The organism is Bartonella sp. AP3QHHD, assembly GCF_042195765.1.
Classification (GTDB): domain Bacteria; phylum Pseudomonadota; class Alphaproteobacteria; order Rhizobiales; family Rhizobiaceae; genus Bartonella.
The window spans coordinates 1-57671 of sequence record NZ_JBHIPC010000098.1 but is presented as its reverse complement, the minus strand read 5'-3'; the positions used below and the strand labels follow the sequence as shown (position 1 = coordinate 57671).

36 protein-coding genes, 1 rRNA gene and 3 pseudogenes (1 of these 40 running past the window's edge) are annotated in these 57671 nt (G+C 37.7%); 10 read left to right on the top strand and 30 right to left on the bottom strand.

Going from position 1 to position 57671, the window contains the following annotated elements:
- The 23 genes and pseudogenes from murJ to ACFIL7_RS08400 form a co-directional block, all read right to left on the bottom strand.
- Window positions 1–1440, bottom strand: the 5' portion of a protein-coding gene (murJ, locus tag ACFIL7_RS08510) for a murein biosynthesis integral membrane protein MurJ (protein ID WP_375634385.1). It extends 132 nt beyond the left edge of the window; the window shows 1440 of its 1572 coding nt (coding positions 1–1440); its start codon is at window positions 1438–1440; the stop codon falls past the left edge of the window.
- Between the two features lie 789 nt (window positions 1441–2229).
- Window positions 2230–5466, bottom strand: coding sequence for a BID domain-containing T4SS effector (locus ACFIL7_RS08505; protein WP_375683520.1), 3237 nt, complete (start codon window positions 5464–5466; stop codon window positions 2230–2232).
- Window positions 5467–5783: 317 nt separating this feature from the next.
- Window positions 5784–7748 (bottom strand): BID domain-containing T4SS effector, encoded by a 1965-nt coding sequence (locus ACFIL7_RS08500; RefSeq protein ID WP_375636863.1) that lies wholly within the window; start codon window positions 7746–7748, stop codon window positions 5784–5786.
- 304 nt (window positions 7749–8052) lie between these two features.
- Window positions 8053–9333, bottom strand: a complete 1281-nt coding sequence (locus ACFIL7_RS08495) for a BID domain-containing T4SS effector (RefSeq protein WP_375636862.1) — start codon at window positions 9331–9333, stop codon at window positions 8053–8055.
- Between the two features lie 354 nt (window positions 9334–9687).
- Complete coding sequence (locus ACFIL7_RS08490; protein ID WP_375676830.1) at window positions 9688–10527, bottom strand: BID domain-containing T4SS effector; 840 nt, start codon at window positions 10525–10527, stop codon at window positions 9688–9690.
- A 343-nt stretch (window positions 10528–10870) separates the two neighbouring features.
- Window positions 10871–12040 carry a BID domain-containing T4SS effector gene (locus ACFIL7_RS08485; RefSeq protein ID WP_375676829.1) on the bottom strand — a complete coding sequence of 390 codons (1170 nt, stop codon included), beginning with the start codon at window positions 12038–12040 and terminating at the stop codon, window positions 10871–10873.
- Between the two features lie 309 nt (window positions 12041–12349).
- On the bottom strand, window positions 12350–13948 hold the full coding sequence (locus tag ACFIL7_RS08480; protein WP_375683519.1) for a BID domain-containing T4SS effector: 1599 nt from the start codon (window positions 13946–13948) through the stop codon (window positions 12350–12352).
- Window positions 13949–14807: 859 nt separating this feature from the next.
- A pseudogene (locus tag ACFIL7_RS08475) lies at window positions 14808–14927 on the bottom strand (integrase); the annotation flags it as partial.
- 575 nt (window positions 14928–15502) lie between these two features.
- Window positions 15503–15694: pseudogene (locus ACFIL7_RS08470) on the bottom strand (type IV secretory system conjugative DNA transfer family protein); the annotation flags it as partial.
- A 248-nt stretch (window positions 15695–15942) separates the two neighbouring features.
- Window positions 15943–17571, bottom strand: coding sequence for a BID domain-containing T4SS effector (locus tag ACFIL7_RS08465; protein ID WP_375683518.1), 1629 nt, complete (start codon window positions 17569–17571; stop codon window positions 15943–15945).
- Window positions 17572–18087: 516 nt separating this feature from the next.
- Window positions 18088–20004 (bottom strand): Ti-type conjugative transfer system protein TraG, encoded by a 1917-nt coding sequence (traG, locus tag ACFIL7_RS08460; RefSeq protein ID WP_375634755.1) that lies wholly within the window; start codon window positions 20002–20004, stop codon window positions 18088–18090.
- A 155-nt stretch (window positions 20005–20159) separates the two neighbouring features.
- The gene (locus ACFIL7_RS08455) at window positions 20160–21794 is read right to left on the bottom strand and encodes a BID domain-containing T4SS effector (protein ID WP_375634368.1); all 1635 of its coding nucleotides are present in this window, start codon (window positions 21792–21794) and stop codon (window positions 20160–20162) included.
- 10 nt (window positions 21795–21804) lie between these two features.
- Window positions 21805–22023, bottom strand: a complete 219-nt coding sequence (locus ACFIL7_RS08450) for an antitoxin VbhA family protein (protein ID WP_375634756.1) — start codon at window positions 22021–22023, stop codon at window positions 21805–21807.
- A 61-nt stretch (window positions 22024–22084) separates the two neighbouring features.
- Complete coding sequence (virB11, locus tag ACFIL7_RS08445; protein ID WP_375610602.1) at window positions 22085–23155, bottom strand: P-type DNA transfer ATPase VirB11; 1071 nt, start codon at window positions 23153–23155, stop codon at window positions 22085–22087.
- A complete protein-coding gene (virB10, locus tag ACFIL7_RS08440) occupies window positions 23152–24312 on the bottom strand; it encodes a type IV secretion system protein VirB10 (RefSeq protein WP_375612191.1) in 1161 nt (386 codons plus the stop codon). The genes virB11 and virB10 overlap by 4 nt, the downstream gene beginning before the upstream one ends.
- The gene (gene virB9, locus ACFIL7_RS08435) at window positions 24305–25171 is read right to left on the bottom strand and encodes a P-type conjugative transfer protein VirB9 (protein WP_375621532.1); all 867 of its coding nucleotides are present in this window, start codon (window positions 25169–25171) and stop codon (window positions 24305–24307) included. The genes virB10 and virB9 overlap by 8 nt, the downstream gene beginning before the upstream one ends.
- Window positions 25168–25872 carry a virB8 family protein gene (locus ACFIL7_RS08430; protein ID WP_375610599.1) on the bottom strand — a complete coding sequence of 235 codons (705 nt, stop codon included), beginning with the start codon at window positions 25870–25872 and terminating at the stop codon, window positions 25168–25170. Before ACFIL7_RS08430 ends, virB9 begins: the two co-directional genes overlap by 4 nt.
- A complete protein-coding gene (locus ACFIL7_RS08425; RefSeq protein ID WP_375634757.1) occupies window positions 25826–26128 on the bottom strand; it encodes a type IV secretion system protein VirB7 in 303 nt (100 codons plus the stop codon). Before ACFIL7_RS08425 ends, ACFIL7_RS08430 begins: the two co-directional genes overlap by 47 nt.
- 210 nt (window positions 26129–26338) lie before the next feature.
- Complete coding sequence (locus ACFIL7_RS08420) at window positions 26339–27325, bottom strand: type IV secretion system protein (RefSeq protein ID WP_375610597.1); 987 nt, start codon at window positions 27323–27325, stop codon at window positions 26339–26341.
- Complete coding sequence (locus ACFIL7_RS08415; RefSeq protein WP_375634362.1) at window positions 27312–27797, bottom strand: type IV secretion system protein VirB5; 486 nt, start codon at window positions 27795–27797, stop codon at window positions 27312–27314. The genes ACFIL7_RS08420 and ACFIL7_RS08415 overlap by 14 nt, the downstream gene beginning before the upstream one ends.
- On the bottom strand, window positions 27794–30148 hold the full coding sequence (locus ACFIL7_RS08410; RefSeq protein ID WP_375634398.1) for a VirB4 family type IV secretion/conjugal transfer ATPase: 2355 nt from the start codon (window positions 30146–30148) through the stop codon (window positions 27794–27796). Before ACFIL7_RS08410 ends, ACFIL7_RS08415 begins: the two co-directional genes overlap by 4 nt.
- A 22-nt stretch (window positions 30149–30170) precedes the next feature.
- Window positions 30171–30479, bottom strand: a complete 309-nt coding sequence (locus ACFIL7_RS08405; RefSeq protein ID WP_212112790.1) for a type IV secretion system protein VirB3 — start codon at window positions 30477–30479, stop codon at window positions 30171–30173.
- On the bottom strand, window positions 30480–30800 hold the full coding sequence (locus ACFIL7_RS08400; RefSeq protein ID WP_375634396.1) for a TrbC/VirB2 family protein: 321 nt from the start codon (window positions 30798–30800) through the stop codon (window positions 30480–30482). It abuts the gene before it with no gap.
- Between the two features lie 397 nt (window positions 30801–31197).
- On the opposite strand from ACFIL7_RS08400, the gene ACFIL7_RS08395 reads away from it, so the two are divergent.
- Window positions 31198–31923, top strand: a complete 726-nt coding sequence (locus ACFIL7_RS08395; protein WP_375634758.1) for a hypothetical protein — start codon at window positions 31198–31200, stop codon at window positions 31921–31923.
- A gap of 1489 nt (window positions 31924–33412) precedes the next feature.
- Here ACFIL7_RS08395 and ACFIL7_RS08390 read toward each other — a convergent pair.
- A pseudogene (locus ACFIL7_RS08390) lies at window positions 33413–33600 on the bottom strand (integrase); the annotation flags it as partial.
- Between the two features lie 638 nt (window positions 33601–34238).
- Window positions 34239–34592, bottom strand: coding sequence for a helix-turn-helix domain-containing protein (locus tag ACFIL7_RS08385; RefSeq protein ID WP_375636854.1), 354 nt, complete (start codon window positions 34590–34592; stop codon window positions 34239–34241).
- A 1194-nt stretch (window positions 34593–35786) separates the two neighbouring features.
- Between ACFIL7_RS08385 and ACFIL7_RS08380 the strand changes: the two genes are divergently transcribed.
- Both ACFIL7_RS08380 and ACFIL7_RS08375 read left to right on the top strand, forming a co-directional pair.
- The gene (locus tag ACFIL7_RS08380; protein ID WP_375632877.1) at window positions 35787–36632 is read left to right on the top strand and encodes a TIGR01459 family HAD-type hydrolase; all 846 of its coding nucleotides are present in this window, start codon (window positions 35787–35789) and stop codon (window positions 36630–36632) included.
- Window positions 36632–37633 carry a bifunctional riboflavin kinase/FAD synthetase gene (locus ACFIL7_RS08375; RefSeq protein WP_375610591.1) on the top strand — a complete coding sequence of 334 codons (1002 nt, stop codon included), beginning with the start codon at window positions 36632–36634 and terminating at the stop codon, window positions 37631–37633. The genes ACFIL7_RS08380 and ACFIL7_RS08375 overlap by 1 nt, the downstream gene beginning before the upstream one ends.
- Window positions 37634–39745: 2112 nt before the next feature.
- Here the strand turns inward: ACFIL7_RS08375 and ACFIL7_RS08370 are convergent.
- Entirely contained in the window at window positions 39746–40075 is a 330-nt protein-coding gene (locus ACFIL7_RS08370; protein WP_375632881.1) for a TIGR01244 family sulfur transferase, read from the bottom strand.
- 1001 nt (window positions 40076–41076) lie between these two features.
- Between ACFIL7_RS08370 and parA the strand changes: the two genes are divergently transcribed.
- From parA to ACFIL7_RS08335, 7 genes are all read left to right on the top strand, one after another.
- A complete protein-coding gene (gene parA / locus ACFIL7_RS08365) occupies window positions 41077–41706 on the top strand; it encodes a ParA family partition ATPase (protein ID WP_273790968.1) in 630 nt (209 codons plus the stop codon).
- Window positions 41703–41933 (top strand): plasmid partition protein ParG, encoded by a 231-nt coding sequence (locus ACFIL7_RS08360; RefSeq protein WP_273790969.1) that lies wholly within the window; start codon window positions 41703–41705, stop codon window positions 41931–41933. Before parA ends, ACFIL7_RS08360 begins: the two co-directional genes overlap by 4 nt.
- Window positions 41934–43023: 1090 nt before the next feature.
- The gene (locus ACFIL7_RS08355; RefSeq protein WP_375632883.1) at window positions 43024–43236 is read left to right on the top strand and encodes an EexN family lipoprotein; all 213 of its coding nucleotides are present in this window, start codon (window positions 43024–43026) and stop codon (window positions 43234–43236) included.
- A 46-nt stretch (window positions 43237–43282) separates the two neighbouring features.
- A complete protein-coding gene (locus ACFIL7_RS08350; RefSeq protein ID WP_375632897.1) occupies window positions 43283–43552 on the top strand; it encodes an EexN family lipoprotein in 270 nt (89 codons plus the stop codon).
- Between the two features lie 46 nt (window positions 43553–43598).
- Window positions 43599–43763: a hypothetical protein gene (locus ACFIL7_RS08345; protein WP_375634767.1), complete on the top strand. Its 165-nt coding sequence runs from the start codon at window positions 43599–43601 to the stop codon at window positions 43761–43763.
- A gap of 942 nt (window positions 43764–44705) precedes the next feature.
- Complete coding sequence (locus tag ACFIL7_RS08340; protein ID WP_375632887.1) at window positions 44706–44939, top strand: hypothetical protein; 234 nt, start codon at window positions 44706–44708, stop codon at window positions 44937–44939.
- A gap of 2682 nt (window positions 44940–47621) precedes the next feature.
- On the top strand, window positions 47622–48026 hold the full coding sequence (locus ACFIL7_RS08335; RefSeq protein WP_273790974.1) for a flagellar protein FlgN: 405 nt from the start codon (window positions 47622–47624) through the stop codon (window positions 48024–48026).
- Between the two features lie 407 nt (window positions 48027–48433).
- On the opposite strand, the gene rrf is transcribed toward ACFIL7_RS08335, so the two are convergent.
- From rrf to ACFIL7_RS08315, 4 genes are all read right to left on the bottom strand, one after another.
- Window positions 48434–48548: ribosomal RNA gene (gene rrf, locus ACFIL7_RS08330) — 5S ribosomal RNA — on the bottom strand.
- A gap of 1348 nt (window positions 48549–49896) precedes the next feature.
- Window positions 49897–53031 (bottom strand): autotransporter outer membrane beta-barrel domain-containing protein, encoded by a 3135-nt coding sequence (locus ACFIL7_RS08325; RefSeq protein ID WP_375683517.1) that lies wholly within the window; start codon window positions 53029–53031, stop codon window positions 49897–49899.
- A gap of 136 nt (window positions 53032–53167) precedes the next feature.
- Window positions 53168–55198, bottom strand: coding sequence for an autotransporter outer membrane beta-barrel domain-containing protein (locus ACFIL7_RS08320; RefSeq protein WP_375634765.1), 2031 nt, complete (start codon window positions 55196–55198; stop codon window positions 53168–53170).
- Between the two features lie 140 nt (window positions 55199–55338).
- On the bottom strand, window positions 55339–57671 hold a 2333-nt coding region (locus ACFIL7_RS08315), incomplete at its 5' end, for an autotransporter outer membrane beta-barrel domain-containing protein (protein ID WP_375683516.1).

Genomic DNA, 57671 nt, shown 5'->3' with positions numbered 1-57671 from the left:
TGCTTGTGAGGATAAAGGAAAAGACAAAAAAACAAACACATTCAATCCGTAATAGAGGGCTAGTGCACTCAAAAGAGTTGCCATCATGAGACATAATATTCGCTTTATCAGTTGGAAGTCGTATTTCCAATAACCGCGTTTGATAAGGACACTCCACAGCAAAAGGGTGTTGGCCCATCCAGAGGTAATTTCAGCAATAACAATGCCTCGTGCAGATAGAATAGGAAATAATGTTAAGGCGAGACTGATATTGATGAAAACGCAAATACCTGTAAAAATCATCGGTGTTTTGGTATCTTCATGGGCAAAAAAATTAGGAATAAAGACCTTAATAAGAACAAAAGCTGGAAGTCCTAGTCCATAAAGCTCCAATAATTGTGCAACATGGTGTGTTGATTGACTGGTAAATTGTCCTCGTTCAAAGAGCAAACTGACAATGGGAGTGGAGAGCAGCAAAAAAGCGATGGATGCTGGAAGTGTTAACAACAATGTTAATTCAATAGAGCGATTTTGTAAATGGTGGGTTTCTTTATGCTTTTTGCTCCGCAAAGCACGTGTTAACTCTGGTAAAAGAACGGTTGCAACGGCAATGGCGATTACGCCTAAAGGCAATTGATAAAGACGATCAGCATACATCAAAGAAGAGACAGCACCCGATTGACTAGAAGCAATGTTGGTATTAATAAGCAAATTAATTTGCGTGATGCCACCTGTGATGGCTGCTGGGAATGCTAAAGTTAATAGCTTACGAACATTAGGACTTAAATGGGGCTGGCGGAAGGAAATTTTCATTCCACTTTGACGCAAAGCAAGGGCAATTAAGGTGAGCTGAAGAAGCCCTGCTGCCAATACACCCCAAGAGAGATTTAAGCCAATATGCCAAGCGTCAAGTTTATAGATCCAAGCATAGGCAAGCACACCAATCAAAATAATGTTTAAAAAGAGTGGGGCAATGGCGGCAATAAAATAGCGTCGCAGCGCATTAAGCATGCCCCCCATCATGGCAGCAAGCGACATGCAGGTTAAATAGGGAAACATGATTGCAGTAAAGTGAATTGTAGCGTTAAATTTTGTTGCATCTTCGGTAAAACCTGGGGCAATAATGGTTTGTACCAAAAAAGGCATACTCAGTTCCATCGCAATCGTTAACAGTAAGAGCAGCGAAAAGAGAACGCCAAAGACTTCTTCTGCAAATTTGCATGCCGTTTCGTGACCTTCTTCAGTGATTTTTTTTGCAAAAAGAGGAATGAAAGCAGCGTTAAAGGCACCTTCAGCAAAAAAACGACGAAATGTGTTGGGAAAACGAAAAGCAGCGTTAAAGGCATCAGAAACAGGACCTGTCCCTAGGGCTGCGGCCATAAGCATTTCGCGTACGAAGCCAAAAATACGGCTCATGAGGGTTCCGGAAGCAACTGTTGCAATTTTTTTAATCAATGTCATAAAGATATATCAGCTTTGTTGTAAAAGAGAAGCGATGACAGGAGAAATAAAGCGTTTTAAATCGTAAAAATCTGATCTCTATCCTAATCAAGGATACTTTTTGAAAGCGTTTTACGACGGTGTTTATCTTTCTGTCAACAATGGTGCTTGAAGACTTTTTTATGCTCCTTGTTTACTGTTGCATTAAAATTTTTATTGTTGCCATAAAATAATTAAAATTTCTTTTTCAAACTGAAATATGCGAGTGATATTATAACAGTTTGAAGGGATATGTAGGGATATATAATGATAATTTCTCTTTATGGTGTGATGTCGTGAATAGTGCAACCCAATACCGTTCTGTTTTATGTGAGGGGTGTGACCCTATTAAAGAACGCAAATAAAATAAAAGCGTGGAGCAATACGCAATTTCCATTATTTATTCATTATTAAAAAAACAGCGCTTTAGATGTTTTAAAAAGTCGTAAGGCTGAGCTAAAAGGTGATGGTAAAGCTGGTGATTTATTTTTATCTTTACGGCTTTATATTCTCCCCAAATTTGGCTGCCTTTTCGTTTTAGAGATTACATAAACAAGAGGATAGGAAGACATGATCTTTCAACAGCATTTTTCCTGTTCAGGTTTCTTTTCACAGTTGATGAGGATAAAATCTGAGGAAATAAGATCAATTTGTTCTCTCATGGTTTCCATTCTCGTTGAGGCGCAATTGATTTGCCGATGAAGGCAGAGGGGGGGGTAAAGGCTATCATTTTTACCAGAGGGGGCAAAAAAGTTAAAGTTTATAAACCTTTTAGATATTCATTGCCATTTCTTTTGTGTGCTCCGTTTTGTGAGGTTGAATATTTTCTTGTCTTTTGGGACTCTGATTGACGATTTCTGTCATTTTTTGCACTTTAATTGCTTCTTTATCAAGGGTGTTGGAACATTTTTTTTCATTATTTTTCTTTATAGATTGATGCTGGATAGATTGATACTGGTTTGGTGCTAAGCGCTCATCGAATTTATGGTTATAAAAATACATGGGTTGTATATGCGGTTCTATCTCTTTTATCTGCTTGACTATTTCCATAATCTCTTTTGCTTTGATGGTTGATGTGCCAAGACTCTTCGCAAGTCTTTCAGGATTATTTTCTTTTATAACTTCATGCTCGTTTGAAGATAAGCGCTCATTGATTTTTTTGATATAAGTCCTTATCTCTCCCCTTAATTCAGGAGAGTTTGATAAAGTTTCTTGCTGTTGTGCTTTTGACAAGGAAAGGAGATTTTTCATCCAAGCCTTAGGCATTTCTACCGACTGTTCACACCGCCTTTGTTTTACATGATGGGTATGGAGAATGTCTCTTTCTGTTTGTTTAGAAATATTGATATAACGATCAATGGCTCTACAGAGGGGCAAAATATTTTCTTCAGCATGGGCGCGCGCGTTGTTTTTGATGCCAAATACATTGCTACCAGAAAGCTTAGAAATCGATTGGGGAGAGGTGGTAATTTGATAGGTGAGTTGTTCTCCTTCAGTATGATTTTCATGGATCATCTCAATTCTTTCCCGCAAAATATGACGATTGCCATAAATGATTTGGCACAAAGTTTCTATTTCTTTTCTTCTTGCTTGAATGGATGCGTTGTTTTTTATCCTTGTGGCAATTTCATTGTTGGTAAGGGGGGCTATTGTTTGTGCGGGGATAAGCACTTCTTGCTGGTTTTGAATTTTTGGTGCTGTAAAGGAGAGGGCGTCACCGATTTTTAATGTCTGTATTTGCTCTGGGGTGAGATCTTTTTTATTTCCCAAGATGAAAATTCCGTTAGCATCAAGCATAAAGCCATTGGGTCCACTGCCTCTGTAAAAGCCTTTATAGGTATGACCTTCTTTTGCTGTTATAATAAGATGATGATGTATACTCTCAAGCCCGATATGTTTCATACTGTCCATGAATTCTTTTAAAATAAGTATTTTTTCTGGATTTGAGATATCTTCAAGCAGATGTTTCATTTCTTCTTTATCTTTATGTTTTAGCGATGCAATACTGGCAAGATTCATACGTTTTTCTGTTACAAGAGAAAAGTCGAGTGTGTGGCCAGCAACTTGCCCAAGTTTTTCAAAAAACATTCGTTGCGTGCGTCCATTGCCTTCTCTGAAAGGATGTGTATAGTTGAGCTGTATCAACATTTCAGTGACATGTTCAACAAATGTTTCGCGGGTTAAGCCTTTTAAACTATTCGTTTCTGCAAGTATTTTATCTAAATTTTCTAGACCCTCCTGTATCTGTTTTGCTGAGGCAAAAGAAATACCAGCTTTTTTCATCATTGGCATATAAGCAACGGTACCATCTTCAAATGTAAATGGTTTTTCGCGTGTTTGTCCGGCCCATTCAAAAGTATTTTTAAATAGGGTGTGATGAATATATTGGAGATATGTGGAGGTTAGTTTTTGTGGTGGCGCTTCTTGGCGCAGATGAATGATTGCTTTTGTTGTATCATGGGCACATTGCACTTTTAATTTTCCATAGTCTTTTATTCCATATTTATTCTTTAAGGTGATACTATTGGGGTAAAAGAAATTACGATGTATTGTCTTATTTTCTTCGGTTTCAGGCGGTGATGATAATTTCTCCTGTAAGGTGAGAGGGACGGTGTCCGTTTTTCTTGTACCAGTATCCCAGTATGCCATTGCTTTTTTTGGGGGCTGTTTTGTTCTTTCTTGATGATCAGAGCGTGTTTCCTTTGTCATTTTGACAGATATTGGATTATTTGTCGCTGTATTACTGCTCTGTAAAATGTTTTTTTGAAAATCTTTTTGCATTTGCCTCATAGCGGAAGCCGATTGAGCAATTGGTTGTGCCATTTGTTCTTTTTCTTGTTCTTGCAAACTTTGGGGCATAACTTCAACGCTGTCATGTAAAGCATGAGGGACAATCCACGGTGAAAAATGGGCTTGTTCTTTTTTCTTTGTTTGAATGGATGCGTTGTCTTTGCTCTTTTCAGTTATTTCATCGTTTTTAAGAGTGGCTCTTTTTTCTTCTGGAAGCAATGTTTTTTGCTGGTTTTTTTCTGGGTTTTGAACTTTTTGTGCTGTAAAGGAGAGGGCATCACCGATTTTTAATGTCTGTATTTGCTCTGGGGTGAGATCTTTTTTATTTCCCAAGATGAAAATCCCGTTGGCATCAAGCATGAAGCCATTGGGTCCACTGCCTCTATAGGTACCATGATAGGTTTCTCCTTCTTTTGCAACGACAGCGAGATGATAATTTTTTTCATCCAATCCAAGCTCTCTCATAGAGTTGGTGAATTCTCGTAAGAGGAGCAATTTTTCTGGATTTGAGATATCTTCAAGCAGATGCTTCATAGGCTCTGGGTTGCCATGTTCCATGGCAGCGGCGCGGACAAAGTCTTTACGTTTTTTGCTCACAAGAGAAAAATCTAGCTCATGTCCTGCTGCTTGAGAGAGTTTTTCAACAAACAGACTCTTTGTGCGCCTATTGCCCTCTCTGAAAGGATGCAAGTGGTGCAAATCTATCATTATACTAGCTGCTTGTTCAACGAATTCTTCGCGCGTTAAGCCTTGTAAATTATTCTTTTCAGCAAGCGTTTTATCTAACTTTTCTAGTCCCTCCTGTATTTTTCTGCCAATCGCAAAAGGTTTTGTAAATTCTTTTCTTTTCAAAATGGGCATAGAAGCAACAGTGCCATCTTCAAATGTAAAAGGCTCTTCGCGTGTTTGTCCGGCCCATTCAAATGCACGGGAAAAGAGGCCTTGATGAAGGTATTTTAGATAAGAGGCATTAAACTGCTCTGGTAGAGGTTCTTGGTGCAGTTTTATCATTTCTTTTTTTACATCATTAGAACAGCATTCTTTTAATATTTCTTTATCTTTGATGCGGTATTTATTTTTAAGCACTTTGCTATTGGGGTAGAAAAAATTTTGCGCTTCTTCATTGATTTGCTTTGAAATGGCTGCATTAATTACAGAGTGTTGTTCTTGCAATTCTTCCTGTGTAGAGGAGGCACAATGTTCTGTGTTTTCTTTCATGCATATTTCCTTTCAAATGGTAACATTATTTTTTGATTTTTTTTGTTTACATTTTTTGCCTTATGTTATTTTCATAGTGTTTTCTTCAAAGAAGAATGCCTATTTGAATGATTGAAAAAATTGACCTTATTCGCATGGAACAAAGTTAAAGTTTGTAATTTTTATAAAGTATTATCGTGAAATTTTATCAATGAATTCTGTAAAATAATGGGGTGTCTTATTCAAAATTTTCTGTATTTCATACACCGTCTTTGGTGCAATCTTGGCAAGATAATTGCACCAAAGTTTTGGATGAAAAGCCAACGATGATTAGACTGTCACGACAAAGCCATTGCTTTTGATGTTTCGGCTCTGTGCGGTCGAACATGCGGCTGGTCTTCCTGTCTAGAAGTTTCTGCAACTTCTTGATGCCGCTTTGCTGTTGAGCGTTCAGGCAGCTTTGGGGGCTGCGATAAGCTTTGCTGCTGTTGCAACTTTTTATCGAGATCGGTAGGTGGTTGATGACGTTTTTGTTGTTCTTCCTGATGGTTTTGCACAATGCCTTCTCTTAACTGTTTTACAGTTTCAGCATAATCCTTAATGGCGGTACAAAGAGTAGGAAGATTTTCTTCAGCAGCTTTGCGTGCTCCATTTTTTATGCCAAGGACTTGTCTACCAGCAAGCGGAGAAACAGATGTACAATCCTTTTCAATTTGAAATACAAGCTCTTCTCCCATCTCTGGAATTTTTTGCATATCTTCTATTCTATATTGCAAAATAAATGGATCCTTATAAACAATTTGGCACCAATATTGGATCTCTCTTTGACCATATTGAACCGATGGATCTTTTTGAACTCTGCGGGCAATTTCCTCATTTGAGAGAGGCTGTATTTTCTTTTCTGAATTGAGCGGATTTTGTAAATGTTGATTTGTTAGCTCTTCCTCTTGTGCTTGTCGCTGATGTTGTTGTTCCGTGTGAGAACCTTGTAAAATATTTTCACTTTTTGTATATTTTGAAGTATACACATAACCGTTAATGGCAGCACATAGGGTGGGAAGAGCTTCTTCAGCTTGTTTGCGCGCATGATTTTTTATGCCAAGAACTTTTCTACCAGCAAGCTTAGAAATAGACTTAGGCTGTTCTGTAACATCCCATAAGAGTTGTTCTCCCATATCGGGGTTTTCTTTGATTTCTGCTATTTTTTCTTCTAAAATAAGTCGGTCGCCATAAACCTTTTTGCACAAAAATCGTATCTCTTCTTGATATGCTACGAGCAATAGCTCTCTTTCCATTGTATTAATAGATGGTTTTTGTTCGTGAGACGGTTTTGGTTGTTCAATTGCTGTGTGTGGAGAGGCAGGCTTTTGGACGACAGTATCGCTTTGTTTTCTGTTTTCTATACGGTGCGGTTTTCTTGAAGGCGGGACGGCATATGTTCCACTGTCTTGTGATGATGAACTGCTTTGCTGCCTGACTTTCATATGTGATAGTGTTTTGGGTCTAACACTTGGTTCGTGTGTTTCAGGATTTTGGATTTTTGTGCCATTTTGTACTCTTTCTCTCATGCGTGGGGGAAGGGGCGGAGCAGGCGTTGCATAGAGATGTTCTCCCTCTTGAGCTGTTGTTTTGTTTTGTTGCTTATCTTTTGCGCGTGGAGGTCTTTGTGGAGCTGCTTTTGTGTGCGGAGAGGAGTGTTCTTGGATTTTTGAGTTGAGGATTTTTGCGTCGGCTTGTGTTTTTTCTCTCATGCGTGGAGGAGGGGGCGGAGTCACTTTTGTCTGTAGGGGGGGGGACTCTTGAACTGTCGGTTTATGTTGTTGTCTCTCTTTTGCACGTGGAGGTCTTTGTGGAGCTGCTTTTGTGTGCGGAGAGGAGTTTTCTTGGATTTTTGAGTTGTAGATTGTTGTGCCGGTTTGTGTTTTTTCTCTCATGCGTGGAGGAGGGGGTGGAGCCACTTTTGTCTGTAGGAAGGGGGACTCTTGAACTGTTTGTTTATGTTGTTGCCTCTCTTTTGCACGCGGAGGTTTTGGTGGAGCTGCTTTTTTTTGTGGGGGAGGCGTCTCTTGGTTTTTGGCGTTAGGAGACATTGTGTTGGTTTGCACTGAGCTTTTCATACGAGGGGGTGGTGGTGGAGCAACTTTTGGGTGGGGGGATAAATTTTCTGGGCGTTTTTCTACAGTTGCTTTTGGCAAACTTTGAGAAACTTGGGAAGGAGGGGTTCTGGTAGGGGATTGTTCAGCCTGTTGTTGAAATTTTTCCATCATTTCGGTGATAAAAGGGGAGGGATTTCTTTTTTTCATACATGTTCCTTTCAAACTCTTCCAATATTGTTTTTAAATACTATTTAAAAATGTACGTTGGTTTTTATTCTGTTTTATGCTTTTTCATTTGCTTTTATGAGAGAGGATATGAAACTGAATGGTCTCGCACGATTTGACTCTTATGGTTCAGATCATAATCATTCTCTAAAGATTATTTTCTCAGTGTTTGGGTTAAGGGACAGAAAAATAAATTTTGTTTCAATTTTTCTCTCTTTCTTGGCGCAAATACCTCTTTCCTGTGTTGCGCCAAGACGTTAGATTCAACGTGAAAACTTATGTCTGTTTAGCTGGCAAAAGCCATCGCTTTTGGGGCGGCAGTTTTGCGAGGACGAACATCTGTTTCTCTTTGTTGAGTAGAGGTTGTTGCTCCTTCATGCGTTACTGTTGAAAGCTCAACGCGTTGAGCAGACTGTGAGACGCTTTGTTGTTGATGCAAATTTTGCGCTCTGTCAGAAGGTGCTTCATTGTGTTCTTGTTTTGCCTGCTGAGTTTTTGAAAGGCTCTCTCTTACTTGTGTTACAGCTGTTGCATAATTGTCAGCGGCGTCAATGAGGTGAGAAAGACCCGTTTCAGCATGTCTGCGTGCTTTATTTTTAAAGCCACAAAAGTTATGACCAGCGTACTTGTGAAAAGATTGAGGATTTCCGACAAGTTGCTGTGCGAGTGCTTCTATTGTTTCAGGGTTTTGGAAAAGCTCTTCTGTTTGTGATTGCAAAATGTTTTCGTTCCCAAAAACAACTTTACACCAATATTGGATTTGGGCGAGGTGTCTTTTGACTTTTGAATGTTGTTGAATTTGGGTAGAAATTTCTGTCTCTGAAAGAGTTTCTTTTTCACGATGATTTGGTTTTTGCAGAAGTTTAGCGACGGCTTCCTTCCCCATGAAGCGTTCATAGTTTTTGAGTTCTTGCTCTGGAGATTGTACGAGGCTCTCTCTTGCCTGTTTTACAGCTTCTGTATAACAATCAACAGTGACACTGAGAGCGGAATAACTCTCTTCCGCTTGTCTACGTGCTCGATTTTTAAAGCCCAACATGCTGGTGCCGGAAAGTTTAGCAAGACTTTCAGGATATGCTGCCATGCGCCATGAGAGCTCCTCTCCTGCAGCAGGATTTTTTTGAATTTCCTGCATTTTTTCTTGCAAAATATTTGGATTGCCATAGGCTTTTGCGGATAAATGTTGGATTTCCTCTCGATATGTTTTAACCAATGAATGGTGTGGAAGAAATAGAATGATTTCTTCCTCTGAGAGAACTCTTGTTGTCCTTTGGGTAATTTGTGAAGTAACTGTTGAGTGTGTCGTTTCAGGTTTTTGCTGCCTTTTGGTAGAGCCGCCTCTTGTTAACGAGGCTGTTCGATTTGTTGATGCATGTACAGTTTCTTCTCTTAAAAGAGATTGTCTTTCCTCATCTTCTTCCGGTATGGATGATAGTCTTTTGCTTTTTGAAGGTGTTTCTTTAGGAAGGGGGGCTGCGCCTGAGACTTCTGCCGCCGCTTGTTCATAGAGCTTTATAAGTTCTTGTATTGAAGAGGATGGAAAAGGATGAGGGTGTTTTTTTTTCATGCATGTTTCCTTTCAAAAATTGTTTTAGAAAACCTCTTTGGTGCATTCTTGCCTTTTATGCTTGGATCGCTTTGAGACAAAAGAAATATCGAGCTGAATGAGCTTCCAAAGATCTGCGCTATTTGCAATCAGCTTAATGGACATTTGTGTCTTTTATACAGTTTTTTTGTGAAATATTATCAATAAGTTATCAATAGTTATCGTGAATTACAGGCACCATTTTTAGGACTATTTTTTGTAACATTCTAAAACAATTCTTGGCGCAATCGCGATGAAACGATTTGCGCCAAGAAACTCACTGAAAAAAAGATTACATGAAAAACAAAAACTATCTGTTTTTATGTTTATGCCCCCTTACATGGCAAAAGCCATTCCTTTTTCTCCTTGTCTTTGTCTTTGAGGGCTGTGCTCTGAACTATTTTGTTCTTGTCCTCTTGCGTGATGACGATGATGATGATGGTGTCTCTCAACTTGCTGAGAATTTTCTTGACGGCGTCTTTGTTCCGCTAGAGGGGTTTGCGATAGCCTCTCTGTGGCTCTTTCTACAGCCTTTGTATAATCATCAATGGCGTCAACAAGCGATTTAAAACCCTCTTCAGCTTCTTTGCGTGTTTGACTTTTTAGTCCAAGTGCGGTACGGCCCGCAAGCTTATGTATAGACTCAGGATCTTCAGCAAGTTGATCTGAAAGCTCTTTTCCTTTATTGGGATCTGTAAGTATGCTTTGCAAATGTTTTTGGAAAATTGTATCATTGCCATAAACAATTTTACTCCAATGTATGACCTCTTCTGCACGTGCTTGGACCTGTGGATTTTTTAAAAGCATTACACTCTTTTGATCAGTTGTGAGAGAAGGTGAAGATGATCTTCCTTTTTGTTGTGGAGAAACCTCTGTATAGTCAGTTTCAGGATTTTCTGTCCTTTGATGTTTACCTCTTGAAGGAGAAATACTGCTAACGGATGCGTATGTAACCTCAGCTTCGCGTTTTGGGGGAGCAACCTCTGTGTAATCGGTTTCAGGATTTTCTCTTCCCCGATCAGGATGTCTCCCTCTTGAAGGAGAAACACTGCTAACGGATGCGTATAGAACTTCCTCTTCTGGGGTTGGTCCGCGCTGGTTTCCTCTAGTTGGTTTATTAATTTTTGCATAGAGGGCTTCTGGATTTGCAGAAGGATGTGGATGATGTTTTTTCATACATATTTCCTTTCAATATTTTTAGAAAACCTCTTTGGTGCATTCCCCACTTTTAGTTTTGATAACTTTGATATAAAGGAAGATATCCAACCGAATGACCTCCAAAGATTTTGCGCTATTCATATTGATATGTAATGAACATTTATGTCTTTTATACAGTTTTTTTATGAAATATTATCAATAAGTTATAATAAATTACAGAATCCATTTTTAGGACTATTTTTTGTAATATTTTAAAACAATTCTTGGTGCAATCACGATAAAATGATTTGCACCAAGAAACTCACTGAAAAAAAGATTACATGAAAAACAAAAACTATCTGTTTTTATGTTTATGCTCCCCTTACATGGCAAAAGCCATTCCTTTTTCTTCATGTCTTTGTTGTTGTGGGCTGGGCTCTGGACTATTTTGTTCTTGTCCTCTTGCATGACGATGATGATGGTGGTAATGTCTGTCTTCTGTATCTCTTTCTGGACTTTCTTGTCTTTGACCTCTTTCTCTTTCATGCTCCCGTGTAAACTTTTTATGGAGCTTTTGTGTATTATGTATATGTCTCTCAAGAGCTGAGCAAAGAGGACGAAAACCATCTTCAGCTTCTCTGCGGCTTAGAGATTTTACACCAAGTATTTTGTGACCTGCAAGCTTACCAGCGCTTTCAGGATTTTCTGCAAGGCTCCATAAGACTTTTTCTGCATTTTGAGGGTCGTCAAGAATCTTAGCCAGTTGTTGATTCAAAGCATGTTCGTTACCATAAACAACTCTGCACCATTCTTGCGTTTCTCTTACACCATATTGAAAGTCTACGCTTGTTAAAAGCTTTGTTGTAACCACATCTTTTGGGGTTCTGGGAGGGGAGATTCTGCCTCCGCCAACGCCTTGATAGATGGGATTTTCTAGTTGTTCAGATTCTTGCCCGCCTTCAGCTCCCATGCCAACCGTTGCATAGACGGATTCGAGTGGTCTTTGGGGAGAGTGCCTACCATTTTCACCAACTTCAAGCTCTGCATAGAGATGTTCTGGTTCTTGGGGATGTCGTCCACCCTGTGCACCTTCACCAACTGTGTCGTAGGGTGTTTGCCAACCTTGTGCTGCCAAATCCGTTATTGAATAGGGGTTTACGAGTTTGGCGGTGCGTCGCCCATCACTTGGTCTTTCACCAAGTCTATCATAGGGATTTCCTAGTGGCTTTTGGGGAGCATAGGCCGTTTCTGATGGTTGTTGAAGTGTATATTGAGGTGAGGTGCGCTGTTCTTTGGGTGGCTTATTAACCCTTGCGTAGAGGTCTCCTACATTAGAAGCTCCTAGGTTTTGTTGGTCAAGTGGCTTTTTGGGAGCATAAACCGTTTCTGGTGGTTGTTGAAGTGTATATTGAGGTGAGGTGCGCTGTTCTTTAGGTGGTTTATTAACCTTTGCGTAGAGGTCTTCTACATTAGAAGCTTCTAGGTTTTGTTGGTCAATTTGTTGTCTTAGTTCCTCTACATTGGTAGAAGGGCTTGGGTGACTTTTTTTCATGGCTGTTTCCTTTCAATATTTTTAGAAAACCTCTTTGGCGCATTTCCCACTTTTTGATATTTTTTAAGACAAAAGAAGAATATCAAACTGAATGGTCTCCAAAGACTTCGCGCTATCCATATTGATATGTAATGGACATTTATGTCTTTTATACAGTTTTTTTATGAAATATTATCAATAAGTTATAGTAGATTACAGGATTCATTTTTAGGACTATCTTTTGTAACATTTTAAAACAATTGGTGGGCGTAATGGAGATAAAATGATTGGTATAAAGAGTTCTGTTGGAAGGCAAAAGTTCACGCGTTTTTAGCCGGTAAGAGCCAGCGATGAGGAACGACTAACTTTCAAGCTGCGAGCTTGGCATTGTGCTTCTTGGGTGTTCTTTACAGTATTCGCAATTTCTTTTGCTTTGCTTTCCGATGTCCCAAGGAGGCAAGCTAGTCTGGTATAATCTTTTTCTTGTATGGCTTTACGATCTTCTGAGGATAGACGATTGTGTAGTTGTCGTGAAAAGGTATGGAGTTCTTGTCGCAGTGAACGAGAATGGAATAAAGCTTCCCTTTGTTGTTCTTCTGGTAAGGCAAAAAGGTTTTGTAAATTTTTTCCAGGTTTTTCGACAGTGTGGTTCAGGCGATTTTGTTCTCTTTGGTGTTGCTCTAGAATTGCATCTTTTGTTTGTTGTGTTATTGCGCCATAATTTTTAAGGGCTTGGCTGAGTTGTGGAACAGCCTGTTCGGCTTGTCTGCGATTTGAACTTTTCATGCCAAGTATTTTACTCCCAGCAAATTTAGAAATTGATTGAGGGTTTTGTAAAGTTTCATCGGCAAACTGATTTCCTAAGTTTGGAGCTGCCGTTATGATATCTAATGTTGTCTTTAAGGCCTGGGTTTTACCATAAACAGTCTTTGATAAATTTTCGATTTCTTTTCGGCTCCCTTCAACATAAGCGTCATTTGAAATCCTTGTGAATAACTCTTCATGGGTAAGAGGGGCTAAAGTTTCTTTTGGGATCAGTGTTTCTTTTAAGCTTTGAACATTGGTTTTTTGAAAGCAGAAGCGGGCACCGTTTTGTAATGTTTTGACGAGTTCTGGGGTGAGATCATCTTTGTGTCCGACGACGAAAGCCCCTTCTATTTCCATGACAAAACCTTCTGCTGAAAAACCTCTAAAGACGCCTTCATAGGTTACATCTTCCTTTGCTGCAACAACAACACGATCGTTAATTTCATCCAGTCCAGCGTTTCTCATTTGGGAGATGAATTCTTTTAAAACAAGGGATTTTTGCGGATGGGTGATATCTTCAAAAAGATCTTTCATTGGTTGGGGATTGCCATATTGCATGGCTTCAATACAAGCTACTGCCATACGTTCTTTTGTGATGAAAGAAAAGTCAATGGTATGCCCTGCTGCTTGTCCAAGTTTTTCCATAAACATTCGATTTACGCGCCCATTGCCTTTTCTAAAAGGATGTGCGTGCTCGAGCGCCATAAAAACTTCAGCGGCACTTTCAGCAAATTCTTGGCGCAATAAACCTTTTAAATTGTTCTTTTCATTAAGTGTTTTTTCGAGTTGTTTTAGTTCTTTTTGAATCTGCGGTCCAATAGCAAAAGGAATTTCATAGGCTTTGGGACGCATCGCCGGCATATGGGCAGTGGTGCCATCTTCAAATGTAAAGGATGTATCACGGGTTTTTCCAGCCCATTCAAAAGTTTTGTAGAAGAGGCTCCAGTGGATTAGTTTTAGATAGGAAGCATCAAATTTTTGTGGGGGTGGTTCATGGCGAAAATTGACGGCTGCTTTAGTGACATCATGGGTACTGCGTTGATACAGTTTTTTAGGGTCTTTGATGCCATATTTATTTTTGAGTGTTTTGGTTCCTTTATATAGATAATTTTGCTCTAACATGTAATCTCTCCTAAGTAGGTAGGGTGGTGGTTGATGAGCGTCTTAAACTCTGCATGTGAAAAATTCCCCTTCGCGTATTCTTTTGAGATTTTGGGTGTTATGAGAGGGAGTGTTTTTCCCTTCAGTGTATGGATGTTGTATAAATCGTTTCGTGATGCTTTTGAAAAGCTTTTCTGATGTTTCCTTTGTTTATTATCTTGTACTGTAAAATGCTGGTATTTAGGGCGCTGATATGAAGCCCATGAGTGGTCAGAAAATGGATTTTCTATAAAATTGACTCTGGGTAAAATCTTCGTTTTTTGAGGTGTAAGGAAGAGGTCAAAAAGAAAAATGTTGCTTAAAATTGTTGTTTTTTCCTTTAACAAAGTTGTTTGCAAGAGCGCTTTGATGAGGGGCGTGGATATAGCGGGTGTAATCGCTCTTGGTTAGTGGATGGTGCTGGTACTTTTCATACACAGCTCTCAGATTGGTGAATCTATGGGCAAAAGCAGTCATCAAAAATTTTTCTCCATTATATTTTTTTTATTGCTCCATATGAATATCTTGCCATACGAACATCTTTTTTGTGTATTTTTGCAACAAAATGTTTTTTACTTTGTGTTGTTGCTCTTATTGTATGCGCTGCTTTAAGATTTAAGACCCATAAGAGAATAAAAACTTTTCTTTGGTTGGGGAGAAAAGCCTTTTTCAGCGCTTTATCATTAAAATAGAACACTTTATGATATCGTAAAGGGGGAAAAGCTTGTATAAGAATGATTTATTCATTTTGGTGTATATCTTGGATGTTTTTTGGGGGGGAGGGAGAAAATCGATGTTTGTCGTGTGGGTGTTTTGAGAACTTCTTGTCTCAAAGGCAAATCTTTTGTTGATTATGTTCTTTAATGGAGGAACGCCCTTGACGTAAAACAGAATACCATTGGGGTGCTAATTCACGGGCTTGTTTTAAAGAGACATCTTTTAACACACCCATTTGGCGACGGTGCTCATAAATAGTACAACGTTAAAGCCCCCCATGAAGTGTATAAAATCTATTGAGCTTTCCCATTTTTACGCTTCATAAAGAAGCCAGTATCCTCAGATACTTTGAGTGCCTAATGTTTCGGACAAGACCTTGGGCCTTAGAGACGGTTCATAAAAAGGTATGCCTTTCTTGTACAGTTTTACTCTACATGAGGCTCTCGCTTGTGACATGCAGGCGACAGAGTTTTGATTGATGCAACACGACATGGAACAGATTTAAGATGAGAGAATCTTACGCTATTTAGTCTCTTATTTAACAAAAAAATATAAATTATCATTTATAAATCAATTTATTATATAAATTATAGATGAAAAACTTTGTAGAAATGGGTTCCTTTTCCAAGTGGAGATATTAGTGTCGCTATTGGTTGGGTGTATGGGCGTTTTTATAAAGACTTTTTAAAGACCATGGGCGCTGATAAAGCTGATAAAACGATGCACAAAATATAAAACAGAAAATATAAAAAGAAAAATCATGGATTTTTTGAACCTGTTTTTCTTGTATGCGGGCGGTTATTTTTTGTCAATATCGCATCATGGAGGGTAGTTTTTCTTTTGTGGGGTAAAGTGGTGTTTTGTAGCTGCGGCTAACATTTCTTTCCTTCTGAAATAGATGGCTCAACCACATCGCGAAGGGGAGCCTTGCATCAGAATAATTTGTTCATCTTGACGCATTTCTCGAATAACTTTGTGGGGTAAAATGAGTGCTCTTTTTAAAATATTCATATAACCACGAAAATCGACTCCATCTAAGACAAATAAAATAGGCTTTTGTAGCTTTCGTCAGTAGTAATCATGACGTTTAAAAGGAATTAACAATTATCCTGTCCAATTGCTTTGGATATGGTGTATATGCTATGTGCAAAATTGGTGGTAGGGCGCTTAAGTAGTCTGTTTTTTGCATGTATGATAAGAATATTAAAATATCTCTTCCACATAGGTGTTTAAAACAAAAAAACAAAGTTTCATATTTTTTAGTTGGCCATAGCAAGTGTATTTGAACGATTTTGTGTGCGTGTGTAGAATTGGCTATGAGCGTTCCTTGCTTTTTGAACAATGTCGGTAATTTCTCGTGCTTTCTGTTCTGATATACCAATACTTTGTGCAAGTGTTTCATAATCTTTGTTTGTGATCGCACTACATTCGTTTGATGAGAGACGATGTTCTAAACTGTTTATAAAAGTACGGAGCTCTTGGTATAATTGAGGAGATTGAGACAAGATTTCTCTTTGTTTTTCCGGTGATAAAGCAAAAATATTTTGCAAGTTTTGACTGGGATTCTCTACCGCTTTTCCAAGGCGTTCTTGTTTAATTTTATGGTCTCGAGTGACTATATTATAGGTAGCTTCTACAGTATACACATAATTCTCAATTGCAAGAGAGAACACATCAAGATAATTTCGAGCGTGTACACGTGCCGGATTTTGTAGACCGCATATACTAAAACCTGCAAGAGGAGAAACAGAGTGCGGTGCCTGTTTAATCTGATTAGCAAACTGTCTGCCGAATTCTGGATTTTTAATAATCTCTTCTATCTGTTCGTTTAATACGTTTGCGTCACCATAAACAGTTTTTGCGTAAGCTCGGACTTGCTTTTGAGCTTTGAGAACGTAACTATCTAGCGCAACTGTTTTGGCACATTCACTTTTTGTGAGAGGCGCTAATGTTTCTTTTGGAATAAGCGTGTTTTCAAGCTCTTTGCTGTTGGGGGCGGTAAAGGTAATGATATCACCAGGTTTTAATGTTTTTAATCGTTCTGGTGTGAGATCATCTTTGCTACCAATGATGTAAGTTCCTTGCATATCGAGTATAAAACTTTCTGAATAACAACCTTTATAAGTTCCTATATAGGTTTCTCCTGCCTTTGTTGCCATAACAAGGCGATCATCCACGTTGCGTCCCGTATTGTTTACGTGGTCCATAAATTCTTTTAAAAGACGTATTTTGGGGGGATTGGAGATATCCTCAAAAAGATCTTTCAACAGTTGTGTATTGCTATATTGCATTGCTTCGCTACAGGCAGCCATCATACGTTTTTGTGTGACAAGCGAAAAGTCAAGCTGATGTCCTGCAGCTTTGGCAAGATTTTCAAAAAAGACTTGTTCTGTGTGCTCATTGCCATCTATGAATGGGTGGATTTTGTGAAGAGAATAAAATAGACTCGTTGCTTCCTTGACAAATTCTTCGCGTGTTAAGCCTTGCAAATTGTCTTTTTCGGCAAGCGTTTGATCTAATTTTTGTAAGAGTTCAGGGATTTCTTCACCGGTTGCAAAATTATTGCCCCATTCCATTCTTTTCATTTCTGGCATGGCGGCAATGCTATCGTCTGTAAATGCGAAGGGGATATGGCGCAGATGTCCAGCCCATACAAAGGTATTTTTAAACAATTGTTGGTGGATATGGCATAGATAAGTTGAATTAAAATATTCTGGCAGGGGTTCTGCACGCAGATTGATCATGGCTTTTTGCCTATCATGTGAGCATTTTTCCAGAAAACGTTTTAAATCTGTTTCTCCATATCTATTTTTGAGAATTTGGGTACCAAGATAGATATAATTATGGGGTGAGGGAATCCCTTTTGTTTTTTCTTTTGCTTTGGGCATTGTTACATTCCTTATAATGTTACATTATCTATGAGAGTGTGTTAAACTTTTTGTTTGAAAATCCCCCACGCATATTGTTTTGAGATGTTGAGACTTGGGTGAGGAAAAAATCCCTCAAATTCGTAGGTGTTTTTGAGTGTATCAATCTTTATCTTGGCATTTTTTTCTTTTACTGAGAGAGAATGGTTCATTTGGGTTGTTTTCATGCATATTGTCTTTTAATTTTTTTGTAGAAAAATTTCCCTATAAAAGCGGTGCCTTCAAAAGTTTCCTGATAGGATTCTCAAGGCATAGATATGATTGGTATTTATTATTTGGAGATGAGGAGAGTGCTTTATAAAGAAAATTGGCATTGGTAAGCACAGGCATAATACCATCATTTAAAGACTTTTCCCCATATTTTTCTTGTTGTATCAAGCGGGAATTCCTTCTTTATAGGCTTTTATGAGATAGAATCTCTGCTTTTATCCTTTGATGTTTTTGTTTTGATGCATTGCCTCCATTAGAGGGTGTTTTTTAGTTTTTCTTTTGTGGAGCAAAGCGGTTTTTTGCAGCTGCGGCTAACATTTCTTTTCTTCTAAAATAGATCGCTCGACCACAACGTAAAGGGGGTTGTCCTTGCATCAGAATAATTTGTTCATCTTGACGCATTTCTTGAATAACTTCGTGGGGTAAAATCAGGGCTCTTTGTTGGTAATTGACGTTGTATGAACTCTTTCCTAAAGATAAACCTCTTGATTTGTTTGTTCCGGTTACTTCAACGGTCATTTGGCCACAGCGTTCTGAAATGTCTTTGGCAGTTTGGAGATCTTTAATGGCAGCATAGCTGACAAAGGAACAACTTTCAAACCATGAACGTGCTCCTGCTTCTCCAAAGTGGTTGACCAACTGGCCAGAGGATTGATAGAAGAGCATCAAGGATGTACCGTATTTACGTCCACGGTCGCGGGCTTCTTCTAAAATATTCATATAGCCTAAAAGATCAACTTCATCTAAGACAAATAAAACACGCTTTTTATAGTTACCGTCTGCTGTAACCATGGCATTGAGAAAGGCGCCAATAATCACACGTCCAATAGCTGGATAACTGTTTAAAATGCTTGCGGGGAGATTGAGAAAAACATCTGTATTGCCATTGGTAATATCTGAGGAAAAAAAATCATCTCCGCAGACAAGATCTGCATAATTGGATAAAGAAAGCCATTGGGTGTCTTTTGAGGCGGTGGTATAAACCCCTGAAAAGGTTTGCTCTGCCATTTCTGTAAAAATACCAACCATTTCACGAATAAAAGGAGAAGGTGTTGTTTCTTGAATCATGCGTAATTGATTAACAACAGCTGTTTCTGATTGAGAGAGAATACCACGCAATGTTTTTAAATTGCGCTCGCTGTCTTCATATTCATCAGAAAATACAACATGAGCAAGAAGAGCCGTTAATAGATTATGGGCTTGTGTTGAGAAATATTCCGCTGAAGAATTATCTGATTTTTTATCTGTAAGAAGCAACTTTGAAAAGCTTACAATATTTGCTTCGCGTTGTGTGCGTGGTACGCTGTCATCTAAAAGCCAATCGATGACATTAAAGTTTTTTGTTAACAATGAGTTGGGATCGAGAACAATGACATTTCTATTTCCCATTTTTTGACGCGCAAATTTGACCATTGGGGCAACTTCTGTTGAAGGATCAAGACAAATAATAGACCCTGGATAGGTTAAACACGTGGGAACTACTGTACTTGTTGTTTTATAGCCACCAGAACCAGCAAAAAAGATCATATGAGTTGAACCAAAATCAAGATTAAAGGTTAGCAAAGGGGCTGTTCCACCCTTTCCCCATGTTGTTTTATTGCCAGGTGCAAAGGGAATGTTGCACACATTATCTTGATCGACACGGTATCTTTCACCCACAACAATTTGCCCATTGGCAGGAAAGATTTTTGCTGCTTCTCTTAAATTCATCCAAGCGGCCTCACCAAAAATACCTTTTTTTGCACGCTTGACCTTACTTTTAGGGGGAAGGGTTGTTACGAATTGAATGATGGAAAAAAAAACACCAATGATGATGCCAAAAACAACCATGGGGTCCATGAATTGAAGAGCATAGCCCCATGTTATTCCTTGTTGGCCAACATAGGGACTTAAACGTTTTATTTCACCACCAATATAGTAAAGAGCGGTTGTTCCAAAAAAGACAACGGAGACAAAAGTGATCATTTTACGCAGGTGTAGTTTTTGCGAGAGACTATACAACAATGAAACAGCAGCCGTTAGTGCTAAGACTAATAAAGGCTCAGAACGAAGAGTCCAATAAATTTGATCGCTTTTTAGTCCATTTGTTATAAACAATAAAAAATGAGGGACAAGGAATATCGTTAAAGCACCTAAAGCGATCGGTGTTAAAATGAGTACCATTTGTGTTTTGGTATATTTCATTGTATTTTACTTTCAATTCTGTCAGAATATGTTGCGAAATGCTCTTTTCTAGGTGTGTGATATGAACTCTCATCTCTTTTTGCAAAGGTGCAGATAACGCCAAACAGTTTTCGCTTATGAGCCTTTCTCATTAAGGAGGGAGGTTTTGTCTATTCTTAGCAGGCCATAGCGAATGCTTTGGAACGGTGCATTGTGCATACTTGTGCTTGCTGGTGTACTTCTTTGGTTTGCTTAATAATTTGTGTAATTTGTTTGGCTTTATTTTCTGATACACCAATGCTTTGAGCCAATGTTTCATAATCATTATTTTGAACTGCTTTATGTTCATTTGGTGAGAGACGGGTGTTGATCTTTTTTACAAAGTTGCTGAGCTCTTTTTGACATAAAGGATTTTTTGCTAAAGCTTCTTGTTGTAATTCTTTTGGCAAGGCGAAGAGGTTTTGCAAGCTTTGACTTGGCATTTCTACCATTTTTGCAAGGCGACTTTGTTCTGTTGCATGTTCTTGCGTAATTTCCTTTTCAGCATGTCTCACTGCATGGGCAAAATTTACAACGGCAGTACAGAGCATCTCAAGATGATTTTTAGCGTTTGCACGTGCCTGATTTTGTAGTCCACATAAACTGAAACCGGCAAGATGAGAAATAGAGTGCGGTGCTCTTTCAATCTGGTTGGCGAGCGGTTGGCCTAAGTTTGGATTTTTGATGATTTCTTCCATCTGTTTGTCTAATGTTTTTGTACTACCATAAACAATTTTTGACAATTGCTGGACCTGTTTTAGGCTTGCGTGGACACAAGAATCTTCTGCAACCATTTGGGCCGTTTCATTTTCTGTCAAAGGGGCTAATCTTTCTTCTGGAATGAGAATGCTTTCAAGCGCTTTTGTTTTGGGAACGGTAAAAGTAAATCTATCACCGGGTTTTAATGTTTTGAGTTGTTCTGGTGTGAGTTGTTCTTTATTGCCGATGATGTAAGCGCCTTTCACATTGAAAGCAAAGCTATCATAACCAGCACCCCTATAGGTGCCCGTGTAAGTTTCACCTTCTTTTGCAACCATAACAGGACGATCATTAACATTGCGCCCAAGTTCTTTCATGTTGCTCATGAATTCCTTTAAAAGAAGTATTTTATTGGGATTAGAGATATCTTCAAACAGATGTTGCATTGGTTCTAGATCACCATTTTCTGCTACAGCAACACTGGCGAGCATCATGCGTTCTTTTGTAACAAGTGAAAAGTCAAGCTGATGCCCTGCTGCTTGAGCAAGCTTTTCAAAAAAGACCCGTTGTGTACGTCCATTGCCTTCTCTAAAAGGATGAAGTTGGTTAAGGGCGTTAAATAAGCTTATTGCTTCAGCGTTAAATTTCTCACGCGTTAAGCCTTGCAAATTATCTTTTTCGGCAAGCGTTTGATCTAATTTTTGTAAACCGTCTTGGATTTCATCGCCGAGTGCAAAAGGATTTTCCCATCCTGTTCTTTTCATTTCGGGCATAGCGGCTATGGTGCCATCTTCAAATGTAAAGGGGAGATGGCGCATATATCCAGCCCATTCAAAGGTATTTTTAAATAAGTGGTGATGAATAGAGCATAGATAGGAGCTATCAAACTTTTCTGGTAAGGGGGCTTCACGCAAATTAACCATTGCTTCTGCTGTATCATGTGAGCATTTCTCCAGAAAGGATTTTAAGTCTTTTATTCCATATTTATTTTTGAGTGTTGTGGTGTTTGGGTAAACATAATGATGGGGAGAAACTATCTGTATATTTTTTGTCTTTGCTTTTGCTTTTGGCATCGTAGCTTCCTTATAATTTTACGTTGTCCATAAGAGTGTTAAATTCCTCGAGTGAAATATTTCCCTTTGCGTATTCTTCTAAAATTTTGAGTGTTGTAGGATGAAGCGCTATTCCCTCTATCGCATGGGTGCTGATGGCTGCTTCAACGGCTTCACGGCGTTTTTTTAATTCTTCTTCTGTCATCGATAAAAGATTTTCTCTATTTCTGTTTCGTTGGTTTTCATGCATTTTTTCTCTTATTTGCAATTGTTGCTTTAAAAGAGCCTTTGGCAGCCGGTGTGATCTTCTTTTAGTCACCTCCAAAGATGTTTCGTTGTTTGAAGGGATCGTAATAAATTTCTGTGACCTTAAATTTTCCTTCAATCCGTTTGCATTGGATGATGATATCAATCATTGAAATCAACAGGCCTCGAATATCATCACGCTCTAAATCACCACCGCCTTCACTTTCTTTGACCAAAAGGGTCATCTGCTCAAAGGCTGCAAGTGCTGTTGATGCGTGAACCGTCGTAATGGAACCTGGATGGCCTGAATTGACATTGCGGATATAATAAAAGGCTGTACCATCTCGAAGTTCTTGCAAAAGAATACGATCAGGACGCATCCGTAAAGATGATTCAAGTAACTCTTTGGGCCCAACGGAGGCTAAGCCTTGTCCATCTTTTGAATAGAACATTGAGACATGGTTAGGGTGTGGTATCACCAATTCTTGCGTGTCTTCAATGGTGATAATACGCTCTTCTTGAGGGATTTTGGCGATTAATGCTTTTGATAATGTTGTTTTACCCGAACCGGTTTTTCCCGCAATTAAAATATTTTTCTGGCATTCTACAGCTTGATTTAAAAAAGAGACAAAGTCTTTATTACAGTAGGCATTGGCTAATTTATGCTCGATGATTTTGAGTTCATTAAAACGAGAATGATAGTCATTCAAAGGTGTGAAAGAGACCTGTTCACAGAGCGAGAAGAGGCCTTTCTTGGCGAGTTCTTCGAGAGAAAAACTCTGCGATGATGGTTTACGAATTGTCATACTAATCGTGTCTTTTTCGACAGCCGGCGGAATGACAATTTGAATGCGCTCATTGCCTGGTAGCGTTGCAGATAATATTGGGTTTTTGTCCGATATGTTTTGCTTGGAATAGGAGGCGACAACTTTCGCAATCCCCATAAGCTCATTAAAAGAGAGCCCCGGTGCTTCTATTGTTTTCCATCCATCAAATCCTTCAGTCATGACTTGATAGGGACGATTGATAACAATTTCAAAGAGTCTATCATCTTTCAAAAAAGCACTGATGGGTTCAAGTTTTGTGAGAACAATCGCAACGGTTTCATCGCTCATGGTATGTAAGTTTGAGTTCATTCTAAAGTTACCGCCGAATTTTTGTAAAAGTTTCTTGAAACAGCTCGATTGATAATCTGTTTTTTGTTTTCGATGACTTTCAATTTATAAACGCTGGAAAAATCTAAATCGCGGGCAACAAAGATATTCACCATTTCCCCTTGGTTTTTGGATAATGTTGGAGGAATATTGGCGTAATTTTCTACGAGAATGTTTGCGATGTTTTGTCCTGAAGAGATTGTTTCAGTTTCTTCTTTTTCCTGTTTTTTTGATAAACGTTTATTGGCATAGTGTGTTGCATCTTTTATTAGTGAGACAAGAAGCGCAGACCCAATCCTCTCGAGCCAATGGTTATCAATATCTCCATCCATACCAGAACGCCCTAAAGCATCCGTTGCCGGTGAAGCTAAAGATATAATGATACCATTGGGGGTTTTTGCTCTATTCCATAGTACAAAGAGACGTGTTTGGCCTTTTTTCAATCCGGCGCGATATTCACCAACAATTTGGGTGCCTTTATCAAGAAGCACAACACGACCATTGTCTGATAAGATATCTCTGGAGATGATACAACTGGCAAAACCTTGTTGATCACTGTTGATGGCTGTTTCTAAAATACAAGGAATAGAAGTTCCCATCGCGATGATGTAGTTTCGATTGCCAAGGGTTGAAGCACGAATACCTTCAAGCACTGTGGGTTTGAGAAGATGATTAAAACGTTGTGTCGTTTCATCAGGTTTGCTTTCAAGTTGGTGAGGCAAAGCACCATTATTTGTTTGTGAATCTATTTTGCCTTGTTGTGTACTTGCATAAGCTAATACAGGAGCACGTTGTGCTGCCTCCAGCAGTGAGTCATCAGAATTTAATTGATTGATGTTTGGTGTTGGTAGCTCGACTTTTGGTAATAGAGCGTTATTTCGTTGAGGCTGTTCAAAGGGGGGAGGGGTAGGCTTTGCAGGATGAAAAAGCTCTGTTTGTTTTATAACTTTTCCTTCTTTTGAAGATTCAATTGGTTGCTTTTTGTCTGTAACAAGTGTTGAATAGGCTAAATAAAGACAGACACTGAAAAGAATAATAAGAGCAATAGCTTTCCCCACATTGTTTTGTTGACTTTTCCCTTGAGCATTTTTTATTGTATCGCGATCATTAATGCTTTTTTCATCCACGGTGTTATTCATGGCTGCTTCCTAGGTTCACTTTACGTTGTACAGATGGTGATGTCGTACCTGTTTCAGGATTAATTCCTTTTGGTACGAACCTTTTGTTAAAGATGCACAATACTTCATTCCCACGTCGTAGCGTGAATTGTGCAGCTGTTGCATGAACAATAACCTTGTTGCCTTTAATCGATTTGGGAATAAGCGCTTCTTGCCCATCAGGCGATACAATGTAAATGGCAGGGATTTCAATGTTGCCTAAAAAGGTAAAGGTTGTTGTTTTCCCATTATCATAGACAGAAGCAGGTTCAATAAGGGATGAGCCTTGAGCTTCATAAGCCCAATTGCGTGGTCCAAAATCTTCATGGATATTTAAAATATCATTGACAAAGTTTTCTTCACGTTGTTTTTCTTTTTCTGCTTCGGCTAATTTCTTACGTAAGGCTTCATCTTCTGGATAACGAAACTTTACCAAGAAATACGTCTCATTGCCGGCTGAAACATCGCCTTCACGGACTTGTAGCTCGAATTGATAAGAGCGTTGTGTTCCATCTTGGCGGCTTGTGACAATTTGTAAATTTGTCACAGGCTGAACTTCACGTGGTTTGAGAAAAACAAAGTGTCCAGCCGGTGCAACTTGCCAAGCAACCGAATTTCCAATTCCTACATAGGTTACTTCTTCATCAACGGCAAATTCTAGTTGAACCGAAGAGCGAATGGAGCCAATGATTTGTACGACGTTGTAGGGGTCATAATTGACAAATCTGATGCGGTTATCTTTACGTGCACTGACAGGCGCTGTTTCCGCAAGTGAGAGAACTGTGTGCAAGCTGACAGTGATCGTAAAAATTAAAGAGATTGTTTGTAAAAGTCTGATCATTTTATCACCTCTGGATCAGATCTATATTCCGATACTTGAAAACCAAGAGGGTTGATAAGACGATCAGACGTTGAAATGTGTGCGTTCACGTAGGAAAAATTTAAGATTGAAATCCAATGGGAAATATTTTCTTTTTCATTCAAGTCTCTGATCGTTTTATAGTAACGAACTTGGATAAGATCTTTACTTATAAAAGAGATTGATTTGATTGTGATCGTAGCAATCATGTTATGATAAATATTTTGCGGACTTTCTGGATTATTGCCCGCGTACCATTTTGCAAAACGGTTTTGTTCTTTTGGAGAAGATAAAAGAGAGACTAAGCGAAAATTGTTTTCTGCTTCTGATGCTTGAAAACCTTCACGAGCGCGAACGTATTGGCTGGCAAAATAACGCGTTATCGCTTCATCATAGTCGTTAGGGGATTCTTTTAGGGCGCTTACAGTATCAATAATGCCTGTTGAGTTATCAACGCGGATAACAAAAGGCTCTACCGTTTTCAAAGGCGTCAAAGCTGCGACAGCTAAAGCTAGCGCAATTGTCATCAATCCAAAAAGCACTGTTAAAGCCATGGAGATTTTCATCCGCACGCGCATGCTATGCATGCGATCAATGTCAAATGAGCGCGCTTCTTTTATATATTCTTCAAGGGCATCACTTTTCACGCATAACCTCCACAGTTTTATCAGATCGTGCTTCATGAATAATCGGCTTTAATAAAGCTGAATTGGCTGTTACTTTTTCACTTTCCAAAGTATTGAGAATGATGGGAGTGGTAACAGGCTTTACGCTCTTTTCTGGGTAGACAATGTTTTTATTGTCCCAATTCCACTTATCTTTATTTAAAGCGCGTGTATGTTTGCCATTACAGCGTGGTGGTTTTTTAGGGCCACTCAAAGAGGCACAACCAGTAAGAGCGATCGTTAGGACCATAACAAAAGTTATTTTTCGTTTCATTTTTTGAACTCACAAATATCTTGGAATACAATGCATGAGAGCCTTTGTTCTGAACATTTTTACAAGTTTATGTGATGCAAGATTTTGATTGGTTTTGTTGTTAGACCCAAGATGTTAGATCTTATTTGGAACAGGATCATGGCGTGTGCGCCAAAGGGCGCACACAAGGCAAAAACAAAAATGCTTATTCTTTTAAAGAGGTGATTTATCTTAAAATCGACCACGACCGCCTCCAGATTTACCTGCTTTTGCTGCTGCCCCTGCCGCACTTCTAACAGCGTTACCGGCAGCTCCTGAGATTTGTGAAGTGGCACTTTTTACTGCATTGCCACTCGCTCTTGCACCATTGGAAAGCATTGTAAAAATCTGTCCTCCTGAAGAGACACCAGCGTTAAAGTATGGTCCGCCAGAGGCCAGCGCTGTTGCAATACCAGGAAGCGCACGGAAGATAATAACTCCTATGATCGAAATGACGATGACAGGGGGAAAAAGAACGTAAATTGATTCATATGAAACTTTGAGAACCTGTAGGATAACTTGACATATAATGGTTCCAAGCATGATTACGAGAACTTGTAAAATGGTAAAATTGATCAAAGTTGTAATCCATGCATCGGAGTATTTTCGCGTTGCATTGAACAAATACAAACTAATAAATAGAGGACCAAGACCTATAATCATGACGAGTGCAACTTGTGCAAACATTTGCACAATAAAACCACCTATACAAAAAAGAATAACCGCGAGAAGCATGATAGAACCAAGAAGACCTACAATGATCTTTTCAAAAAACCAAGCATTGTATAAGACTTCTTGATAACGCGAACTTGCCTTTAACAAAATATAATCAAAAACATTGGAGCTTGCAGGATTACTGTTAAGCGCATTCCCAATAGCATTGGATAAATCATTGAAGAAAATATCCTTGACATAAGTATTAAATGTATCCGCATTCGTTGCCATTGTTGTAACAACAACGATTTTAACAACATTATTGAGAAGACTATGCATGGAAAGGGCAACGCGACCTGTCATAACATTATAGCCATAAAGAAAGATAAAAATGATTGCGGCGAGATTTAAGGGCGCTGAAATAGCAGAAGACAGCCCACTCACCGTTGTGTCCATCACATTATCGAGGGGTTTTAAAATATACCCAGAAACGCTTTCAAAGGGAGAAAAACTAAAGTCTGACATTTGTACTCGTACTTTCAAGTTTTTCTTTTAATTTCTTTTCTTTTTCTTTTAATTGTGCCTCAAGATATTTATGCTTTTGTTGTTCCTTTTCTTCACGTAGCTCATCTTTTGTTTTCGTATCTCTTGCTTGAATCATATCAAGAGACTGAAGTTTTAAAGAACTTACTTGAAGACCTGCTTGAAGAAGAGAAAGTTTTACTTGAATCTCTTGTCGAAGGGCTTGCAATTCTTCTGGTTTTGTTTCTGGTTTTGATTTAATATTTTCAAGTTCTTGACTTATGTCTTTAATTTTTTTTGCAGTATCAGTTGCACTTTTATAAATGCTTTCAGCTGTTTCAGATTTTGCAGTATTTAATTTTTGTGTGTTCTCGAGTGCTTGTTTATAATATTCATCTACATCGGGTGTTGTTTGCGCTATTGCATGAGAAATAAAAGAAAAAGATAACAGTGTAACTAAGCCATATTTTTTCATTGATTTTTTCTCCTTTGATAAAATATGGGCAGCCATTTGTCAGGGGCAGCTCCATATTCGTTGATAATTTCATTCATGAGTTCAATGTTTTTTGTTGTGCCGCTTAAAACGGCGATCTCATCATTCATTCCACGTAAGTTAAGTTCTGCAACGACGGAACTTTGTCCTTGTTTGATGAGAAAACGACGGGATTCTCTGCTTAACTCTGACTGTATCAGTTCAAATTCACGCTCAGTAAGTTTGAAAGCTTCGACATAATCATTGTAATTTGCTTTTTGATTTGGAAAAAATATTTGGGTGGGGCATTGCTCAATGATTGTGTGCGCGATTGTTGAGTTCAAAGCATCTTTAGGACTTTGTGTTGCAAAGAGCATCATGCCATTTTGTTTACGAATTGTTTTTAGCCGATCTTGCGCAAAAGCTTTAAATGAATCATCTTCTAAAGCTTTCCAGAATTCATCAACGACGATAATGATGCGCCGCCCATCAATCAAATCAAGAATGCGGTGAAAGAGATACATCATTAAGGGGCGTCGAATTTCTTCATTATCTAAGAAATCGGTCATGTCATAGCCAATGAACTGCGCATTTAAATTGAGATCATCTTGGTCATTATCAAAAACCCATCCTAAATCATTGCCTCTAATCCAGCGTTGCAGCCGTATGGCAATCCCTTCTTTGGATGTGTTGTCAAAAAACAGTTGAAGGGCACCAAGAGAGCGCTGGGTTGGGGGTAAGTTTTCTAAGGAATCGATGGCTTTGGCGATATCTTGTCGCTCTTCTTCCGTTACGATTTGCCCTTCAGCGGTTACCAGCTTTAAGATCCAATTACGAAGAAATATTTTATTTTTTTCGGTGTATTCCATGCCCTTTAAGGGAGCAATACCCGTGGGTTGCCCATTTTTTAAAGGTTTGTATTTCCCTCCTCCAGCCCGTACAAAAATCTCTGCTCCTTGATCTTTATCAAAAAAAACCATTGTTGGATTGTGTTTTTGTAATTGTGCAAGAAGAAAATTAACAATCACTGTTTTACCAGATCCTGATGGACCACAAACAAATGTGTTTCCAAGATCGCCATAATGAAAATTAAAATAGTAAGGTGAACCAGCCTGTGTTTTTAGCAATGCGACAGCAGCTCCCCAAACATTATCGTTCAGTTTGCCAACAGGGAAAGAATGGAAGGGCGATAAAGCGGCAAAATTTCTGCTGGTAATGGCGCCTGAACGCGCACGATAGCTAAAGTTTCCAGGAAGTTGTGCCCACCATGCTGCTTCCAATCCTAAATCTTCTCTGGCAATCACGGCTCCTCCATTGGTTAAATGGGAACGTGCTTTTGATAAGTTTTCAGACAATATTTTAGGATGATCAGCAAAAACAGCTAAAGAAATGTGGTGTTCTCCCAAAACAAAACGGTTTGATTCTAAATCATCTAGCGCTTCATCCAGTGCATCGATTTGTGAGCTAGCACGGTCAGCTGCATTGATCATTTGATTTTGTTTGCGGCTCATAATCGCACTGGCGGCTGCCTTACTTTTAAAAACAAAGGATTGTGTTAAGATGAATTCAAATGGCACCGTAAGCAGACCATCAGTCATACCTGGGCGTGTTTTAGAAGGATACTCTTTCCATCCAAACATGCCCACAAAGCGTTCATTGCTTTCATGGCGAATTTCGATAATTTCTTTCCCAAAAATAACACGATCCGAGTAAATTGTTGAAGCAATAGTTCCAAATGTGAGAGGAATACGCTCACGTCTTCCCCCCACTAGCTGGTGGAGAAATTCACTTTGTTCGGCAAATAAAAGTCCTTCATGTTCATAGATTGATAGTAGACGGACTTCATACTCTTCCAAACCTTGCATAAGATCTTGACTTAACTCTTCGAGTTTACGAATAGCTTCCTCATCGGGCTCAGATTGTGTTTTCTTGGCTTTGCTCAAGCGCTGAAAAAATGAAACCAGCTTTTCTGTTTTATCCGCGGCCGGATTCCAAAGCAGTGAAATAAATAGATCATTTCTATACAGTTCTTGCGAAACCATTTTCTTTTTATATTTTTCATCTAATGTTGTTGCAAAAGATGAAAGAAAATGACCTTCTGGGTATATCGTTTCACGGCGGCGGATGATGTGAGAATATAAAGCAAGCCGTTCGTCTGCGATATTTTTAAAAAGGGTGTTTAATTGGTTGTGTAAAGAATTTAATTGATCAATATCCGCAGTGTCAAAATTTATACCCTCAACAGCCATCACAACCATTAAACAGCGTGAATTTAAAGCAACGACATGTTGGTTGATGTAGCGTATATAGGGAATATATTCTTCAGGCAAAGTTTCCCGTTTCATTATTGACATCTGTTTCACCAGTTTCGTTCCTTCAGCTTAGTTCCTTATAAGTGCGGATAAGGCGTAAAGGGGAGGTTGAACCTCCTCCCCATCTGTTGAGGTTTTTTTGTTTTCCTCGGGTATTGAGCCATGCAAATAATACGCGAAATTGGTTGTGATCGTACTTTGTCACTTCTCGCAAAATAAAGTGCATCCCAATCCCAAGACCAAACATGGTAAAATCACTGGTTAAAATGAAAAGAATGGATGTTGCCATGACATTAAGCGCCATCGCTTCCATTGTAACACCAGCAAACATGGCCGGGCGCGTACAGGCAAGGAAAAGAGTATCTTCGTTCATTTATGTTGTGCCCGCTAATTTAGTGACGAGAGCAGGGGCACCAAAAACAATAGCAATCCCCAGAACACAGTAAGCTGCTTTGCGTAAATCAATAAAGCCGTACATCCAGCCAATCCCCACAGCAGCAACACATATAATTGCAATGAGCCTTGCCGTTGGACCCGTCATCATTGTGACAATGTTGCCTAAAACACCATCAAGATTTCCCAGACCACCTCCACCAGTAGTAGAAGCAGCATAAGAAAGATCAGATACAAAAACTGCCGTAAAAAGCAGCATGGTCACGATAAAAATGATGTTTTGGAATCTATTATCTGTCATTTTACCTCTCTTTAACAAATAATATTTGTTCATATGTCGACATTCCATTGCCTCTAACAAACTAAAGAGTGCTGTCATTTGATGACAGTTTAATTCTTCTCGTTTGTTTGCTTTAAAAGCCTTGATCGTGGATCTGTTCACTCTCAAGCTCTTCTTCGTAAAGAGACAGAAGTCTTTTCAAATTGAGATTGTGTTACATGAAAATGGCAATTTTAAGTTGTGTATATTGGTAAAAATAACAATATTAAAATAATGAAAGAAAGAATATCATTCTTTACAAAATGTAGTTAATCTGCAACACTTATATTTGGATTTTTTCTTTAAAAACAAGGGGATTGCTGATCAATAATCTGACATGATAGGAAAAAACGAATTTTTTGAGCGAGCGTGTTAAGAGATGCTATTTAAATTGATTGTTATTATTTACATTATGGGGGCGACAGTGTGGGGATTAAGCCAATATAAAGATAAAATGGATTTCAGCATTCTTAAAACATTTGAGACGCAAGATATCCAAGATATTGTCGATCTCTATCGAGAAGAAAAAAAGTTGGGTAGATCTATCACCAAACAGCAATTAGAAAAAAATGAACCAGCTCTCGATTTGCAGAAGAGTGTTTCATTAAATGATGTTGCAAATAATGCTGTTGTTTTTCATGGTAAGGCTTCTGTTACAAGTGGGGTTACATTTAAATTACTGACGCCTGCTGCACAATCTTGGCGCTCACATATCTCCCGTGATATTCATCTTTATGGTGTGGACACATGTGCACCCCGTCAAAAAGCAAGATTAAATGATCAAGAATGGCCCTGTGGTGCGGTTACAACGGCTTGGCTTGTCACCAAAACACTTGGGCAGGATTTATCCTGTAAACAGGCTTTGATGCACAATGGTGTTTATTATGCGCAATGTTTTGTTCAAGGGGTTGATTTAGCTGAGGCAGGTCTTACAGAAGGTATGTTGGTACTCTCAAAAGAGGGGAAAAATCCTATTCCAGCCCAGTATCATCATGCGGAAGAAAAAGCACGTGGCAACAAGATTGGTCTTTGGTCGAGTGATTTCACTGAACCTTTAAAATGGCGGCGAGATAATGGATCCTATAATCCCTTTGCTAGTCCATGATTGGTTTTAATGAACATATTTACTTAAATTTTTATAGAGAAAACTTTATCAATAAAATTGTACCAAATCGTAGAGCAAATTTGAATAAACGGTGAGATTATTTTCGTTTATGAAGTAAATGGATGGTACTTCCCTTTTCAAGGGAGGGTTGCTTTCAAAATCGCTTCTCTATTTTTACTTATGTGTTTTATAAAAGCGGGAAAATGTCATTGTTGGTGGCAAAGCATTTTTGAGTATTTGTGTTTGAAGGAGAAAGTGAGGCGATAAAAAACGCTCAAGAAACGGATTTCTAGAGCGGTGTTGATAAAAGTAAAAAATGAACAGCCCCAAAAATGGTGTAACGTTTAATATAATGGATAGAATCTTTCACAATGCCTTAAAAGAATTCATAGCAAAAGTTTTTTCATCAGAATTTTGTCTTCAGGATTGGATCACGTTTTTTACTTCTTTAAAAGTGATCAATCTGTTGCCTTCCTTGAAAAGCTTTCATAATTATCTGCTTTTAAATTCAGACTTCCAAATGATGGATGGATTTCAAATAGACTCTACACGAAGAAATCTTCGTAAAAATGATTTGCATTGCTGATTGTTTTCTATATATCACAAAACGTTTCTATTTAGGCCTTCGATGGGGAACAATAATCAACATATAAATAGGTAAAAAGAGCTCATACTTTTTTGTTATGGCTTTGTGGTTTAATGATCGTGAGACTTAAGTCTTATAATGCTCATAGGCTTTCTATAGGGCTAGGGGCGATGCCTATTGCAATGTAACTATTTGAAATCAGTTGAACAAAAGCATTAATGCGCCTTCTGATTTCATCATTTGTATTCAGTTTGGGCTCTTTCCCTTCTTATTGTATTTTATGACAAACTCATACGATGGCTATTGTGAGCTCTTCTTGCGTTACTTTACTCAGAGTGTTCACTTTGAAAGCAAGCAAGTGGATAGTGAGGTTGTATTCTCATACAGTGTGAAAATTCAACCCTCATTTGGGGGGATAATATTAACAGATAAGGTATTTAAAGAGGGATAAAATGAAAAAAAATTATTTTATTATGCATGGCTCTATTATTCGTCTTGGGGTGTGAAAAAAAACTATAGCGTAGAAGATTGAAAAAAAGATGCAAAATTAAGAGAAGAATGGGGAACGAAGTGTTTTCTTTCAGGACAATTTGTTAAGGAATCTAAAAATTGTCAAAATGTCTTACAAGCAGATACTGAAATGTTTTTCTCGCCAAAGCTTGATGCTCTAGACCGTGGTCATGTATTTTAATAAATATATATTACTCAACAGTAAAGTGTGATATAAAAATTCTAAAATAAAGAAGTTACGGCTCAACGAATGCTCGCTTCTTCAATTGTTATAGCGGAATTTTTTATCATTTTTCATCTTTTAGATGAGCTCCCCAAATCATATTCGCAATCCTATTGTTTGTTTCAACTTTATCAGATTGAGGATTATAATCATGAGAGAATTGGATAGCATTGTCTTATAGAAATATCTCTCAAGGTATCCAAGCCTATTTTGCGACGCTGTTCGTAAAGGGTATAAGGGTAAATCCATTGAGCCCCCCATCTTTACGCTTATGAAGAAGCAAGCCGGCGCCATCATTATATTTGCCAGCCCCCAATGTTGCGACAGATCTTGCATTAAGACGGTTCATAAGAGCCATTTTTTAATCCTTTCTTATACAAATTTGATCCACACATTCATCCCGCTTTTGACGTGCAAGGGAATGATTTTGATTGATCCAAGATAAGCAGGTTTGAAATGAGAGAATCTTACGTTATTCGAGCCTCTCAATCAACATACAAAACAGTGAATTATCATTATAAATCAATGTTTGCCTTATGATAGAGTTGGTGTAGCATTGAGATTTTAGAGGAAAAATATGCCTTTAAGACTTTATAACAGATACTAAGTCTTTAATAGCAGGTATATTAAATGTACATCATTTAAAATAAATAGAGCGTCCATAGAGAAAAGGGGGGCCGCTCTTTAAATACGGATAAATACTTATTCTGTTGTGCTGTAAAACGCTATTGTTTGCGGGTGTGGTGATATAAGACATAAAACTTTATACATGGGGTGTTTTGATAAGAGAGTGTGATGAATATTCAAGGGAGGGCTTGTTTATATAATTTTGTGAAAGGAACCATATGAAATGGGAATCTGAGAAGGAGCTATTTTTGAGAAGGCGGATCGTTTATCAACCGGTTTGAGGAGGGGGGCATCCTTTTGGGGTGTGGGGAGAAAGACAAGAATAGGGTGTGTAGCACTTTATAGCTATGCTTTTAAAGCGTTTTAATTTTAATCACAAATTAAGTTTAAAATCGCTTTCTGCTTGACAGATGTGAGGACTCTAAAACTTTTTAAAAGCAAATATTCCTCTTTGCTCGAGGCGATTTCATCATAATGGTACGGGGTGTTGTCTTTTTTGATGATATCAGTGTAAAAAAAGGCAAGTGGAACATTCAAAATATCGGAAATTTCCTTTAAACGCCCTGCGCTCACGCGATTTAAGCCTTTTTCATATTTCTGGATTTGTTGGAAAGTGACACCTAAATGATGCCCTAATGTTTTTTGAGACATTTTTAGCACTTTTCGCCTAAAGCGAATTTTTTTGCCTACAAAAAGATCAATATTAAGATTTTGAGCTTGCATTTTCCCCCTCCAGGTGCGAGCGCCCTCGCATTGGTATTCCGGGAGCTTGAAAACACTGAACCCTAGTCAGCATTTTGCTTTTAGTGCTTGGAGCACCTGGACATAGCAAAATCTCCCGGAATTCCGGGATACCCACATAGTGGGTTTATTTTTACGCTAGGGTTTCGGGTTTTCAAGACCCCTTTTGATCGTTGCGTATGCGATCAAAACATTTTTCGATTCATAAAGTAATTTTAGGAGATTGGCAATAAAAATAGTTTTTCTTGAGACGGATAGATTTTTTTAAATAGGAGGTTGTTTGCCTTTCAAAGTTTTAAGGTTTGCTTACTCAACTCATGACATCAGATATGCATTTTACGAAGGTAAAGCTTGGTTTTTAAGCTCAAGGCACCGCTTACGGTATTGCTCTTAACCAATAACCAAAATGGCTTGTTTTGATGCGTCTGAGATATCATGATGATAGGGGAAAGCTTTTATGAGTAAAGAGCCCTCATGCAAAATAAACTCAAAACATTATAGATCTGATTGTTGTATGTTCACATGTTTGTTTTAGAAGATATTTCTCAATGTTAGCGCCTATTTTACAATGGTGCTTCGTAAAGTATGTAGCGTAAAAGCCTCTATGAATGGGATAAAAGCTATATTGCTATCTTTACTGAAAAAAAGATGCTCGGACGGCACATACTCTCTGCCAGTTCAAAATATTACGACAGTTTTTGCCTTGAAAGGGAGCATAAGAGCTATTTTTTCTTTCTTCACGTGTTTTTATCTGTACGCTCTCTGCTTATAATGTGTAAGCGAAAAGGTTTTGATTGATTCAATATAAACAAATTTGAAATGAGAAAATATATTGGGCTTTCTCATGATGCATGTTTTTAAGAGGGGGATACGTTTATTTTCTCAGTGAAGAATTTGAGTATTTTAGATAAAAAACTCTATCAACGTCGTTGTTGTTAGAATTAAAATTTTTATGAGAAAAATGAGCATTGGGGAATGATAAGCTTTTGCTATCAAGCATTTTAGAATTTTGCACAACTTAATGATAACTTAGTTATTTTATCATTTCTTATGATCTCTATAGACGATAAAAAGTTGGGATATGGTTTGAGAAAGCAGATGACACAAGTATTATCTTTCGGTAAGTAGTTTTGAAGTAAAAGACAGCTTTAAATGACAAATAGAGATAGGTGCTCCATGAATGAACTTACCCATATTGAGACTATTATAGCGCATTATGATGCTGTTTTTTGTGATGTGTGGGGTGTTGTGCATAACGGTGTACATGCATTTGAACCAGCGTTGAAGGCGTTGTATAAAATCCGACAAATGGGAAAAACTGTCATTTTATTAACCAATTCTCCTCGGCTACGGGAAGATGTTGCTGCTCAATTACAAAGCATGAATGTTCATAGCGACTATTATGATGCCATTATCACTTCAGGGGATGTAACGCGCGATCTTATTCAGACTGCTCCACGTAAAGTTTTTTTCATTGGTTCACAACGTGATTTGGTGCTGTTTGAAGGGTTAGAGTGTGAATTTGTTGAAGAATGGGAGGCTTCTGTTGTCGTCTGTAGCGGTTTTCTTGAAGATTTTGACGAAGAACCCTCTGCTTATGAGGAGATGTTTCGTCGCATGCGGTCGCGGAATTTACCTTTTATTTGTGCGAACCCAGATGTGATTGTCCATTATGGAAATAAAGAATTTTGGTGCGCTGGTGCATTGGCTCGTCTTTATCAACAATTAGGGGGGGAAGTGCGCATTGCTGGAAAACCTCACGCGCCTATTTATGAATGTGCCTTTGAAAAACTTCAAAAAATACGGGGAACAGTAGAAAAAAGTAAAGTTTTAGCTATTGGTGATGGTCTTTTAACGGATATTAAGGGGGCGGCTCACTTTGGTCTTGATGCCCTTTATATTATGGGGGGGATTCATCATTATGATTATACGCAAAAGGGTGTGGTTGATAAGCAAGCTTTGCATTCTTTTCTTGAACATCATGGTTATAAACCACAAGCAATCATGTGGGCACTTCAGTAATGACTAATTTTTTGCGTCTTCAGGGAATTCATATGTTTCCCTCGGCTTGGCGGGGAGCAGTGTTGGCACTTGGAAATTTTGATGGTGTTCATTGTGGGCATCAGGTGGTGTTGCAAAAAGCACTTGATTTCGCGCGTATAAAAAAGAAACCATCTGTTGTTTTAACGTTTGAACCCCATCCAAGAAGTTTTTTTCAACATTCAGCTCCTGTCTATCGTTTGACAGAGGCAGCTGAAAAAGCTGAAATTTTTAAAACCCTTGGTTTTGACGGCGTGATTGAACAGCCCTTTGATGCACAGTTTGCCGCTCTTTCAGCGGACGAATTTATTAAGTCGTTTTTAAAGGAAGTTTTTGATGTTTCAGTTGTGGTGACAGGCGAAAATTTTCAATTTGGTCATCAGAAAAGTGGAAATGTACATCTTCTTTGCCAAAGGGGAGAGAAATATGGATTTGAGGTTGTGCAAGTTCCTTGCGTTGCTCGTCCTCAAGAGTCACAATCTTTGATCATTTCCTCGAGTTTTATTCGGCAACTTCTCTCACAAGGGGAAGTGGACAAAGCAGCCCATTTGTTAGGGTATCACTATCGGATACGCTCCAATATTATTCAAGGTGAAAAACTTGGACGTCTTTTGGGATTTCCTACCGCTAATCAAATGTTGCCTCCCCAAGTTCGTTTGGCTCATGGTGTTTATGCGGTACGTTTGCGTCGTGCGAACGGTGTTTTGTATGATGGTGTTGCAAGCTTTGGTTGTCGTCCAACGGTTGTTAAGGATGGGGCGCCCCTTTTGGAAACCTATTTGTTTGACTTTAACGACGACCTTTATGGGGAAAGCTGTATCGTTTCTTTTTTCCAGTTTTTGCGAGGACAAGAAAAATTTGATGGGCTTGAACCTTTGATTGCGCAAATGCATCGTGATGAAAAAAAAGCAAAAGAAGTTTTAAAGACAGTACAACCATTATCAACGTTGGATAGGCTGCTTACTTTTAAAAATATGTCCTAAACTGATCTGAAAAAGAGAGAAGAGCTGTAAAAATAGCACTTAAAGTGATTATAATCACAAAGATATATTCCAAAACATCGTGGAATATATGTTTTTTCCGTTGTTGAGAGGGAGAATCGAATATCTGAAGATCTGATTTTGGCATCATTTTTTTCAAAGTTAACTTTATGGTTTTTGTTGTCATTCAAAACTTTACTGCTTGTTTCTTTCTGATCCGTTAAAACTCGTCATAAAAGATGCAGTAAAGAATAAGCAACCAGCCTATTTAGCAATAATAGACGTGAAGAAGGAGAAAGGCTGTTTTTAAAATTTCTTGCGATTTTAAGCTTATAGTTTGATAAAATTTAATTGATGACTTTTTTTATTTTAAAAGTTTATTGTTTCTTCTTTCTAATTTGTTTTATTATATCATTTATGCCGTATCATCGTTTATGATGAGAGTTGGTTCGTGTAACCTTACGCATGTGATATTTTGTATTATGTGATGAATATTTTTAAAAAAGGTTTGTTTGTCAAGTCTCGTAAAGAAGATCAGTGGTTAGCAGCAGTTTTCGTGCTAACCAATCACGTAAAAGAGAATGAAGCTGCTGGAAGATGCTTTAACTCTCCTTTCTCTTGTATATTGTGATGGGGAATGCATATTAAGGAGACTGCGAGTGATTGCAGATAAAAAGAAATCATTGCGAGAAGCAGGTGTATTTGTTTCAAAATTTCTAATGCTTTTGATGGATAAAGGCACAATTTTGTTGTCGTAATACGTCAATCTTTTAGATTCTCAAGCTAAGAACTATCCATATATTTCCTTTGTCCTTCACAAATGTAAAGCCTATAATGCAAAGAAAAGGCAGTCTTGTAAGGATATGAAAACACAAAGCCAATAATGTTTTGTTGTTTTTTGATAGAAGTATTGGATAAAAGTTAGAACATCTTTCCAATCTATGTTCGGCCTATTCATGACTTTATGGTGTTGTTTTTCTCATAAAACTTTTTCTTTAGTGTTCCTCAATGCGAGCAGTATGTTTGAGATAAAGATTAAGGCGCTTTAATGCTCTCTCTACTGTTACAGCTTTTGTATGCTAGATGAGGAGAGCCCTATTGCATTATCCATTTGCGTATTCTCTGAAATCAATCTGCAGCCTTATTGGGGAAAATATGAAGTTATCAAGGGAAAAATCAGTCCAGATGACTGTCTTTTTTAAATTCGGCTTTGCTACTTTCAAAAGCGTCCAGAGCAATATCTCTTAAATCATGAAAATAACAGTTTCAGGCTTTTGTTGTTCTTTGAATAGGATATCAGATCTCACAGGTAAAATAAAATGTTGGAATATCCTTGTTTTGCTAATTTATGCACTTCTTTTAAAGAAATATCTCTCAACGCTTCTCATATTTATTTTCATGATGGCTCTCATGAATGGTATCATGCATGTTTCGTTGAGCGCTATCGTCTTTATGCCTAATAAAAGAGCAATCCGACACCACCAGTTATATTGACAAGCCTTCAGTGTTGTACAGTCTTGGCTATTTGAGAGCGTTTATGAGAGTTTGTTCTTAACTCGTTTTATTTCACACGAATACTTCCTGCTTGTGACATGCAAGAAACACGCTTTTGATTGCTTCACTATAAATAGACTTGAGAGAATCTTACGGCATTAGGATTTCTCACTCAACGTGCAAAACAATTAATTGTTATAAATCAATATGTTGTAGTTAACCATAGATTATGGCTTACGGCTTTTTTTATAAAATACTCTGCATGCCTTTTATTCGGAATATGGGGTTTTCTTAGTGGTTTTACTGTCGTTTTAGGTGTCTGTGGCGTACGAATGAGCTCGTATTGGTAAAGGAAGAGAAAAAGAAAGTGGAGCAGTGATAAAAGGTGGGGTAAAAATAAATTTTCTTGATCATCATATGAATTTTCACGCATTTTTATGGCTTCGGGTGTGTATGCTCGTTGTATATTGAGGAGCAAAGCTTGTTTGTAGAGTTTTATGAAGTGGCAAGCCAAGGGAAAGGTGCAAGACAAAGATTATTGACAGATTGTTTTTTACAAATCGATGTGTATTTAAGAATCTTCGTCTTTTAAGGTGCGGAGGAAGTGTGTGAACCTTCTGTTTAAAGACGCGCTAAACGATAAAGATGCAGCGAGCGTGCTCCGTGATGACAATAGGCAAGAAGAGGCAGAGAGGCTGTTTTTAAAATTGTTTGCATGGCTTCAACAGCTGACTTTTCTATAGTTGGAGGAGAAATGGGAATGTGATAGGCTTTTATGCCATATTCATTTGCGACCGTTTTAATGCTAGAAAAGTCAGGTTGATGGAGCTCTTCGTGATCGGGGCGGTTACAGATAATTGTTTTAAAACCAGCTTGTGCCAATGTTTTGATATTTTCTATGCTAATTTGGGCGCTGATAAAAATATCAGGTTCAATTTGTTGTAAATTCATTTTTATTTATTCCCAATTGCACGATCTTCACGATGCCCTCTGGTCTAGTATATAGAAAGAACATAATGAAGGTAAGTTTTTCAGTGGCATCTTAACAAAAATATTCTTTTTGTCGAGAAGATCTATTTGGGAAAAATGAGCTGTAAGATGCAAAATATCTCATTCCGCAACATGTTCGTTATGCGATCTTATAAAAGATGGATGTTTGGTCTTTATGGATAATCTATAGTGTTTACTCAGCATAGACATTTCATTGTGTTGTTTGTTTACGCGCTTGCTAGAGGTATCCTTACTTTTCTTAAGCCCATTTTACTCTGTCGAGAGTCAAAGAGTATAAAATTCATGGATCACCACCCTTTTTACACTTATGAAGCAGGAAGTCGGCACCATTATTATATTTTCCAACCCCCAATATTGTAATAGTTCTTGGTACTTGAGATTCTGCATAAGAAGCATTTTAATCCTTTCTTGTACAGTTTTTACTCACACGCTAGCCCCGCTTGTATGTACAAGAGATATGATTTTGATTAATTTAATATAAGAGGCATGAAATGAGAGAATCTTCCTGATTTCAGCTCTCTCATTCAACGTACAAAACAATGAATGCTTCTTATAGTTTGTTGTATATTCAGAGTGGAGCTTATTTGTAGAGTTGCATTAAGTGGATTGCATGAAGGGAGAAGCCCAAATGGCAGGCGCGAGATAAGAAACTGGATCATTTACATAGCATTGTTCACAGATCGACATGGATTTAAGAATCTTCGTTTTAGGGCGGGAGAAGAAGAGCGTGTCTTTTGTTTAGATTTATTTTTGTTATTTTCAAGAACATCATCTTCATAATGTTTTGCTCATGCTAAAAGAATATTATAAAGACAAAATTGCGGACTATTGTTATTTATCCTAAAAATGGGAAAAATGGTTATTTTGCACGTATTGGATGCTTGTTTCTTTTATTACTTTCTGTATAATCGTAAAAACGATAATGCTGAAAGGCGTAATAAATGATCATTGGACTTTTGAATCAAAAGGGAGGTGTCGGAAAAACGACATTGAGTGTTAATCTTGCGGCCAGTTTTGCGCGTACCGGTGCACGGGTATTGCTTATTGATGTTGATCCACAGGGGAGCGCATTGGATTGGGCTGCTGCGCGTGAAGATGCACCTTTGTTTTCGGTTATTGGTTTACCGCGTGCAACGGTTCACAAAGAGATTACACAGATTGGTCATGGTTATGATCATATTATTATCGATGGTCCTCCGCGTGTAACTGATCTTGCTCGTAGTGCTCTTATGGCTTCGGATTTGGTGCTTATACCTGTTTTGCCTAGTCCCTATGATATTTGGGCAGCGGATGGAATTGTAAAGCTGATTGACGAAGCACGTGTTTATAAAGAAAATCTTAAATCTGCTTTTGTCATTAATCGTAAAATCGTCAATACAGCGATAGGGCGTGATGTGAACGAAGCTCTTGGCATATACCCCGTGCATGTTCTTTCTTCTAGCGTTGCGCAGCGTGTGATTTTTGCAGAAGCAGCAGCACAGGGGAAGGCGGTTTATGAAGTTGATAAGCAAGGACCAGCAGCAGCAGAGATTGAAGCGGTTGCAGCGGAAATCAAGGAGTTAGCGCGATGAATAAAAAAATTAAAATCGGCACAAAACCAACGAATAAATCAATTCCTTTAACAGCGGATGCATGGGTAGGAAGCCACAAAGGGAGCATGAGTGGAGGGATGAAGCGCCTCACGATTGATATACCAGAAAGTTTGCATCGGTTGATTAAGGTCAGTTGTGCAAGTCGTGGAACTAAAATAGCTGATGAGGTCCGCGAATTGCTTTCACAAAAATACGGAAAAGTGTAAAAAATGATACGATAATTTCATTGGTTTGAGTGCTTTTTCTAGAGATGATATCGATTGTTTTTATACGAAGTTAATAATAAAAGTGCTCTTCTTTTTTCACGATGGTTGCTTCATTCAAGTTGTTTTTCATAAGGTTCTGTATCATCGCATGAAAGAGCTATGAGTTTGCGAAAAATTCTCCGTTTCAAACTTTTCCCTATAAATGTGATAATCATCATACTACTTGTGATCTTATCCGCTAGATGAGTAGATAAGTTTATTCTTCCATAAAAATTATCTTGATAATGATTTTAAACATCAGGTTATTTTTTTGTTTATTGTACTTAATACATGCGTAAATAATGTAATTAAGAGTAGCCTTGATTATTTTTTTCTGTTATGCAGCAATCCGTTTTATTAAATTATATTCATTGTTTATAAAGGGGGGGATAAAAATAAGTAAAATTTACTGATATTGACGCGCTATAATTTTTCCTAATAAACAAAAGAAGTCATTGAGTATATTATAGAAAATATTTCTTACATTTATATGATTTTATAGTCTTAAATATTTAATGCCAGTTGTAATGGTACGCAAGGCAATAGGCTTTTTTCTTCAATTGGAATGTATAAGATCGCTTTTTTAGCATTTCTATTGGCTTTTAAAAAGTACAGGGGGACTTAAAGCTTTCTTTCTTTTCCGGTGGTTTAGAAATGATAAGAGCGCAATTAGTTGATTAAAAGCTGTATTCTTTCGTTTGCAGAGAATTTGCAATGGATATAGGCATGACGAATTTTGGGTAAGATATCGTGCTGCTTCTCGTTACCAAAAGGTTCTTGAAGGAAAAGAAATGATTAAAAAGCTTTTTGAGAATGTCAAGATATCAGAATTTTTACTGAAGTTTTAACACTTCAAATACAAAGAGCTGCCGTGCAGATAATGTTACAAATGCAAGTCTGATAAATGAAAGAGGCTCTTATGATTTAACATGTTTGCGTTGGAAGTGTACGTATTTGCAAAGGAAAATTAGACGCAAGGTCACAATATAGGAGGGGATGTGAATCCAAAGATATTGTTAATAAAATATAAAACAAAGAGAGGGGTTAAATCATGAACAAGATCATTATAACAGCGCTACTGCTTTGCGTGGGACTTGCTGTTACTGGTTGTGAAAAAACTTATAGTGTAAAAGAATTTAAAACAAATGAAAAATTATACGAGGAATGGGCAAAGAAATGTGAGAAGGATGATTCACCGCTCAAATCCTCTCAAAATTGTAAAAACCTTCGACAAGCATATGTAGAACTTTTTTTAAGGCCCTAAATTGTGTCCTAAACTTTGTAAATTTGAAAAAAGGGGAATTTTATTGATGAATAAAGCCATTATTACAGCATTGCTGGTTTGTACTGGACTTGTCGTTGCTGGTTGTGAAAAAACTTATAGCGTATCGGAATTTAAGAAGGATCCCAAATTACTCGAGCAATGGGCAATGAAATGCATGATATCAGAGGATTTAGATTCTCAAAATTGTAAAAACGCAGATAAAGCGTATCGTGAAGTTCATGCCCGAGATTGGCCTGGTTCAAGCTTTGTACATGATGACGAGAAAAAAACTGAAGAGAAAAAGGAAGGGAATTAAATCATGAATAAAGTCATTATTACAGCATTACTGGTTTGTACTGGACTTGTTGTTGCTGGTTGCGAAAAAAACTAAATTTAAGAAAGATAAAACATTACTCGAAGAGTGGGCAAAAAAATGTGAAAAGCTGGATCAATCTTCTATGGAGAAATCTAAAAATTGCCAACATGCCAGACAAGCATATATGGAACTGATGTTTGGCATTAATTAAAAACATACAATTCAATAAATAAGGAATTGTTTAGTTCTTGATTCTATTACGTTTTTAGGCTCTCTCTAACTTTTAGAGAATCTTTTTATGGCTTCAAGAATTAGTCGTTTACGATCAGTACTCTTTGTGTAAACGGATGCTATACTGTCATTGTTAAGCCCAAAAGTGCTTTCAATTGTAGATAGTATTGCCTCCCAATGAGTTGTTATGTGTTACTGCTAATTTTTTAATGTTTTGGTTACATGTATTTAAAATATTGAGATTAAATCTATCTTTGGGGTGTTTTTTTTGCGTTTATCACAAATAAATGTTTCATCACACTAAGATCGTCTTTAAGTGTTGCGGCTAATTTCGGAAAAATTAGGAGGAAACATTTGTTTGGAAATTACTTTCTCTGTTTTAATAAAGAGAAAAACATTCTGAATAGAATTATTATCGTTTCATACTCAAATGTTTTTCTCAAACTATTTTTAAAAAATTTCTTTTGATTTGAGAATATTATAACATTAGTTAAGTTGTGAGACAGTTTTGCTAGGACGGTTTTGCCGGATGTGTGAGGAATTGAGCGCTCTCCACATCTTTTCATTTTTCTCCTCTCTCTTTTCTGAGTTTACAAGGGTTTTCCTTGTTATTTTTTTATCTTGATTGTGTCGTGATATTATCATGTTGAGCGGTGGAGCTCATATAAAACTTTACGTATGAGGTGTTTTTTGTTCTCGAGCGTGTGATGAATATTTTTCTAAATAACACTTTGATTTATAAAAATGATTTAATTATTTTATGCTGAATAAGGATCTCGAATATAGTAAGCTTCTCTTATTCCAAATCTGTTTTCGGTTGAATTAATTAAAACCATCTTCTTGCATGGTACAAGCGGGGAGAGCCGTGTAGATAAAAACTGTTGGAGAAAGAAGTAAAAATGCCTCTTATAAACGATCTCAAGTGCTAAAGGTTATTGCAACATTTGGGGCTGGAAAAGTGTGTGATGCTGCTGGTTTATTCTCTCATAAGGGTAAAGATGGTGTTCAATGGATTTATCATAAGCTTCATGAAATATTATCCTTTAGGATTGTGAGATGCCCTGAAGGGGGAAGCAAAAGGAACTTACTCAATAAGGAGACAAATTATTTACAGATCGGATCTGGTAGAAAATTTCGTTTTTTAAGCTGGGGATGAAGTTGAGATTCAAGATAGCGTGAAAAGATGGACAATGATGGTTAAAAATGCATACAAAAAGCAGAGTTTACACCTCAAATAGTTGCAAGCGATGTTTGAAATTGGGTGTGTGGTTTATCTGTAGAATTAAAATTTTTCTTTGATCTTATGTGAAATTAAGATGCTTATTTGCACAGATTACAATAAGCCAAGAGAGTATGCTTAGTATATTTCTATTACGAGAACTAAAATAACAACAAAAGCATTGATGGTGATAATCAAGGTTGAATAAAGCATAGCGGCTTTTACGAGATCAGCCATAAAAACCTCTTTCTGTTCTTTTTGAGGTGATTTTATGAATAACAATATGTTACAATCTGTAATATATTGCTGATACAACATATTCGGCAAGCTTAAAATTGTTTCTTTTTTTATAAAAGCTTAAGGAGTTGGAGTATTGTGAATCCTAAAAAAAGAAAGCTTTAAAAGGACTATTGATTGATTTTGTAAGTTTTGTGTTGCTGGAAACTTTTTTATCCTGTTATGCTATAAAGCACTGTCATTTATAACGGTAATATAAGACATATACGTTTTCTTGGAACGTTTAAGTATTTTTTAGTGTACGATGAATATTCGTAGGTTTATTTGTTGAGCCTTTCGTTTAAGTGAATCAGATGAGGGGAAAGTCAAGAGAAGAGCGTTTGACAAAGATTCGGACTGCGTACAGAGCCGATTGAGTTAAGATCTTAGTTCTTTAAGGTGAGCGGCGGAAGACAAAAATGTTTTCTGATCGTTTATCTCATAGCAAGATTGGTTAATGCTGCTTTAATGGGGCATGTTTTGCACAAAAGTAAAGAACGCTCCAAACGAAATATACTTATGTTGTATATTAGTATATTTGTATTGCATATTTATGTACTTTTTTTAGAGAAATATCTCTCAACGCACACGAAAGACATTTTACGATGACACTCGTAAATAGTATAACGGTAAATGTGAATAGTATAACAGTAAAGCTCTCGTGAAATAATATAAACTTTGAATAATATAAAAATCTATAAAATGCTATCATCTTTATACTTATGAAAGAGCAAGTCACAATCATCGTACGCTTGCTTCCAATGTTTATTATAGTTCTTGGCATTTGCTAAGGTTCATAAGAGGACTTTTTCTTTCAGCGTATTTTATCAACACATCAGGGCGTTGTTTGTGATGTGCAAGCAAGTGATTTTAATTTATTCAACATGGAATAGATTTGAAATGTGATGATTATGAAAGAGAAGAGCCGCATTTAAAAGGTTGAAAACGAGAGAAAGATCGTAAACAAAAATTGTACCTTGATTATAAAATGATTGTTTCTCTGTTTTTATACTAGTAGCGCAGGTAAAGTCGCGATATTAAGAGCAAACTGTGTTATGGAATGAAATAATCTGTAAGAAGATGCTGTGAAAATTCTGAAAATATCAATGGGGGGAGCGTTAAGCATTATGCATTGGATAATATTTTGATTTATAGATGATAATCTATCGTTATTCAACTTGAATTAGATTCCTTAATACTGGACATTTTTTCATTCCAAATCTGTTTCGTGGTGAATTAACTAAAACAATGTCTTTTGCAGTTACAAGCAGGGAGCTCTTATGCGCAGAGAAATTGTACAAGAAAGGCATGCTTTTATGAACCGTCTCAAGTGTCAAGAGTATCAGAACATAAGGGGGTAGCAAAATATATGATGGTGCTAGCTTGCTTCTTTTATTAAGCGTAAAGATGGAAAATACTCAATGGATTTTATACATGTCATGGGAGATTTATCATTATACCATTCATGCATTCATGGGCCGCGGCGCGAAATAGGCTTGGGTGCACTTAAGAGATGTTTCTTTAAAACAAGCGCGTGAATATGCGATTGAAGACGTATCGAACTGATTGGCTAAGAAACTCTTGAAAAGGTTCAAAAAATCTTATATAGTTGTTCATTGCAAAGAAAAGCGAATGATAATTTAAAAAAGGAAGATTGATGGCTGTTTAGCTATTTTAAGATGTCTTTTTATATTGCTGTGTGGCTGATCTGTTCAAAAGAGCATTCTTTTTGTGTTTTATGCGAAATACTGCATGTGTGCAGAAAGAGCATGGGAGAGGGGGTGTCCTTTTGAATGGGTGCAAACTGATCTTGTCTGGTGCCATCTTATGGGGCGCCAGAAGGTATAAAGTTTTAGTGCAGAGAGAGCCATAAGGTTATGGAGGGTAAAATGCTGCTATTGGTAAAATGCTGAAATTTTTAATGGGCTTAAGTCTTTAATATGCTGCAAGATAGGCTGCGGTTTTTTGTCGGCAGGTAGTTTTTGTGGCTGAAGTTCTCGTGAAAGCATTGTTATTTTCTGTTGAAGATGAGCTCGTGATAAAATCGGCAAGGCGAAATAGACAGAGCAAATATGGAAGTTTCGATATTGCTGTAAGGTTTAAGTTTATAGCGTTTTTATGGATTAGTATAGCCGCAATGATGGTTTTGGAGCAAAGCAAGAAAAATATTTGAGAGAACGCGTTGAAAGTTCAAGTGGTATACGCTTTGAAGGATTGTCGTGCTGTTGTTTGAGCAATGTTTGCACTACGAGCTTGGTTGAGTGTATCAGCATTGAAGAGAACCTGTTTAGTCTCCCTCATTTGAAAGTAAGATTGAACAATAGTGTTGAAGGGGAAGTAAAAATGTCTGTAGTGCAATATGGTGATGATAGTTTTGCGGCAAAAGCAAAAGTTCTTGATAACAACCTTATTGATCGTGATTGGGCGATGACAAAATTTGTTGCTGCTGTTAAAGGATTAGCTCAAGTTGTTGATTATGAAAGCAATATGCTAGAGAGTAGTGGTGTTCCAGATTACGAAGAAATAAATTTGCGTAAAATACGTGGTTTGCGTGATCTTAATAAATCCATGAGTGATGTGAAGCGCTATATGAATCAAGATATTGAGCATGAGGTTGAAAGTTTGTTGTCTGATTTACAAGAAAAATTACAGCGTAATAGTGAATTACTTCAAACACATTTAAATGCAGTTAATGATCTTTCTAGAGCTATACAGCTATCTGGACGTGCAAAAGAAATAGAGGAATAAATTCAAATCTGATTAATACGGGCTGTTTTAAGTAATGACAATGATTAGGTAGGGCAGTTGATTTGGGTAAATAGTGCGTTTAGTGAGTAGACTTGTTTTAAGCGCATTTTGGTATTTAAATTATTATCCTGATGTACTGTAAAACGCTGTTCTTAAAACAGTGTTTTTTAAGGTATCGTGATGTGAACCGCATGCTGTGGGAAGCTGGCTGGAAGAGAACTAAGAGAAGGTGGATTATTTACAGAGCATTGTTTGCAGACTGAGTTAATAGGGAGAGCTTCATTTTTTAGTTTAGGGAAGGCGATTAAGAGAATATTTAGACCAGCCTGTGATGCCTTAAAAACAGCTTCCTTGGGGGTGTGGTAATGTAAGGTTTATATATTGAGTCTTTTGCTTGCATTTAGCAGATCTGGCGGCGACTTACTCTTCCGTGCCTTAAGGCAAAGTACTATCAGCGCTGGAGTGTTTCACGGCCGAGTTCGGGATGGGATCGGGTGCGTTCACTCCGCCATAACTATCAAGTCAGCAAAAAGCATGAATGATGAAGAGTATGTGATGAATATTGCCTATAAGCTTCATGGAATATTGTCCTTTAAAGTGTGGTGATATGACGCGGTTCGTTGTTTAAATCTATATGCTTGAGATAAAAATTAAAGCGGTTTATTATTTCCTTCTGCTGTTTTTAGTTTTTGTATGTCAGATTGGAGAGAGCATCCAGATCTGAGTGGATATAGTGCGTATATCTTTGTTGGCGTAATATTTGAAATGGGGAGGCAATCTCATTGGGAAAGAATAAAGGGGTAGAAATCAGCTTCCCTCTGTACCGCCGTTCTTTAATTTAGCTTTATGTCTTTCAAAAGTATCTAAAGCACTATCTGTTAAATAATGAAGATTCCGCATTGTTTCACGCTTTTTTTATTGTGTTTTTTACTGCGGGCATGTCCTTCATGCACGACAAAATACTCAAAATAGAATGGATTTGTTATTCCTAATTCACGTCCTTGTTTTAAAGAGATATCTAAGCCCTCAAGTCTATTTCGTGATGGTGTTTGTGGGGCGCAACGACATCTTTGATGCAACGGTGCTTGTGAATGGTATAATAAGAAAGTTTCCATGGAAATAATATAAAATCTATAGGGTGCGACCATCTTTATGCTTAATAAAAGAGCAAGTTGATATTGTTATATTTTTCAACACTATCATATTCTTTGTTTGATCCCAATGTTGCTCCAGCCCTTGGCACTTGAGATAGTTCATTAGAGGCATTTTTAATCCTTTCTTAATAGTTTTTTATCCCTATGGCTCTTCCCCCTTGTCACTTGTAAGAGATATGGTTTTTGTTGATTCAACATAGAACAGGTCTAAAATGAAAGAATCTGACGATATTCTGGATTCTCATTTAACATGGAAAACAATTAATTGTCTTTATAAATCAATATCTTGTCTTATAATGGAGCTGCTGTAGCATTGAGATTTTAGAGGAAAAACATGCCTTTAAGAATTTATACCAGATACTAGTCTTTATAGCAGGTATATTAAATGTACATCATCTAAAATAAATGGAGCGTCCACAGCGAAGAAGGGGCTGACTTTTTTTAAATTGGCATGAATGCTTATTCTGTTGTGCTGTAAAAACATCATCGCTTGAGGTGTGGTGATAATATAAGACATAAAATTTTATGCATGGGGTATTTTGATGAGAGAATGTTATGGTATTCAGTCTTTTATTCAATATGCAAAAGAAATATTATAAGTCAAAATCTTCTTTGATGTGATAATGATTTTTGAGAATTTAAAAAATATATAAATTTAAATAAAAAAGCAGCACTTTGTGCTGCCTTTTTTATTTAAGTTAAAATTAACTTCTGCTTTAGAAAAGATAACGTATTCCGCCAGACAAATTGGTGCCAGATACACCGGCTTTTTGCAGTTTTTGCCGATAGCTGATATCGGCGTTTAGTACGATATTTTGAGAAAGATATGCATTCATCCCCACGCCTCCCTCAACTGAAGAGCCGGTAGGATCAACATGAAAGGTATCAGCAATTTTTATTGTTTTACCATCGCCAAAAGTTCTGATAACATTCATTTTACCATAGAAGGAAACAGCCTTGTTTTCTTCAACAGCCATTATTGTTTTTGTTAAACGTCCACCAAAACGGATCAACCATTGATGTGGATTGCCCATGTCTACTTTTAAGCCATTGGTATCTGAGAAAATATCAAACATGAGATTTTGATAAATGAATTGAGCTTGTGGTTCAAAGACAAGCCCTTTTGTATCGGTTGCTAATTTCTGACCAATGGTTGCAGATATATTAAGCATCTCGGTACCATCCAATTTTGCGGCATTCCCAACAAGAGCTGTGGTAATATTTCCTTTTAAGGTTCCGTAAGAAAGAAGAGCGTTGACATATATACCATTGCTATGCTGGATGCCGCTATAAGCGGTAAGTGACCATTTATCAAGCGTTGTCTTTTCAGAATCTTGCATCTCTTTTGGCGTAAAGGCAAGCTTTCCGTACGTTCCTAAAAGACCAAAATGTGCGCTTATGTCTTTGCTTTCTAAGGCGGCTAATATGCTCCCTAATTGTAAGGCAGTATAGTTTACATCAGCACCATAACCATAGTGCAGTGGATCGCGGTTGGAAGATAGGGTGACCTTCTCGCCGTAGGAAGAGAAAAAGATACCATTCTTTTTATTGTCTTTTGCCCCAAATACTGTTGTTCGCATATTGTCTAACAACGTGTTTTGATTGTTTACATCAGTAAATCCAGCAGAAAATAAAGTATTAGATATGGTTAAATAGTTTGCTACCTGTGGTAAAAGGGCTCGAACTTTTTTATCCTTATCAATGTAGGCATTTTGTAAGCGGAAATCCCAGAAATCACTATTCTTCTTGCCAAAAAGATTTTGGCTCTCATGAGATGTTCCTGGCTTATAGCCTGTGAGTACATATTTATAAGGTTGTTTCCCTATTGTCATATAGTTTCCTGCTAACGTGAAGGAATTTTCATTCGCTTGTCCGGAAACTTGAATGATTGAAATCCCATGTGTCCCTAAAGGAAGTGACGCCATGCGTTCTTCCCAAACAGCAGAGCTATCGGTTTGGAGATTGATGTGCACAAAAGTACTTCCTGAGACATCACCATTAATCACAATGCGATCAGTTTGTTGTTCCGTTATAGGAGAATGTTTATCCCATTGAGTGTTTACATAAATCTCTGCAAGACCCGCTGTACTATAAACCGCTGCTGTGTGAATTGTTTCGTCTTCTTGCGAAAGATTAGGTCCTATAAACAGAGTTTGATAATGTCCCTCAATGGGCTTGTCAAACATAATAGCACTGTTTGTAAGGTGCAATTCAGAAAGATTAGAGTATGATTTTTCATCAACACCAAACTGTCTATAGTCATTTAAAATATTATCATTATTTGTGGCATTTTTATTAGCCTTTACAAGCCATTTCGTCCTCTCTTTTAGATCAAAAACTGTTCTATTATCTTTAGAAGTTCTTACACGACCTTCTAAAGAAGAGTGGTCTGCAACTAATGTAATGGTGTTTGTGGAGGCACTTTCGTTCTTGATATTTTTTAATAAAATATCGGCATGAACTTCTGAATTTTTAAGGTTGACTTCCCCGTTTATGCCTGTTCCATAAAGGTTGATACCGCTACCATGTTCAACGAAAAGCTTTGTATTCTCTAGGGTTACTTTATCAGCAATATTGGCTACATCTTGTTCTTGAACGGCATTGGTGTTCCTTTCAGCATTGTGTGTATATCGTTTTCTAGGGGCATTATACGGATTGTTGCGAAAAATAATACCGTCTGCTTCATAATTTCCCGTGACATGGACGCTTGAATCCTTAAGTTTGATTGTGCCCTCCATGTTTACCAAACCAGCTGTTTCTGCTGTTACAGTAATGCCTGTAGCATCAATTTCTCCACCATCTGATACGCTTAGTGCAACAAAACGCGCATCAACTGTTCCCCCTATCATATTGACTTTTGAATTATTTCCCTCTGCATGTACAGCAAAACTATTGTCTTGAATTTTTTTATTATGTAGCGTTATGATATCACCGTTTTTAGCTTCAACTCCAGCGCTTATATCCTCAATTTGTGTAGACTTTTCAGGTTGTTTTATTGGTGATATTGTTTTTTCAATCTCTGATTTTTCAGATATTTTTTGTGCATATGAAGATTGCACTGGCGCTGGTTTTGCAGATTTTGGTGGTACCAGTAATGCTGGTTTTTCAGTTTCTACTCTTAAAGATATTGGTTGTGCGAGTTCTGGTTCATTAGATGTTGGTATTTGCTCTGTTGTTGGTTTTGTAGGTTCCGTGCTTGTAGGTTCAGACTTTGTAAGTGTTGGTTGTAAATTCGGTGAAGGTTGTGTAGGTTCTGGCTGTGAAGACACAGCAGAATTCGATAGTGTTTTTTCGCTGGAAGAGTCTGCAGAAGAGGAGGGCGCCCCTGAACGTCTTCTAGATTTTGCTTTCATTCCTGTTGTTGAAGCTATTTCTGTCGTTAGAGATTGTGTAAGAGTGTTTTGTGTTGTAGGGTTAGATTGTACACCTTCTGTAACTTTAGTCTTTGGTGTTTGTGTACTTCCTTGACCAAGATCAGAGTTTTGTTTTGAAGAAGAAATTATATTTCCAGCTGAATTTCCTTCAAGTTGTGTTTTGGGAGGTAGAGTGCTTGTAGAAGTAGGCGTTGTAGTTTTATTCCCTGTAGGAGGAAGGGTTATGATTGTTCTTGTAGAGCTAGATGTTGAAGGTGGATATGAATATGATGGCATAATTTGCCCGATTCCATCATATGGATCTTTATACGGATCAAAAACTCCGGATAGATTTATTTGTGACTTGACACGAGCAGGTTGTAGAGAAGAAGAATCTATCGTTGTTGATGGATTTGTACTATGAATAGCATAAGACATACTGGTGGAAGAACAAAACAGAATTCCAGAAACTGTGTATAGTAAGAAGCTTTTTTTCATATGGATGTATTCCTAAAATATTTCTCCCCTCTCTCATAAAAAATAAAACTTTGGCCTCATTATGTCTCTTTTGTAAGAGGCAAAACGAAACATAATGAGATCTCTTTGTATTTCAAGATAAGGGATACAAGTATTTTTAAAAGTGATAGCGCATTCCAGCGGCAATATTTATTGCAGAGATGCCAGCTTTTTTGAATTTATGTTGATAGCTGATATCACTATGAAGCTCTATATTTTGCGATAAGTGCGCCTGAATACCAAAACCACCTTCGATTAAAGATCCCATAGCAGCAAGCGAAAAGTTTTCACTAAAAGTTTTGATCATGTTCAGTTTTCCGTAGAAGGAAAGGGCATGTCCTTTGTTTTGTGTCAAACGTCCACCAATACGAAGCAACCATTGATGAGGTTTGCTTATGTCTATTTTAGAGTTATCGTCATCTGAGAAAGAGCTCCTATCTGATAAAGAACCAAGCATGAGACGTTGATAAACAAGTTGTGCTTGTGGTTCTAGGATTACACCTTCCAAATTGGTTGACAGTTTTTGACCAACAGTTGCAGCGGCTCCTAATGTTTTACTATTCTTCACTTTTGAGGTATGTTTAATGAGAGCTGTAGCATGATTTTCTTTGAAAATTCCATAAGAGAGAAATGCACTTGCATAGATGCCACTGTCATGCTGAATATTTCCATATGCGGTGAGTGACCATTTATCAAACATATTTTTTTGAAAGCTCTCCTTGTTTTTAGGAGTAAAAGATAATTTCCCATATGTTCCGAAAAGACCAAAGTTGCTGCTGATATTTTGATCTTTTAGCGCTATTAATGTTGCTCCTGCTTGCAATGCAGCATAGCGAATATCTGCTTGAACACCATCTTGTTCTGCTTGAACCTTGGAAGAAAACGTGCTTTTATTGCCATAAGAGGATAAGAAAACGCCTCTTTCTGGATGATCTTTGGGCTCAAACATTGTTATTTGCATATTGTCTAACAAGATATTTTGATTGTTGACATCACTAAACCCAACAGCAAACATCGCGATAGGCATGACTAAAGAGCTTTCTTCTTGTGGTGTAAGAATTGTTCTTTTTGCTGTCCCATTAAGAGAAGTAGAAGTTGCAGTTGCTTTATCATCATCTGTAAGTTTAGAGGTGCTCTCTGTAGCCGCGGTAGCAGTATTTCCAACCTTTGGGAGCAAATTCATATGCGCTTTTGCTGATGTATTAAGAGTTGTTTTTGATGCTGAGGAAGTGGTGTTTGTTTGGGGATCAATATCAGATTGCGAATTTTCATTTATTTTAGGCTGTCTCATTCCATGATCTGTTCTTGTGAATGAACTGTCCTTGTGTTGGGCAGCAACATGAGCGGGTGGTAATTTATCACTAGCGCGTCTTTGTCCTGTGCTGGAGTCAATAAGAGGTTGTTTATTCTTTTCAGATGCAGGAGGGGTCGTCTCTCCTTTTTTCTTCACGTTAGTTATTCCATCGTTGTTCAAAGTCTCTAATACTGCTACTGCTTTGCGTAAAGTATTGGAAAGTTCCTTGTTTTGTCCTTGTAAAGCACTATCCACTTGTGCTGCTTTATGTAATATTTCTGCTTTATTTTGCAGTTCAAACCAATTATGATTGTCTTGGCTCACCGATTGTTGGCGCGCGGTATTAACACGCTGTTGATTATCAGCATCAAGGATTTTTGCTGCTTGCACGGCATCAGAAATTGCTTTATCGTAGCCACGTAATAAATTTTCTCTTGTTTTTAATCGGTTCTGACGTAATTGTTCAAGGTATGCTCTGGCTTTCATCATATGTTGTATATCCAGAGGGTGTTTGTTTGCCATGGCTTGGGCGCGTATATTATCCATTTCGCGGTTCACCACGTTTATATGTGTACCAGAACTATAACGACCTGCACCTGCAAAAGAGCTGTTAATCGTATTTCTTACACGATCCATATGATTTTCAAGTGCTTGGTTGAAGTGCGAATTATCTTCCATCATGGCGCCAGAGGCTATCTTTTCAAGATTTTTTTCTGCTTGTGTTGGTGTGTTTATTAAATCAATAGCATAGCGTTCCTGGGGGCTTAGAGCAGAGGCGGTGCTGGTAGATGTGAAGTTAAAAGAAGAAAAAAATAAAGCACAAGCGGCTGTACATAACAAAAGATTCTTATGCATAGAGATGTTCCTTAAGATATTTTCTTTGTTTTGCTAAAAATGAACCACTTTTTGACACATTGCGGTTTTTTGTAATGTAGTTAAGCAGCACTGTTTTCATCTCAGCGCTGCTTATGCGTCAAAATAGAGAGCTAAGATTTCTAAAAGCGATAACGCATTCCTCCGGAAAAATTAATTCCAGAGAACCCAGCTTTTTGAAGTTTATGTTGGTAATTAACGTCAGCATGAAGTGCGATATTTTTAGAAAGCTGCGCGTTAATGCCAAGTCCACCTTCAAGGGAAGAGCCCATAGAATCGAGATGGAAAGATTCCATAACATCGATAGTGCGCTCCTCACCAAAAGCTTTGATGACATTCAATTTACCATAAAAAGAAAGAAAACGATCTTTTTCAATAGGAAGTATTGTTTTTGTTAAACGCCCTCCAATACGGACCAACCATTGATGAGGGGGCTTTATATTAACTTGGAAGCCATCAATATCTGAAAGAGTGCCAAAGGCAATATGTTGATAAATAAGTTGTACTTGTGGTTCAAAAGACAGCCCTTCAACACCAGTTGCTAGTTTTTGTCCAACGGTAGCTGATATATTTAATGTATCCGTATTGTTTAATTCTGTGGTGTTGCCGATAAGGGCTGTTGTAATATGTCCGTTTAAAATGCCGTAGGAGAAAAGTGCATTAATATAGAGACCATTGTCATGATGGAGATTCCCATATACCGTAAAGGACCATTTATCCAGTATGCTTTTGTCAGAACCTTCCATGTCCTTTGGCGTAAAAGCGAGCTTTCCATATGTGCCTAAAAGACCAAGATTCGCGGTTATATTTTGATTTTCTAACGTTGTTAATGTCATGCCTGCTTGTATAGCAGCATAGTGAACATTAGCACCATAACCATACTCCAATGGACTACGGCTGGAAGATAACGTCATCTTGTTGCCATAAGTCGATAAAAATATCCCTTTTTGTTTATGACCTTCTAATCCAAAAACTGTTGAGTGCATATTATCTAACAGTGTATTTTGATTGTTTATATCAGCCAAGCCAGAGGAGAATATTGCATTATGCATAACCAAATAGCTTGCCATTTGAGGAACAAGAGCTTTGATTTTTCCTTCATCATCAAGAGTCGCATTTTGTAGACGGAAATCCCAAAACTCTTCACTTTCTTGCAAGAGACTTTGCTGTTTGTCAGCTCTCCCACGGCTGGATGTTGGTCCATAGCCATTTAATACATATTTATAGGGCAATCCATCCATTGTAGTGTAGCCATTTGCCAGCGTGAAGGCGGCTTCCTCTGCTTTTCCAGACACCTGAACAAGTGAGAGACCACGCGCATTCAAAGGAATTGAAACTTCATCATTATCGAATGGTTCTGCACGCTTTGAAAGATTGTTGAAATAGATCGTTGTGGTGCCTGAGACATTACCATGAACGAGAACACGGTCAGTTTTTTGTTGTTCTTTTACAAGACCATTACTCCATTCGGTATTAAAGTAAATCTTTGCGTTGCCCAATGCATTGTAAACCGTTGTTGCATCAGAGCTTCTGTTTTGCTCTGTTTTCGCAGCTTCAGCTGTTGGCTGTTTTCCCACATGCAAGGTTTGATACTGATTGTCTGCTAGTTTATGCGGCGCATTAAATATAATAGAGCTATTATTAAGGTTCAATACTGAGACAATAGACTGTGCACGTTGTTTAATATCAGTGAGCAAGTATCCTTTAGAGCTGTCAAATTCTTTGTCTACTTCAAATTGACTAATCTTTAGGGACCACTTGCTGTTATTGTTGAGAGTAAAAATCGTTGTATTTTGAGGTAAAGTCTTTGCTCGTCCTTCTATAATCGAATTGTCAGCGCTTAATATAAAAGTGCGAGGATCGATATCTTTTGAGTTTTCTGGGATTTTATTTTTTAATAATATATCAGAACGAATTTCTGAACTTTTAAGTTCTACCTCAGCAACAGATTTTGCATAATCTGGTCCTAGAATACCAATACCATTTTCAACAAGAAGTTTTGTGTTGGTAAGAATTGCTTTATTGATAACTTTTTCGCCCTCTTTTACTTGGGAACTTGGGATGTAATCAAAAAGGATACCACGACTTTTGTGATGTCCGGAAACATTTATGATTGAATCTTCAATATGGATGATGCCGTTTGAAATTTCTAAACCACGGGAATTTGATTTTCCTACAGTTTTTTTAGCATGAATACGCCCACCTGTTGTTGCGGTAAATAAATTTGAGTCTGAACGCATTGTTGAATTTGTAATGGTGATAAAGGCTTTGTCATCAGCAACCACTGTTGTATATGCGCTGCGGATAAAAACGTTATTAAAGGTTTTTTCTTCTCCTGCTTTATCCGCACGAGCCATAACCATTGTAGGAGCTGATGTATTTGCATAAGTTGAACCGAAATGAGAAAAAATCAAAGTTCCAGCAATTGTACATAACAAAAAATTTTTCTTATAAA

What these genes read in the sequence shown, in the direction of transcription:
- ACFIL7_RS08505 (WP_375683520.1), bottom strand. Translation starts at nt 5,466, where the DNA reads ATGAAAGAAAACACAGAACATTGTGCCTCCTCTACACAGGAAGAATTG.
- ACFIL7_RS08500 (WP_375636863.1), bottom strand. Translation starts at nt 7,748, where the DNA reads ATGAAAAAAAGAAATCCCTCCCCTTTTATCACCGAAATGATGGAAAAA.
- ACFIL7_RS08495 (WP_375636862.1), bottom strand. Translation starts at nt 9,333, where the DNA reads ATGAAAAAAAAACACCCTCATCCTTTTCCATCCTCTTCAATACAAGAA.
- ACFIL7_RS08490 (WP_375676830.1), bottom strand. Translation starts at nt 10,527, where the DNA reads ATGAAAAAACATCATCCACATCCTTCTGCAAATCCAGAAGCCCTCTAT.
- ACFIL7_RS08485 (WP_375676829.1), bottom strand. Translation starts at nt 12,040, where the DNA reads ATGAAAAAAAGTCACCCAAGCCCTTCTACCAATGTAGAGGAACTAAGA.
- ACFIL7_RS08480 (WP_375683519.1), bottom strand. Translation starts at nt 13,948, where the DNA reads ATGTTAGAGCAAAATTATCTATATAAAGGAACCAAAACACTCAAAAAT.
- ACFIL7_RS08465 (WP_375683518.1), bottom strand. Translation starts at nt 17,571, where the DNA reads ATGCCCAAAGCAAAAGAAAAAACAAAAGGGATTCCCTCACCCCATAAT.
- traG (WP_375634755.1), bottom strand. Translation starts at nt 20,004, where the DNA reads ATGAAATATACCAAAACACAAATGGTACTCATTTTAACACCGATCGCT.
- ACFIL7_RS08455 (WP_375634368.1), bottom strand. Translation starts at nt 21,794, where the DNA reads ATGCCAAAAGCAAAAGCAAAGACAAAAAATATACAGATAGTTTCTCCC.
- ACFIL7_RS08450 (WP_375634756.1), bottom strand. Translation starts at nt 22,023, where the DNA reads ATGCATGAAAACCAACGAAACAGAAATAGAGAAAATCTTTTATCGATG.
- virB11 (WP_375610602.1), bottom strand. Translation starts at nt 23,155, where the DNA reads ATGAACTCAAACTTACATACCATGAGCGATGAAACCGTTGCGATTGTT.
- virB10 (WP_375612191.1), bottom strand. Translation starts at nt 24,312, where the DNA reads ATGAATAACACCGTGGATGAAAAAAGCATTAATGATCGCGATACAATA.
- virB9 (WP_375621532.1), bottom strand. Translation starts at nt 25,171, where the DNA reads ATGATCAGACTTTTACAAACAATCTCTTTAATTTTTACGATCACTGTC.
- ACFIL7_RS08430 (WP_375610599.1), bottom strand. Translation starts at nt 25,872, where the DNA reads ATGAAGCACGATCTGATAAAACTGTGGAGGTTATGCGTGAAAAGTGAT.
- ACFIL7_RS08425 (WP_375634757.1), bottom strand. Translation starts at nt 26,128, where the DNA reads ATGAAACGAAAAATAACTTTTGTTATGGTCCTAACGATCGCTCTTACT.
- ACFIL7_RS08420 (WP_375610597.1), bottom strand. Translation starts at nt 27,325, where the DNA reads ATGTCAGACTTTAGTTTTTCTCCCTTTGAAAGCGTTTCTGGGTATATT.
- ACFIL7_RS08415 (WP_375634362.1), bottom strand. Translation starts at nt 27,797, where the DNA reads ATGAAAAAATATGGCTTAGTTACACTGTTATCTTTTTCTTTTATTTCT.
- ACFIL7_RS08410 (WP_375634398.1), bottom strand. Translation starts at nt 30,148, where the DNA reads ATGTCAATAATGAAACGGGAAACTTTGCCTGAAGAATATATTCCCTAT.
- ACFIL7_RS08405 (WP_212112790.1), bottom strand. Translation starts at nt 30,479, where the DNA reads ATGAACGAAGATACTCTTTTCCTTGCCTGTACGCGCCCGGCCATGTTT.
- ACFIL7_RS08400 (WP_375634396.1), bottom strand. Translation starts at nt 30,800, where the DNA reads ATGACAGATAATAGATTCCAAAACATCATTTTTATCGTGACCATGCTG.
- ACFIL7_RS08395 (WP_375634758.1), top strand. Translation starts at nt 31,198, where the DNA reads ATGCTATTTAAATTGATTGTTATTATTTACATTATGGGGGCGACAGTG.
- ACFIL7_RS08385 (WP_375636854.1), bottom strand. Translation starts at nt 34,592, where the DNA reads ATGCAAGCTCAAAATCTTAATATTGATCTTTTTGTAGGCAAAAAAATT.
- ACFIL7_RS08380 (WP_375632877.1), top strand. Translation starts at nt 35,787, where the DNA reads ATGAATGAACTTACCCATATTGAGACTATTATAGCGCATTATGATGCT.
- ACFIL7_RS08375 (WP_375610591.1), top strand. Translation starts at nt 36,632, where the DNA reads ATGACTAATTTTTTGCGTCTTCAGGGAATTCATATGTTTCCCTCGGCT.
- ACFIL7_RS08370 (WP_375632881.1), bottom strand. Translation starts at nt 40,075, where the DNA reads ATGAATTTACAACAAATTGAACCTGATATTTTTATCAGCGCCCAAATT.
- parA (WP_273790968.1), top strand. Translation starts at nt 41,077, where the DNA reads ATGATCATTGGACTTTTGAATCAAAAGGGAGGTGTCGGAAAAACGACA.
- ACFIL7_RS08360 (WP_273790969.1), top strand. Translation starts at nt 41,703, where the DNA reads ATGAATAAAAAAATTAAAATCGGCACAAAACCAACGAATAAATCAATT.
- ACFIL7_RS08355 (WP_375632883.1), top strand. Translation starts at nt 43,024, where the DNA reads ATGAACAAGATCATTATAACAGCGCTACTGCTTTGCGTGGGACTTGCT.
- ACFIL7_RS08350 (WP_375632897.1), top strand. Translation starts at nt 43,283, where the DNA reads ATGAATAAAGCCATTATTACAGCATTGCTGGTTTGTACTGGACTTGTC.
- ACFIL7_RS08335 (WP_273790974.1), top strand. Translation starts at nt 47,622, where the DNA reads ATGTCTGTAGTGCAATATGGTGATGATAGTTTTGCGGCAAAAGCAAAA.
- ACFIL7_RS08325 (WP_375683517.1), bottom strand. Translation starts at nt 53,031, where the DNA reads ATGAAAAAAAGCTTCTTACTATACACAGTTTCTGGAATTCTGTTTTGT.
- ACFIL7_RS08320 (WP_375634765.1), bottom strand. Translation starts at nt 55,198, where the DNA reads ATGCATAAGAATCTTTTGTTATGTACAGCCGCTTGTGCTTTATTTTTT.